Source organism: Pseudomonas sp. VEM90 (assembly GCF_054611535.1).
On sequence record NZ_JBTRAR010000009.1, the window covers coordinates 55,965 to 112,559 of the forward strand.

The 56,595-nt window shown below is 61.0% G+C and carries 53 protein-coding genes and 1 riboswitch (2 of these 54 running past the window's edge); of the genes, 25 read left to right on the top strand and 28 right to left on the bottom strand.

All coding sequences use genetic code 11. From position 1 onward, the window contains the following. Window positions 1–975, bottom strand: the 5' portion of a protein-coding gene (locus ACYCCG_RS10985; protein ID WP_176684337.1) for an alanine/glycine:cation symporter family protein. Its footprint begins 468 nt before the window's first position; the window shows 975 of its 1,443 coding nt (coding positions 1–975); it begins with the start codon at window positions 973–975; its stop codon lies beyond the left edge, outside the window. A gap of 178 nt (window positions 976–1,153) precedes the next feature. On the opposite strand from ACYCCG_RS10985, the gene ACYCCG_RS10990 reads away from it, so the two are divergent. After that, on the top strand, window positions 1,154–1,963 hold the full coding sequence (locus ACYCCG_RS10990) for a helix-turn-helix domain-containing protein (RefSeq protein WP_176684338.1): 810 nt from the start codon (window positions 1,154–1,156) through the stop codon (window positions 1,961–1,963). An 11-nt stretch (window positions 1,964–1,974) separates the two neighbouring features. Here ACYCCG_RS10990 and ACYCCG_RS10995 read toward each other — a convergent pair whose 3' ends face one another. From ACYCCG_RS10995 to ACYCCG_RS11005, 3 genes are read right to left on the bottom strand one after another with little or no spacing between them, the layout of a single operon-like run. After that, window positions 1,975–2,820 carry an alpha/beta hydrolase gene (locus ACYCCG_RS10995; RefSeq protein WP_339535376.1) on the bottom strand — a complete coding sequence of 282 codons (846 nt, stop codon included), beginning with the start codon at window positions 2,818–2,820 and terminating at the stop codon, window positions 1,975–1,977. An 8-nt stretch (window positions 2,821–2,828) separates the two neighbouring features. Further along, entirely contained in the window at window positions 2,829–3,620 is a 792-nt protein-coding gene (locus tag ACYCCG_RS11000; protein WP_209968281.1) for a TSUP family transporter, read from the bottom strand. A gap of 17 nt (window positions 3,621–3,637) precedes the next feature. After that, complete coding sequence (locus ACYCCG_RS11005; RefSeq protein WP_339443328.1) at window positions 3,638–4,678, bottom strand: Fe(II)-2OG oxygenase family protein; 1,041 nt, start codon at window positions 4,676–4,678, stop codon at window positions 3,638–3,640. Window positions 4,679–4,939: 261 nt separating this feature from the next. Between ACYCCG_RS11005 and ACYCCG_RS11010 the strand changes: the two genes are divergently transcribed. Together ACYCCG_RS11010 and ACYCCG_RS11015 are read left to right on the top strand one after the other, a co-directional pair. Beyond that, complete coding sequence (locus ACYCCG_RS11010) at window positions 4,940–5,824, top strand: sugar nucleotide-binding protein (RefSeq protein ID WP_459670378.1); 885 nt, start codon at window positions 4,940–4,942, stop codon at window positions 5,822–5,824. After that, entirely contained in the window at window positions 5,817–6,755 is a 939-nt protein-coding gene (locus tag ACYCCG_RS11015) for an NAD-dependent epimerase/dehydratase family protein (protein ID WP_339535380.1), read from the top strand. The genes ACYCCG_RS11010 and ACYCCG_RS11015 overlap by 8 nt, the downstream gene beginning before the upstream one ends. A 30-nt stretch (window positions 6,756–6,785) precedes the next feature. Here the strand turns inward: ACYCCG_RS11015 and ACYCCG_RS11020 are convergent, their stop codons facing one another. After that, a complete protein-coding gene (locus ACYCCG_RS11020) occupies window positions 6,786–7,229 on the bottom strand; it encodes a winged helix-turn-helix transcriptional regulator (protein ID WP_103443409.1) in 444 nt (147 codons plus the stop codon). Window positions 7,230–7,331: 102 nt separating this feature from the next. Here ACYCCG_RS11020 and ACYCCG_RS11025 point away from each other — a divergent pair, with 102 nt between their 5' ends. Beyond that, the gene (locus ACYCCG_RS11025; RefSeq protein WP_339535382.1) at window positions 7,332–8,537 is read left to right on the top strand and encodes an MFS transporter; all 1,206 of its coding nucleotides are present in this window, start codon (window positions 7,332–7,334) and stop codon (window positions 8,535–8,537) included. Here ACYCCG_RS11025 and ACYCCG_RS11030 read toward each other — a convergent pair. The 5 genes from ACYCCG_RS11030 to ACYCCG_RS11050 form a co-directional block, all read right to left on the bottom strand. Further along, complete coding sequence (locus ACYCCG_RS11030; protein WP_339443326.1) at window positions 8,525–9,208, bottom strand: OmpW/AlkL family protein; 684 nt, start codon at window positions 9,206–9,208, stop codon at window positions 8,525–8,527. The genes ACYCCG_RS11025 and ACYCCG_RS11030 overlap by 13 nt on opposite strands. A gap of 109 nt (window positions 9,209–9,317) precedes the next feature. After that, a complete protein-coding gene (locus ACYCCG_RS11035) occupies window positions 9,318–9,830 on the bottom strand; it encodes a DUF3299 domain-containing protein (RefSeq protein ID WP_339535384.1) in 513 nt (170 codons plus the stop codon). A 126-nt stretch (window positions 9,831–9,956) separates the two neighbouring features. Next, window positions 9,957–11,222 carry an ABC transporter permease gene (locus tag ACYCCG_RS11040; protein ID WP_339443325.1) on the bottom strand — a complete coding sequence of 422 codons (1,266 nt, stop codon included), beginning with the start codon at window positions 11,220–11,222 and terminating at the stop codon, window positions 9,957–9,959. After that, window positions 11,222–11,932 carry an ABC transporter ATP-binding protein gene (locus tag ACYCCG_RS11045; RefSeq protein ID WP_176684347.1) on the bottom strand — a complete coding sequence of 237 codons (711 nt, stop codon included), beginning with the start codon at window positions 11,930–11,932 and terminating at the stop codon, window positions 11,222–11,224. The genes ACYCCG_RS11040 and ACYCCG_RS11045 overlap by 1 nt, the downstream gene beginning before the upstream one ends. Next, window positions 11,933–12,520 carry a DUF2796 domain-containing protein gene (locus tag ACYCCG_RS11050; RefSeq protein ID WP_339443324.1) on the bottom strand — a complete coding sequence of 196 codons (588 nt, stop codon included), beginning with the start codon at window positions 12,518–12,520 and terminating at the stop codon, window positions 11,933–11,935. 130 nt (window positions 12,521–12,650) lie between these two features. Between ACYCCG_RS11050 and ACYCCG_RS11055 the strand changes: the two genes are divergently transcribed. Next, on the top strand, window positions 12,651–12,995 hold the full coding sequence (locus ACYCCG_RS11055; RefSeq protein WP_176684349.1) for a hypothetical protein: 345 nt from the start codon (window positions 12,651–12,653) through the stop codon (window positions 12,993–12,995). Window positions 12,996–13,145: 150 nt separating this feature from the next. Here the strand turns inward: ACYCCG_RS11055 and trxA are convergent, their stop codons facing one another. The 3 genes from trxA to ACYCCG_RS11070 are packed head-to-tail and all read right to left on the bottom strand — an operon-like array spanning window position 13,146 to window position 15,156. Beyond that, window positions 13,146–14,018, bottom strand: coding sequence for a thioredoxin (gene trxA, locus ACYCCG_RS11060; RefSeq protein WP_176684350.1), 873 nt, complete (start codon window positions 14,016–14,018; stop codon window positions 13,146–13,148). A 31-nt stretch (window positions 14,019–14,049) separates the two neighbouring features. Then, window positions 14,050–14,709, bottom strand: coding sequence for a class I SAM-dependent methyltransferase (locus tag ACYCCG_RS11065; RefSeq protein ID WP_339535387.1), 660 nt, complete (start codon window positions 14,707–14,709; stop codon window positions 14,050–14,052). Continuing rightward, window positions 14,710–15,156 carry a YbaY family lipoprotein gene (locus ACYCCG_RS11070; protein ID WP_339535389.1) on the bottom strand — a complete coding sequence of 149 codons (447 nt, stop codon included), beginning with the start codon at window positions 15,154–15,156 and terminating at the stop codon, window positions 14,710–14,712. It lies immediately after the preceding gene. Between the two features lie 106 nt (window positions 15,157–15,262). On the opposite strand from ACYCCG_RS11070, the gene nrdR reads away from it, so the two are divergent. From nrdR to ACYCCG_RS11130, 12 genes are all read left to right on the top strand, one after another. Further along, on the top strand, window positions 15,263–15,727 hold the full coding sequence (gene nrdR, locus ACYCCG_RS11075; protein WP_003255402.1) for a transcriptional regulator NrdR: 465 nt from the start codon (window positions 15,263–15,265) through the stop codon (window positions 15,725–15,727). A 2-nt stretch (window positions 15,728–15,729) separates the two neighbouring features. After that, entirely contained in the window at window positions 15,730–16,860 is a 1,131-nt protein-coding gene (gene ribD / locus ACYCCG_RS11080; protein ID WP_339443320.1) for a bifunctional diaminohydroxyphosphoribosylaminopyrimidine deaminase/5-amino-6-(5-phosphoribosylamino)uracil reductase RibD, read from the top strand. Window positions 16,861–16,902: 42 nt separating this feature from the next. Continuing rightward, a complete protein-coding gene (locus tag ACYCCG_RS11085) occupies window positions 16,903–17,568 on the top strand; it encodes a riboflavin synthase (protein ID WP_003255399.1) in 666 nt (221 codons plus the stop codon). Window positions 17,569–17,586: 18 nt separating this feature from the next. After that, window positions 17,587–18,678 carry a bifunctional 3,4-dihydroxy-2-butanone-4-phosphate synthase/GTP cyclohydrolase II gene (gene ribBA / locus ACYCCG_RS11090; protein ID WP_209968241.1) on the top strand — a complete coding sequence of 364 codons (1,092 nt, stop codon included), beginning with the start codon at window positions 17,587–17,589 and terminating at the stop codon, window positions 18,676–18,678. Between the two features lie 91 nt (window positions 18,679–18,769). After that, window positions 18,770–19,246: a 6,7-dimethyl-8-ribityllumazine synthase gene (ribH, locus tag ACYCCG_RS11095; RefSeq protein WP_003255395.1), complete on the top strand. Its 477-nt coding sequence runs from the start codon at window positions 18,770–18,772 to the stop codon at window positions 19,244–19,246. Continuing rightward, window positions 19,243–19,743 (top strand): transcription antitermination factor NusB, encoded by a 501-nt coding sequence (gene nusB, locus ACYCCG_RS11100; RefSeq protein ID WP_252460350.1) that lies wholly within the window; start codon window positions 19,243–19,245, stop codon window positions 19,741–19,743. Before ribH ends, nusB begins: the two co-directional genes overlap by 4 nt. 18 nt (window positions 19,744–19,761) lie before the next feature. Further along, the gene (thiL, locus tag ACYCCG_RS11105) at window positions 19,762–20,730 is read left to right on the top strand and encodes a thiamine-phosphate kinase (RefSeq protein WP_339443319.1); all 969 of its coding nucleotides are present in this window, start codon (window positions 19,762–19,764) and stop codon (window positions 20,728–20,730) included. Beyond that, window positions 20,727–21,230, top strand: coding sequence for a phosphatidylglycerophosphatase A family protein (locus ACYCCG_RS11110; protein ID WP_028697792.1), 504 nt, complete (start codon window positions 20,727–20,729; stop codon window positions 21,228–21,230). The genes thiL and ACYCCG_RS11110 overlap by 4 nt, the downstream gene beginning before the upstream one ends. A gap of 16 nt (window positions 21,231–21,246) precedes the next feature. After that, window positions 21,247–21,990: a substrate-binding periplasmic protein gene (locus ACYCCG_RS11115; protein WP_176684356.1), complete on the top strand. Its 744-nt coding sequence runs from the start codon at window positions 21,247–21,249 to the stop codon at window positions 21,988–21,990. Between the two features lie 180 nt (window positions 21,991–22,170). Next, the gene (ribA, locus tag ACYCCG_RS11120; RefSeq protein WP_003255389.1) at window positions 22,171–22,788 is read left to right on the top strand and encodes a GTP cyclohydrolase II; all 618 of its coding nucleotides are present in this window, start codon (window positions 22,171–22,173) and stop codon (window positions 22,786–22,788) included. Continuing rightward, window positions 22,785–23,204: an MFS transporter gene (locus tag ACYCCG_RS11125; protein ID WP_176684357.1), complete on the top strand. Its 420-nt coding sequence runs from the start codon at window positions 22,785–22,787 to the stop codon at window positions 23,202–23,204. The genes ribA and ACYCCG_RS11125 overlap by 4 nt, the downstream gene beginning before the upstream one ends. Beyond that, window positions 23,204–24,016 carry a cobalamin-binding protein gene (locus ACYCCG_RS11130; protein ID WP_176684358.1) on the top strand — a complete coding sequence of 271 codons (813 nt, stop codon included), beginning with the start codon at window positions 23,204–23,206 and terminating at the stop codon, window positions 24,014–24,016. The genes ACYCCG_RS11125 and ACYCCG_RS11130 overlap by 1 nt, the downstream gene beginning before the upstream one ends. On the opposite strand, the gene ACYCCG_RS11135 is transcribed toward ACYCCG_RS11130, so the two are convergent. The 5 genes from ACYCCG_RS11135 to ribB form a co-directional block, all read right to left on the bottom strand. After that, the gene (locus tag ACYCCG_RS11135) at window positions 23,994–25,841 is read right to left on the bottom strand and encodes a TonB-dependent receptor domain-containing protein (RefSeq protein WP_459670393.1); all 1,848 of its coding nucleotides are present in this window, start codon (window positions 25,839–25,841) and stop codon (window positions 23,994–23,996) included. The genes ACYCCG_RS11130 and ACYCCG_RS11135 overlap by 23 nt on opposite strands. Before the next feature lie 764 nt (window positions 25,842–26,605). Further along, window positions 26,606–28,501, bottom strand: a complete 1,896-nt coding sequence (dxs, locus tag ACYCCG_RS11140) for a 1-deoxy-D-xylulose-5-phosphate synthase (RefSeq protein ID WP_209968234.1) — start codon at window positions 28,499–28,501, stop codon at window positions 26,606–26,608. A 177-nt stretch (window positions 28,502–28,678) separates the two neighbouring features. After that, entirely contained in the window at window positions 28,679–29,566 is an 888-nt protein-coding gene (gene ispA, locus ACYCCG_RS11145; protein WP_209968232.1) for a (2E,6E)-farnesyl diphosphate synthase, read from the bottom strand. After that, entirely contained in the window at window positions 29,563–29,805 is a 243-nt protein-coding gene (locus tag ACYCCG_RS11150; RefSeq protein ID WP_003255380.1) for an exodeoxyribonuclease VII small subunit, read from the bottom strand. Before ACYCCG_RS11150 ends, ispA begins: the two co-directional genes overlap by 4 nt. 164 nt (window positions 29,806–29,969) lie before the next feature. Beyond that, on the bottom strand, window positions 29,970–30,620 hold the full coding sequence (gene ribB / locus ACYCCG_RS11155) for a 3,4-dihydroxy-2-butanone-4-phosphate synthase (protein ID WP_176684362.1): 651 nt from the start codon (window positions 30,618–30,620) through the stop codon (window positions 29,970–29,972). A gap of 80 nt (window positions 30,621–30,700) precedes the next feature. Then, window positions 30,701–30,842: riboswitch (FMN riboswitch) on the bottom strand. A gap of 150 nt (window positions 30,843–30,992) precedes the next feature. On the opposite strand from ribB, the gene ACYCCG_RS11160 reads away from it, so the two are divergent. The 6 genes from ACYCCG_RS11160 (at window position 30,993) to ACYCCG_RS11185 (ending at window position 42,902) form a co-directional block, all read left to right on the top strand. Next, the gene (locus tag ACYCCG_RS11160; protein WP_209968228.1) at window positions 30,993–31,973 is read left to right on the top strand and encodes a zeta toxin family protein; all 981 of its coding nucleotides are present in this window, start codon (window positions 30,993–30,995) and stop codon (window positions 31,971–31,973) included. Window positions 31,974–32,421: 448 nt separating this feature from the next. Further along, complete coding sequence (locus tag ACYCCG_RS11165; protein WP_339535111.1) at window positions 32,422–34,002, top strand: sensor domain-containing diguanylate cyclase; 1,581 nt, start codon at window positions 32,422–32,424, stop codon at window positions 34,000–34,002. Window positions 34,003–34,135: 133 nt separating this feature from the next. Beyond that, entirely contained in the window at window positions 34,136–35,266 is a 1,131-nt protein-coding gene (locus ACYCCG_RS11170; RefSeq protein ID WP_339443314.1) for a response regulator, read from the top strand. 62 nt (window positions 35,267–35,328) lie between these two features. Then, a complete protein-coding gene (locus ACYCCG_RS11175; RefSeq protein WP_339443313.1) occupies window positions 35,329–37,026 on the top strand; it encodes a putative bifunctional diguanylate cyclase/phosphodiesterase in 1,698 nt (565 codons plus the stop codon). A 46-nt stretch (window positions 37,027–37,072) separates the two neighbouring features. Further along, complete coding sequence (locus ACYCCG_RS11180) at window positions 37,073–41,950, top strand: PAS domain S-box protein (RefSeq protein WP_459670401.1); 4,878 nt, start codon at window positions 37,073–37,075, stop codon at window positions 41,948–41,950. Then, window positions 41,940–42,902 (top strand): diguanylate cyclase domain-containing protein, encoded by a 963-nt coding sequence (locus ACYCCG_RS11185; RefSeq protein WP_339443311.1) that lies wholly within the window; start codon window positions 41,940–41,942, stop codon window positions 42,900–42,902. The genes ACYCCG_RS11180 and ACYCCG_RS11185 overlap by 11 nt, the downstream gene beginning before the upstream one ends. A 184-nt stretch (window positions 42,903–43,086) precedes the next feature. Here the strand turns inward: ACYCCG_RS11185 and ACYCCG_RS11190 are convergent, their stop codons facing one another. The 10 genes from ACYCCG_RS11190 to exaC all read right to left on the bottom strand — a co-directional run bounded on the left by ACYCCG_RS11190 (window position 43,087) and on the right by exaC (window position 53,352). After that, window positions 43,087–43,545, bottom strand: coding sequence for a hemerythrin domain-containing protein (locus ACYCCG_RS11190; RefSeq protein ID WP_339535109.1), 459 nt, complete (start codon window positions 43,543–43,545; stop codon window positions 43,087–43,089). Window positions 43,546–44,100: 555 nt separating this feature from the next. After that, the gene (locus ACYCCG_RS11195) at window positions 44,101–44,802 is read right to left on the bottom strand and encodes a LexA family transcriptional regulator (RefSeq protein ID WP_176684370.1); all 702 of its coding nucleotides are present in this window, start codon (window positions 44,800–44,802) and stop codon (window positions 44,101–44,103) included. A gap of 182 nt (window positions 44,803–44,984) precedes the next feature. After that, window positions 44,985–45,512, bottom strand: coding sequence for an inorganic diphosphatase (ppa, locus tag ACYCCG_RS11200; protein WP_003255365.1), 528 nt, complete (start codon window positions 45,510–45,512; stop codon window positions 44,985–44,987). Window positions 45,513–45,604: 92 nt separating this feature from the next. Next, window positions 45,605–46,420: a M90 family metallopeptidase gene (locus ACYCCG_RS11205; RefSeq protein WP_209968211.1), complete on the bottom strand. Its 816-nt coding sequence runs from the start codon at window positions 46,418–46,420 to the stop codon at window positions 45,605–45,607. Window positions 46,421–46,440: 20 nt separating this feature from the next. Beyond that, window positions 46,441–47,088 (bottom strand): DedA family protein, encoded by a 648-nt coding sequence (locus tag ACYCCG_RS11210; RefSeq protein WP_209968208.1) that lies wholly within the window; start codon window positions 47,086–47,088, stop codon window positions 46,441–46,443. A gap of 234 nt (window positions 47,089–47,322) precedes the next feature. Further along, on the bottom strand, window positions 47,323–47,781 hold the full coding sequence (locus ACYCCG_RS11215) for a GNAT family N-acetyltransferase (RefSeq protein ID WP_028697785.1): 459 nt from the start codon (window positions 47,779–47,781) through the stop codon (window positions 47,323–47,325). Between the two features lie 107 nt (window positions 47,782–47,888). Beyond that, entirely contained in the window at window positions 47,889–48,707 is an 819-nt protein-coding gene (gene eutC, locus ACYCCG_RS11220) for an ethanolamine ammonia-lyase subunit EutC (protein WP_103443583.1), read from the bottom strand. An 8-nt stretch (window positions 48,708–48,715) separates the two neighbouring features. Beyond that, complete coding sequence (locus ACYCCG_RS11225) at window positions 48,716–50,110, bottom strand: ethanolamine ammonia-lyase subunit EutB (protein ID WP_010951821.1); 1,395 nt, start codon at window positions 50,108–50,110, stop codon at window positions 48,716–48,718. Between the two features lie 46 nt (window positions 50,111–50,156). Beyond that, window positions 50,157–51,605: an ethanolamine permease gene (gene eat / locus ACYCCG_RS11230; RefSeq protein WP_003255355.1), complete on the bottom strand. Its 1,449-nt coding sequence runs from the start codon at window positions 51,603–51,605 to the stop codon at window positions 50,157–50,159. A 226-nt stretch (window positions 51,606–51,831) separates the two neighbouring features. After that, window positions 51,832–53,352: an acetaldehyde dehydrogenase ExaC gene (exaC, locus tag ACYCCG_RS11235; protein WP_176684372.1), complete on the bottom strand. Its 1,521-nt coding sequence runs from the start codon at window positions 53,350–53,352 to the stop codon at window positions 51,832–51,834. Window positions 53,353–53,607: 255 nt separating this feature from the next. On the opposite strand from exaC, the gene ACYCCG_RS11240 reads away from it, so the two are divergent. Next, window positions 53,608–55,623 carry a sigma-54-dependent Fis family transcriptional regulator gene (locus ACYCCG_RS11240; RefSeq protein ID WP_176684373.1) on the top strand — a complete coding sequence of 672 codons (2,016 nt, stop codon included), beginning with the start codon at window positions 53,608–53,610 and terminating at the stop codon, window positions 55,621–55,623. Between the two features lie 66 nt (window positions 55,624–55,689). After that, window positions 55,690–56,595, top strand: the 5' portion of a protein-coding gene (gene mpl / locus ACYCCG_RS11245; RefSeq protein ID WP_459670410.1) for a UDP-N-acetylmuramate:L-alanyl-gamma-D-glutamyl-meso-diaminopimelate ligase. Its footprint extends 444 nt past the window's final position; the window shows 906 of its 1,350 coding nt (coding positions 1–906); it begins with the start codon at window positions 55,690–55,692; its stop codon lies off the right edge, out of view.

Consider the following 56,595-nt stretch of genomic DNA (forward strand, 5'->3'; position numbering starts at 1 on the left):
GACAATGCCGTCGCCCTCGAAGCCCGGGGTGTAGAAGCCCGAAAGCAGGATCAGCAGTGCGGTGCAGGTGCAGATCAGGAAGGTGTCGAGGAACACGCTGAAGGCCTGGACCACGCCCTGCGCGCCCGGGTGTTTCACGGCAGCCACGGCAGCGACGTTTGGCGCACTGCCCAGGCCGGCTTCGTTGGCGAACACGCCACGCTTCACACCCATGACGATAGCGCTGCCGAGCAGGCCGCCGAAAGCCGGGTCGAGGCCGAAGGCGCTCTTGAAGATGGTTTCCAGCATGGCTGGCACGTGTTCGATCTGGGTGCCGATCACGTACAAGGTCACGCCGATGTAGGCCAGGGTCTTGACGGGTACCAGCAGGTCCGACACCGCCGCAATGCGCTTGATGCCGCCGATGAAGGTGATGGCCATCAGCACGGCCAGGACAATACCGCTGTGGCTTGGGTCGAAGGCAAAGGCGTTCTGCAGCGAATGGGTCATGGTGTACGACTGCAGGCCGATGAAGGCGAAGCCGTAGGTGACCAGCAGCAAGACCGAGAACACGATGGCCATGTTCTTGCGCTTCAGCCCGTGCTGGATGTAATAGGCCGGGCCGCCACGGTACAGGCCATCGCCATCAGCGCGCTTATACACCTGGGCGAGGGTGCATTCGAAGAAGCTGCTGGACATGCCTACCAGTGCGGTGACCCACATCCAGAACACCGCACCTGGGCCACCCAGGGTGACTGCGATACCGACACCGGCGATGTTGCCGGCGCCCACGCGGCCGGCCAGGCTCAGCATCAGGGCCTGGAAGGAGCTCAGCTGGCCTGCCTGGCCACGCAGCGATTCCTTGAACACGCTGAACATATGGGTGAAGTGGCGGAACTGGACGAACCGGGAGCGGATGGTGAAGTAGCTACCCAGCCCTACGATCAGCACGATGAGGAGTTTCCCCGAAAGGAAATCGTTGATTACTTCGAGCATTGGAAAATGACCTCGATTCTTATTCTTCGTGTGGAAATACCAGCGGACGGCAGGCGCACCGCTATTCGTTGGGGCGCATGGTTGGCTATGACAAGAGTGGTTACAATTTCGCGGATTGCTCTGACTTGATGCGAGTTGATGCTACAATGGCGTCATTCGCGTCACCTGGATCCCGCATATGAGCGATCATTTCGCTACCAACCTCAAACTTGCCTGCAGCCACTACCGCTCTATTTCCGAAGTTTGCCGCCAGCTCTCGATCAACCGCGCGCAGTTCAACAAGTACCTGAGCGGGCAAAGCCGTCCGACGGCTTTCAACCTGAAGCGTATCGGCGACTTCTTCGGTGTCGAGGATTACGAACTGAACCTGCCCGCCGAGCAGTTCGCCCGTCTGATCGGTGCGCGGGTATCGCCCCGGGCCCAGCAGTCCAGTGACCCGATCAGCGAGTTGTTCCGCCCGTTGCACGAACATGGCGGCAACCTTTCGCGCTATTGCGGTTACTACTTCGAGTACTCCAACTGCATGTCGGTGCCGGGCACGATCCTCGTGTCGCTGGTGCACCTGTGGGAAGAACGCGGCCGTTTTCTGTTCGAGCGCCAGGAACGGCAGGAGCGCTCCAGCGCCACCGATCAGCATGCCGAGGTACGCTGTCGCTACCTGGGGGCGGCGTTCCAGTTGCAGGACCGGATGTTCCTCATCGACTACGAGTCGCTGACGTTCAACGAGATGAGCCAGACCATCCTCATCCCCAGCTTCAAAAGCCGCATCACCCGGTTGAATGGCCTGAAGGCCGGCGTATCCAGCGGCGACCGGCGCAACCCGGCCTGTACCCGGGTGGTATGGGAATACCTGGGCGAGGAGATCAATCGCATTAATGCGTATCGACAGGTGAAACTGTACCGGCCGGATGATCCACGCATAGACGACGATGTGCGTAAGCGGTTGAGTGTGGCGCCGTTGCGCGATGGTCTGTTCGAGATCGAGTAATGCTCAACGCCTTAAGCATTGTCGAGGATGAACGTTGCTACTGCGTCCGCAACCTGGTCCGCTATCGCTGGAGCCCTGCGCAAATGTGCCGCGATGCCATGGTCGCAGTCGGTAAGAAACAGGCATTGCAAGCGCGACGCTGAAACTGCTCGCATCAAGGCGAGGGTAACTTCTTCAGGAATCGGGCTATAGCGTTCAGTGCCGGCAATCCACAGGTTGCCAGCGCTGGTGCCAGGGCCTTTGCCGAATCTCTGGGAGTTGAGCCCGTCGTACTCGCCGATCACCATCAATACTCTTCCACGAAACTGGTTGAGGAAGGTGTAGCTATCGCTCTCCAGAAAACCGAAAGGCTTGTTGATGGCAGCAGTGAAGGCTGGGCCGAACGGCGCCTGGTAGGCGTGGTCTGGATAAACTGCTGGGCAGATTAATACGATGTTGTCCACTTGTGGCAACTGTGCTGCAAGCTTGAGCGTAATTGCCGCGCCAAGGCTGTGGCCTATGAGCGTTCGGCATCGAGGCGCGATATGCGCGTGGAAACGCTGTGCTTCATCAAGGTTCGTAGCCAGTGACGGCGACATTGCGCCTGGCTCGCTGGCGAGGCTATGACCTGACAGATTGCCAGTGAGTGAACCAATGCCTGCGGCTTGCAGGCGATAAAGCAGGGGGTTGAGCCGGGTAAAGTCGGAACGCGCGCCCCCCAAAACGAATGCTGGAGCTGCGCGCTCGATATCAGGTACCAGCAATCGCGCCTGTTGCTGATAGTTTCCAAAGACTTCATTGATGAACAGCTCTTTGCCTGGGGCGGGCTCGTCAAACTGCCACTTCACGCGCTGCGGGGAAGCCTTTTGAATGTGCATGGTGCTCTCTAGAAGAACTGGTTGAGCCATTCGCCGAGCGGGTTGCCCGTATCGAGCAGCAGTTTGAGTGCCATGATGCAGCAGACGCTGACCAGCAGCGGTTTTATGAGGCGTGAGCCGAAGCGTACTGCGCAGCGTGCCCCCAATTGCGCGCCCAGAAAGGCGGCGAGCGCCATTGCCAGCGCCAGCGGCCAGATGATCGCCCCGCTGAGAGAAAAGACTGACAATGCGCCCAGGTTACAGGCTGCGTTCAAAAGCTTGCTGGTGCATACGGCTTGAATGAGGTGCTGGCCCAGGAGGACCACGCAAGCCAGCATGAAGAACGAGCCGACTCCAGGGCCGAAGATGCCGTCATAAAAGCCAATGAATGGTGCAGCCGTCACGCAGAATAGGCTAGTCGATACCTTTGCCTTGCGCGCTTGTTCATTCGGCTTTGGACTGAAGGCAAAGTAGGCGGCGATCAGGATCAGCAGTGGTGGGACGCACGCCTGCAAAACGCTTTTGGGGACGTAAGTTATCGACAAGGCTCCCAACGCCCCACCGATGAACGACATGACAGCCATGGGACTGCCTCGTCTCCAGTCGATCATGCCTTTGCGGGCGAAGGCGCACGTAGCCGAAACCGTAGCCGAAGCTGCCTGGAACTTGTTTGTGGCAATAGCTGCCAAGGGTTCTACACCGGCAATAAACAGCACCGGGAGCGTGATAAGGCCACCGCCGCCGGCGATAGCATCAAAAAAGCCGGCCATCAGTGCAACCAGTGCGAGTAGCAGAACAAACGTCAAGTCGATTTCGATCATGGGGTATTTTCCTGTGCTCAACCACGGACCAGCAGCGGGTCTTCAGCGAGCACCAACGGTACGGCGAAGGGGGAGTATCCGAATTGACGGATAAGCAGGCGCCGGTTGTCCTGGACCTTGTCGCGGCCGTGCAAGGCTCGGCTGTTGTTGATCAACAGTGCGCTGTCAGGTTGCAGGGCAAACGTCAGCGGTTGTGCAGTGCTCAGTGCTTTTTGAAAGGCGCTGAACGCGCGCGCCGCAGCGTTGCAGGCACGTTCATTCAGACTGAAGCGATAGCTGTTGTATCGAACAGAGAAACCACCATTGGGCTCGAACTGCAGCATTGAAACTGCTTTGCCAGCATTGCCCTGTCCCTGAGTGAAGCAGTCACTGCGTGTGAAGTCGAAAGACTTTGAAGTCAGCGCAAGTGTGTCCAGGTTACTCAAGCGTTCGATGATTTCCCGGAGTGGGAAGACATTCGTAGGTTCATTGGCGGGGTTCCAGCGCGCAGTGAGAATCAGTGCTGAGGGAGCAGGGGAGTGAGCGTTGCTGGCGTTTGTTGAGCAGTTGTAAGGTGCTTCAGTGTGTGGCCCTAAGTGCAAGCCCGCATGCGAGCTGGTTTCAACCTCCAGGCAAGGATCTTCGTCGGGTCGCGGGACGCGGCCACCGCCCTTGAAGTTGCCGACCAGGCGGACCTGTTTGCCATCGTTGTCGATATCGAAGGCGAAACTGCGGTGGCGTACGAACTCCAGCAGCAGTTGATTGCGCGAGGCAAGGTATTGGCTGCGAGGGCTTTGCGCCAGGGCGGTAATGTCGGGTAGGTATTCTGGTATTGGCTCGTTGGCACAGTGCATCTGCCTGTACATCAAGGCAGATAGATGGCCTTCACTGAAGCGCTGGAGGAGCGCACGCTGTTCTTCACTCAAGGCCTTTTCGAGTTGATCGGCGAATATACGAGCTTGAAGTGCTACTCCTTTAGCCTCCGGTCCACCCAAATCAGCAAGGGTTTGGCTTGCAAAGGCTATGGCCTGGCTTTGCTCTGGGTAAAAATCCAGGTACGCAGCTTCGGAATGAGGCATTGAACGTTCCTTGTAGTTTTTTTGTGAGGCTCCCTGTCTGGCAAGTGGGGAGTCGACTATTCAATGCAGTTATGCCGATACGTGGAAGTCAGCCCATTCCTTGTGTGTCGTAGGAGATTTCTGCCTGTGGCGGTATTGAACGGTGAAACTGTGGAATCGCTCCCGCCTGCGGCATCCAACGGGGCCGGTGTTGGACTTCCCGGGCAGGAAACCGCAAAATAACCCCTTTACTCCATCAACCTCTCCGGATCTGCTGACTCTATGCGTATGCGCCTAATGCTGTTGGGTGGTGGCAATGCCCTCGGGCAAGCGCTGATTCGTCTTGGGGCCGAGGAGGACATCGCATTCCTGGCACCGCGCCCGCCCGAGAACGGCTGGGCGCCCTCAAGCCTCACTCAGCTGCTCGATGACCATCGCCCCGACGCGCTGGTCAACCTGGCCTATTACTTCGACTGGTTCCAGGCCGAGTCGGTCAGCGAGCAGCGCCTGGCCCAACAGGAACGGGCGGTGGAGCGGTTGGCAGAGCTGTGCCAGCACCATCAGATCACCTTGGTGCAGCCATCCAGCTACCGTGTGTTCGATGGTTCGCGGGCCACGGCCTATAGCGAAAAGGACGAGCCAGTGCCGCTGGGCTTGCGTGGCCAGGCCCTTTGGCGCATCGAGCAGAGCGTGCGTGCGACCTGCCCGCAGCATGTGCTGCTGCGCTTTGGCTGGTTGCTGGATGAGAGCATTGATGGCGCGTTGGGCCGCTTCCTGACCCGTGCCGAGCAACCACAAGAGCTGCTGCTGGCCGATGATCGACGTGGCAACCCGACGCCGATCGATGATGCCGCCCGAGTGATCCTGTCGGTACTCAAGCAACTTGATTGCAATGCGCCGCTGTGGGGCACCTACCATTACGCCGGCAATGAGGCGACCACGCCGCTGGCGCTGGGCCAGGCGATCCTCGCCGAGGCCGGTCAATACCGCCAGCTGGCCGTGCAGGCCCCCACGCCGCAGGCCCATGCCGCGCGCCCGGATGCCAGCGAAGAGCCACAGCATGCGGTACTGGCCTGCAAGAAAATCCTTCATACCTTCGGTATCAAGCCGCGTGCCTGGCGCGCTGGCTTGCCACCTCTACTGGACCGGTTCTACCGCCATGGCTGACGCTGACGCCCCCATCCTGATCACCGGCGGTGCCGGCTTCATTGGCTCCCACCTGTGCGATGCGTTGTTGGACAAAGGTTACGCCGTACGCATTCTCGACGACTTCTCCACCGGCCGACGAAGCAATCTGCAGGTCGACCACCCCCGGCTGGAACTGATCGAAGGTGATGTTGCCGATGCCGGGCTGGTCACTCAGGCTGCGGCTGGCTGCCGTGCTGTGGTGCATCTGGCCGCGGTGGCCTCGGTTCAGGCCTCGGTCGAAGACCCGGTGCGTACTCACCAAAGTAACTTCATCGGTACCCTCAACGTTTGCGAAGCCATGCGCGTGCATGGCCTGCGCCGGGTACTGTTCGCCTCCAGCGCAGCGGTATACGGCAACAATGGTGAAGGGAAGTCGATTTCCGAAGACACACCCAAGGCGCCGTTGACCCCTTACGCCGTGGACAAGCTGGCCAGTGAGCAGTACCTGGACTTCTACCGCCGCCAGCATGGCCTGGAGCCGGTGGTGTTTCGCTTCTTCAATATCTTCGGGCCGCGGCAGGACCCTTCCTCGCCGTATTCCGGGGTGATCAGCATCTTCTGCGAGCGTGCTGTGCAGGGCTTGCCGATTACGGTGTTCGGTGATGGCGAGCAGACCCGGGACTTCCTCTACGTGGGCGACCTGGTGCAGGTGATGGTACAGGCACTGGAGCAGCCGCAGGTCGAGGAGGGGGCGGTGAACATCGGGCTGAACCAGGCGACCTCACTGAACCAGTTGCTGGCTGCGCTGGAGAAGGTTGTAGGGAGCTTGCCAGCGATCAGCTATGCGGCGGCGCGATCGGGTGATATCCGCCATTCGCGAGCGGATAACCAGCGGTTGTTGGCGCGGTTCGAGTTTGCGCAGGTGACGCCGATGGTTGAAGGCCTGGCAAAGCTTCTCGGTAAAGGCTGAACCCCTCGGGGCTGCGCCGCGGCCCTGACATCACCCATGCCGCACCCTTCTGCGCTGGCAATCTTCGGGATGTAAGGCCCGCCCATCCTGGCTGCGGACCTGCAATATTTGAAGCGCTTGCCCCGTCACGCCGTCCACCAGCTCCGAACGCGTTTCACCCGCCTCGAACAGAAACCGCTCCCCCCACTGCCTCAAACCAACCACCACTGGAAATACCGACTGCCCTTTGTCGGTCAGCACGTACTCTTTGTAGGCACTGCCATCCGACGCCGGCTGTGTCATCAGCAACCCACTTTCCACCAACAGCTTTAGCCGCGAGGTGAGGATGTTCTTCGCCAACCCCAGGTTCTTCTGAAATTCACTGAAGCGCCGTAGGCCGTCAAAGGCATCGCGCAGGATCATCAGCGCCCAACGGTCACCCAGCACCTCCAGAGCCCGGGCCACGGGGCACTGCGCATTGTTTTCATCGAGCATGGGGCACGCCTGTTTTGATTATCTGGTTGCAGATTAAAACCACATTTGTTAAATAGCCAGCGTGTGGTTTCAAATTGAAACCAGATTCCAGAGGCTGGCCCGATGACACCTTCGCTGACACGCTGGATAACCCTGTTACTTGCCACCACCAGTGCGATGGCTGTGGCGACGGTGTACTTCGCTCAACCGCTGCTTGAGTCGATGGCTGCTGAGTTGGGGGTGGCGCAGCAGCAGATTGGCTGGGTAGTCGGCGCGACCCAGGCGGGCTACGCCCTGGGGCTGCTACTGATTGTGCCGCTCGGAGACTTGGTCGACCGTAAACGTCTGTTGCTTGGCCAGTTGCTGTTCTCGGCGCTTGCGCTGGTCGGCGTTGGCACGGCGCCGAACTGGGCAATATTGCTGCTGGCTCTGGCTATCACCGGGTTGATGGCCGTCATGGTGCAGGTGATGGTGGCTCATGCCGCGAGCCTGGCCTCACCTGGGCAGCAAGGGCAGGCGGTAGGCACCGTCACCAGTGGCGTGGTGCTGGGTATTCTGCTGGCACGGCTGGCTTCGGGCGGGCTTGCTGACCTGGCCGGTTGGCGAAGTGTGTACCTGGTCGCCGCAGGGCTCTTGATGTTGTTGGCGCTGGTGCTGTGGCGCAGTCTGCCCGGAGGGCAGCCGATGAGGAGCCGGCCGCGTTACCGGGCGCTGATCATGGCCCAGTTCAGCTTGTATCGGCACGACCGGTTGCTGCGCCAGCGCGGCGTGTTCGGTGTGTTGATCTTCGCCGCATTCAGCGTGCTGTGGAGTGCCATGGTCATGCCACTCAGTGCTGCGCCGCTGGCGCTGAGCCATACCGAGATCGGCCTGTTTGGCCTGGCAGGTGTGGCGGGTACGCTGGCGGCTTCGCATGCCGGTCGTCTGGCTGACCTTGGGCGGGGTGAGCGTACGACCGGGATGTCGTTGGCCCTGCTGACGCTGTCGTGGCTGCCAACAGCATTCGTCGAGCATTCACTGCTGGCCTTCGTGCTGGGTGTGCTGATGCTGGACTTTGCCGTGCAGGCAGTACATGTCACCAACCAGAGCCTGTTGCTGGCCGGGCGTGGTGCGATGGCTAGCCGTTTGATCGGCGCCTACATGTGTTGCTATTCGCTGGGTAGCGGTTTGGGGGCCGTGCTGGCGAGCTGGGTGTTTGCACACTGGGGCTGGGTTGCGGTGTGTGGGCTTGGCATGGGCATCAGTGCGGTCGCACTGTGCTACTGGCTATGGCTGCAACGCGCGAGGGCGGCCGAGGCCGCCCTGCAATGTTCAGGTCAGAACTTGTAGCCAAGGCCGACCATGTATACCCACGGGTCGACGTCGACGTCGACCTTGGTCTTGCTGTAGCCAAGGGCGGTCGGGCCGTTGACGCTGGCCTTGGTGTCGATGTCGACGTACCAGACCGAGGCGTTTACCAGCAGGTTGTCGGTCAGCATGTAGTCCATGCCCAGTTGGCCGGCGATACCTACCGAATCCTGCAGCTTGAGGTTGCTGAAGCCTTGTTGCTTGCGTGCGCTGCTCAAGTCTTCGTCAAAGAACAGGGTGTAGTTGATACCGACGCCAGCGTACGGCTGGAAGCGCGAATTCGGCTCCATTGGGTAGTACTGCAGCGACAGCGTCGGCGGCAGTTGCTTGATGTCCGCCAGCTTGCCATCCAGCCCGCCGCCCAGACCTTTTACGGCGACGGTGTGCTTGAACGGGGTAGCTGCCAGCAGCTCCAGGCCGATGTGGTCGGTGAGCATGTAGGCAAAGGTCAGGCCCAACTGGGTATCGCTGTCCAGGGTCGCCTTGGTGCCCGACACCTTGTTACCGTCGAACTTGAGGTCGCCGCTGCTCTCGTTCGGGGCGGTGGTGATGGCGCCTGCGCGCAGGATCATGTCCCCCGCCTGATAGGCTTGGGCGGCAGGGGCGGCGAGCGCAAGGGCCACAAGCGAGGCACCCAGCAAGGACTTGTTCATGGAAGCTCCCAAAGGACGTTATTAATCGAGTAGTCCAATGGTACGGAGCTGGTTAAACGGAAAGTTTGACCCAGCTCAACGAAGCGTCTTCACGAATTCGAAACAGTTCTCATCTCAGCTCATAAGCGTAGATTTTCTCGGCTTCCATTTGGTAGCCAGCGTCGGCCAGCTCGCTGCTGGAAGCTCTAACCTGCATCTTTCCCTCGATCCAGTAGGGCTGGTAGAGGTCTTCGACGCGCACGCCCATCTCGCTGAAAATATGCACGATCTGGTTCGGTGGTGGCGGCGGCACGTGGATGCACGCGCCATAGTAAGGGACCAGCAGGAATTCGGTGGTGCGGCCTTCCTCGCTGACCTCCAGGGGCACGATGTAGCCGGGCAGTCTGACCTGTTGGCCGTCGAGGCTTTTTACCACTGGCGCGTCGGGCGCCTGCTGGCGCGCGGGCGGGGCGGATTCGGCAGACAATGCGCTGCTGAGCTGTGACATGTCGTGCAGCGGAGCCAGTTGCGGCGGGATGACCGGTGCACCTTCAGGGATCAGCGCGGGCCAGTCCAGCTCCTTGGGTTCGGCGGCCCACAGAGGCATCGCTACCAGCAACAGCAGGGCCAGCAGCATGTGCATTGCCGGCCTCTTCGCGGGCATGCCCGTTCCCATAGGTACTGCACAAGGTCCGAAGCCTGCGGGGCTCCCTGTGGGAGCGGGCGTGCCCGCGAGGCAGGCGGTGAGGTGTTTGATCATTACGCGCACTCAGAGGTGGATGGACAGGCCGTCGGCCAGCGACTGGCGGTAAGCCCGCCACGCCGGCACGCTGCCCATCAGCAACGCGGCCCCCATGATGATAGCCAGCAAGGTCCATTCATGAGTACTTGGCAGAGCCAGTGGCAAATACAAACCATAGTTGGCCTGCACATACCCCTGTGCCAGGGCGATACCCGCATATAGCAAGCCAAGCCCGGCCACGATCCCGACCGACGCCAGTGACTGTGCTTCAAGTACCAGCAACCCTGCAATATGCCAAGGCCGGGCCCCGACCGAGCGCAAGATCGCCATTTCTCGGCGGCGTTCGTTGAGGCTGGTGAGAATCGCCGTGAGCATGCCGATCAAACCGGTCAGCACCACGAATAGTGACACCACGAACAATGCCTGCTCTGCGGTGCCCATCAGGCTCCACAGCTCTTGCAGGGCGACCCCAGGCAGGATCGCCAGCAACGGCTCGCTACGGTATTCGTTGATTTCCCTCTGCAGACTGAAGGTTGCGATCTTGCTGTTCAGGCCAAGCATGAATGCAGTGATGGCAGCAGGTTGCAGGTCCATCGTACGGGCCTGCTCGGCGCTGATGCGCCCGGCGCCACGGGCGGGTACGCCGTTGTGCCAGTCGATATGGATCGCCTCCATGCCGCCCAGGCTGATATGCAGGGTGCGGTCGACGGGGGTGCCGGTGCGCTTGAGTACGCCGACCACGGTAAACGGCTTGTCGTCGTGCTTGACCAGACTGATTGCGGCCACGCCGTGGGCCAGCACCAGCTTGTCACCCAGCTTGTAGTGCAATGCCTCGGCCACTTCGGCGCCGAGCACCACCTCGAACGGGTCGTTGGCAAACTCTCGCCCCTGGCTCAGTTGCAGATGCTGGCGGCGGCCGTACTGGTAATGGCTGAAGTAATCTGTGGTGGTGCCCATCACTCTGTAGCCGCGGTGCGAATCGCCCAGCGAGATCGGGATTGCCCACTTCACCCGTGGGTCCTGTGCATAGTGCTGGAAGCTGTCCCAGCGGATGTTATTGGTCGCGTTGCCAATGCGGAACACCGAATACAGCAGCAGGTTCACCGAGCCAGAGCGTGCGCCGACGATCAGGTCGGTGCCGCTGATGGTGCTGGCGAAGCTGGCACGGGCTTCGGTACGGACCCGCTCAACAGCCAGCAGCAGGCACACCGACAGGGCAATGGCGAAGGCGGTCAGAAAAGCGGTGAAGCGGCGGTTGGCCAGGCTGGCCAAGGCAAGGCGGAGCAGGTACATCAGGCCTCCCGGGGCTTGGCGGCACGGTTCAGTTCAGCAAGCGACAGGTGGCGGTCGAACAGCGGTGCCAGGCTCTGGTCGTGGCTGACGAACAGCAGGCTGGCACCGGCGGCGCGGCACTCATCGAACAGCAGGCGGATGAACGCTTCGCGGGTGTCTGCATCCAGAGCCGAGGTCGGTTCGTCGGCAATCACCAGCTCAGGCTGGCCGATCAGTGCGCGGGCGGCGGCGACCCGCTGCTGCTGGCCGATCGACAGGCTGTCGGCGCGGCGGGCAAGCATGGCAGGGTCGCCCAGGCCCAGGTGGGTCAGCAGAGTGCTGGCCGCCTGGTCAACACTGCCATGGCGCTGCTCGGCGCGTGCCTTGCGGCTGCGCGAGAAGCGGCAGGGCAGCTCGACGTTTTCACGTACCGAGAGGAACGGCAGCAGGTTGAACTGCTGAAAGATGTACCCTGTGTGATCGACCCGAAAACGGTCGCGGGCGCCCTGGCTCAGGCTGCCGAGGTCCTGGCCGAGCAGCTGGATGCGACCCTTGTCCGGCACGTTCACCCCGCCCAGCAGGCCCAGCAAGGTCGTCTTGCCACTGCCGCTGGGGCCTTTGAGAAACAGTGCCTCACCAGCGTCCAGGCGCAATGCCGGAATATCCAGCAGCGGCGGGTGACCTGGCCAGGCGAACACCAGGTCATGCAGATCGATCAACGGCTGGTTCATTCAGAAGGCGACCGCTGCCTTGGCCGGCGTGGATTCCAGGCCTTTCTGGCCATTGGGACCGATCAGTTGCACGTTGATTTTCTGGGTGGCGGGGAAGGCCTTGAACAGCGGCGCCAGGTCCAGCTGGGTCAGTTTGTCGGGGTTGGCGCAGGTCAGCTGATAATGGGCGCCGATGTCGCTGTGCTGATGGCCGTGTTCGTGTTCATGCTCGTCACCATCGTCATCGGCCTTCGAAGCGTCACCGAACAGAGGGCTTTCCAGCGCCTGCTGCTCTTCCTTGCAGTCTGCGGCAGCAGAAAGGCCGAACAGCTTCAGTGGTTGTTCAAGTTGCTGGCGCACGGCGGCAACTTTGGCCTTGTCGGCATCGCTGCTGGCGGCATGCTCGAAGCCGACCAGGTTCATTGCCGGGCTGTCCAGCTCCAGTTCCAGTGTATTGCCATCGAGCACTGCGTTGAGCTTGGCTACGCCATGCTCGTGGGCGCCGAGGGAGCCGTGGGCGTGGTCATGATCATGGTCATGTTCATCGTGGGCATGGGCCGCGGCCAGTGGCAGCAGAGCGAAGGGCAGGGCAAGCAGCAGGCGACGCATGGACGACTCCGGAGCGGGCTGGAAGATTGGGTTATGTTATAACAAGGTTTCGGCGCACCGCCAGCCTGCGTGGCGTATGTTTCATGTTGCGGTAGCATGGCTGCATTGACGTGAGTTCAAGGAATGCATCATGAGAGTTCGTGGACAGATTGGTGACTGGCCGGTGGACCTGACCATCGAGCTGACGCCTGAAGAGTGGGCGCAGCTTGGGCGGCAGACCGAGGTGCCGGTGGCAGCCCAGGCGGCTGCGACAGCTGCGGTGGCCGGGCCGCGCCAAAATGACGCTCAGTGGGCCGCGGCGCGTGATGTGTTGCGTCTGGCAGGACAGATGAGCGGGCCGGAATTGCTGGACCGCCTGGAAGGGCTGTCAGGGAGTACGGCGGCGGGCAAACGGCTGCTGGTGCGTTTGCGGCACAGCAGTGAGGTCAAGGTGGAGAGTGGCGTGGATGCGCCGGTTTATCACTGGGTAGGGTGAGCGCTGTCTTGCTCAAAATCTGAAAGTCTGCGCGGTCGCCCGTAGGAGCGGGTTTACCCGCGAACACCGGCAGAGCCGGTGCCATCCACTGTGTCGGTTTCTTCGCGGGCATGCCCGCTCCCACAGGTCCAGCGCAGGCTTCAAGGTCACTCAGAACATTGCCGCCGACAGCTTGCGACGATAAACACCAACCAGCGGGTGATCGCCACCCAGCAAATCGAACACCTGCAACAGCGCCTTTTGCGGCAGCCCGTTCTCGTAGCCACGGTTACGCTGGAACAGCTTCAGCAGCCCTTCCAGCGCCGCCTCGTACTGCTGGCGCGCCAGTTGCTGAATGCTCAGCTGATAAGCCGCCTCGTCGTCTTGCGGGTTCTGCGCCAGGCGGCTTTTAAGGTCAGCCACTTCCGGCAGGCTGGCAGCCTGGCGCAGGAAGGTCAGCTGGGCCTTGGCACCGGCCAGTGCAGCTTTGTGTTCGTCAGTCTTGACCGCATCCAGCACCACTTGCGCTTCGCCCAGCTCGCCACGCTCGGCCAGGCAGCGGGCATACAGGATCAGCGCTTCGGCATTGCTGTTGTCCTCACCCAGCAGCGCCTGCAACAGCGCTTCGGTTTCGGCAAAACGGCTTTCGGCAAACAGCGCCTTAGCCTGTTCCAGTGGCGAGGCGGTGGGCGCGGCTGGCATTTGTACATGCGGCTCGAGCATGGCGCGGATCGCCGACTCCGGTTGTGCCCCGGCAAAACCGTCAACCGGCTGGCCGTCCTTGAACAGCACCACTGTCGGCAGGCTGCGGATGCCGAACTGGGCAACCACCTGTTGCTCCACGTCGCAGTTGATCTTGGCCAGCAGCAGTTCGCCCTGGTAACCCTCGGCAATCTTTGCCAGCAATGGCATCAGCGCCTTGCACGGCGCGCACCACTCGGCCCAGAAGTCTACCAGCACCGGCTTGTGGAAGGAGTTCTCGATCACCAGTTGCTGGAAGGTGGTATCGGTGGCGTCGAAAATGTAAGGCGTGTCTTGGGTCATCGCGACTCTCGCAAACTCGTGTATGGCAACACTATAAGGTGTCGCGGCTGGCGTGGTACAGGCTGACCCGGCGGAATTCGTGTGGCTCGGCCAGGTCCGGCAGGGTCAGTGCTTCGAGCACGCCCAATTGCTGGTACAACGGGTGGCGAAAGTCACGTACCCGCGAGTCAGCCACCAGGGCCTGGCGACCGCGGCTCAGGAAGGCATCCAGCAGCGGCAGGTTGGCGCGGTCGTACAGCACATCGGCAACCAGGATCAGGTCGAAGCGGTCTTCCTCGGCAAAGAAGTCGCTGCTGTAGCTTAGTGTCACCCCGTTCAGTGCTGCATTCGCACGGCAGGCATCGAGGGCCAGCGGGTCGAGGTCGCAGGCCACCACTTCCAGTGCACCGGCGCGTGCAGCAGCAATGCCGGCGATGCCAGAGCCGGCGCCAAAGTCCAGCACGCGCTTGCCCGCCACCCACTCCGGGCGTTCGGCCAGGTAGCGGGCCATTGCCAGCCCACTGGCCCAGCAGAAACTCCAATAGGGAGGCTCTTCAAGAATGCGCCGGGTTTCTTCGCTGCTGAAGGCGCGATCCATGTTCTGGTCGTCGATCAGCCATAGCTTCAGGTCGCAGGCGGGCAGTTCGCTGACGATCAGGCGCGCTTCGCCGATCAGGCCGCTGAGGGCCTGTTGCAGGGCCAGCGGCGCCACCTACGGCGCCTTCTCGAAACGCAGCGGGCCTGTGGCCTGGGTCTGTGCCTGGATAATGCGCACAGGGGGCAGGTGCATGATCAGCTGGCCAGAGTTGCTGGCGCGGCCACGCAGTTCGACTCGGGCACCGGGCGGGAAGGCTTCGGGGTTGAAACGCAGGTGGTAGGGCAGTGCCTGGCCAGTACCGGTCAGCTTGCTGCTTGCCAGCAGGCGCTGCGGACGGTCGCGTTCGTCGATGACCAGCAAGGCCAGTTCCACGTCGGCACCTGCCGGGATTTCCAGCAAGGTGCCGCTCAGCTCGCGCTGGTAGGCCGGCAGCGGACCCGGTACTTCGGCCTTGGCCGAGCGGGCAGGGGCGGGCGCCGGGTTGTCGGTCTTTGGCCTGTCGCTGCCGCAGGCGGCAAGCAGACCGGCGCAGCACAGCACGACGAGCGCTCGGTAGTGCATGGGGGAGTCCTTCACGGGCATATTTCCCATGGATGTTAACCCCTTTGGCTTGTCTTGCCAGTGCAATGCGCTACCATGGCCCTCCCTTTTTTTGTTGCCTGCCACCATGCACTGTCCCTTTTGCGGTGCCAACGACACCAAGGTCATCGACTCTCGCCTCGTCGCCGAGGGCGAGCAGGTGCGCCGCCGCCGTGAATGCGTGGCCTGCGGCGAGCGCTTCACCACCTTCGAAACCGCCGAGCTGGTGCTGCCCCGGCTGATCAAGCAGGACGGCACGCGTCAGCCCTTCGACGAAGAAAAGCTGCGCGCCGGCATGCAGCGGGCGCTGGAAAAGCGTCCGGTCAGCGTCGAGCGCCTGGAAGCCGCGCTGGCGCACATCAAGAGCCGGCTGCGAGCCACTGGCGAACGCGAAGTCAAATCGCTGGTGGTCGGTGAAATGGTCATGGCCGAGTTGCGCAAACTCGATGAAGTGGCCTATATCCGCTTTGCCTCGGTGTACCGGCGCTTCCAGGACCTCGACGAGTTCCGCGAAGAAATCGACCGTCTGGCCCGTGAGCCAGCTAAAGAGTGAACATGCCCAGCCAAGCCGCCATCCTAGACGCCCACTACATGGCCCGCGCGCTGGAGCTGGCGCGCAAAGGCCTGTACACAACCCACCCGAACCCGCGGGTCGGCTGCGTGATCGTACGTGATGGCGAGGTGGTTGGCGAAGGCTGGCACGTACGCGCCGGCGAGCCGCATGCCGAAGTGCATGCCCTGCGTCAGGCGGGTGAACTTGCCCGCGGGGCTTGTGCCTACGTCACCCTGGAGCCATGCAGCCACCATGGCCGTACGCCGCCGTGTGCCGAAGCGCTGGTCAAGGCCGGCGTGGCGCGTGTAGTAGCCGCCATGCAGGACCCTAACCCGCAAGTGGCGGGACAGGGCCTGCGGCGCCTGGCCGAAGCCGGAATCGAAGTGGCCAGCGGGGTGCTCGAAGCCGAGGCTCGCGCCCTCAACCCAGGCTTCCTCAAGCGCATGGAGCATGGCCTGCCGTTCGTTCGCGCCAAGCTGGCCATGAGCCTGGATGGCCGCACCGCCATGGCCAGTGGTGAAAGCCAGTGGATCACCGGCCCGGCCGCCCGCTCGGCGGTACAGCGCCTGCGCGCCCGTTCCAGCGTGGTGCTGACCAGCGCCGCCAGTGTACTGGCCGATAACGCACGCATGACCGTGCGTGGCGCCGAGCTGGGTCTGGATGCCGAAACCACTGCCCAGGCACTCAGCCGCACACCCTTGCGAGTGTTGGTCGATGGCCGCCTGCGCCTGCCACTGGCTGCGCCGTTCTTCCAGGCCGGCCCGGCTCTGGTGGTGACTGCTGTCGCAGATGACCCGCGCTATGCCGCTGCCGGCCACGAATTGCTCAGCTTGCCGGGCGACAATGGCCAGGTCGACCTTGCGGCGCTGCTGCAGGCCCTGGCCGCCCGCGGCGTAAACGAAATCCTGCTGGAAGCTGGTGCTGGCCTGGTGGGTGCCTTTGCCAGGCTGGGCCTGGTCGATGAGTTCCAGCTGTTCGTCGCCGGCACCTTCCTCGGCTCCCACGCCCGCCCATTACTGGACTGGCCACTGGAAAAGATGAGCGAGGCGCCGCGGCTGAAAATTACCGAAATGCGCGCAGTGGGCGATGACTGGCGGGTCACGGCCATCCCCCTGCCGGCACCCGGCGTATAATGCCGGGCTTGCCCTGCGCAAACCGTTTTTGAGGAAGACCCCATGTTCACCGGCATCATCGAATCCATCGGCACCATCCGCAGCCTGACCCCCAAGGGTGGTGACGTGCGCGTCTACGTAGAAACCGGCAAGCTCGACTTGGGGGACGTCAAACTCGGCGACAGCATCGCCGTCAACGGTGTATGCCTTACGGCCGTAGAGCTGCCGGGCGACGGCTTCTGGGCCGATGTCAGCGTCGAAACCCTCAAGCGCACCGCCTTCATCGACCTCAAGAGCGGCAGCAAGGTCAACCTGGAGAAAGCCCTGACGCCCACCACCCGCCTGGGCGGGCACCTGGTCAGCGGCCACGTCGACGGGGTCGGCGAAATCATTTCGCGCAGCGATAACGCTCGCGCCATCCAGTTTCGCGTGCGTGCACCGAAGGAACTGGCCAAGTACATCGCCCACAAGGGTTCGATCACCGTCGACGGTACCAGTCTGACGGTGAATGAGGTCAATGGCGCCGAGTTCGAGCTGACCATTGTCCCGCACACTCTGTCCGAAACCATCATGGCCGATTACCGTGCAGGGCGTCGGGTAAACCTTGAGGTCGACCTGCTGGCCCGTTACCTGGAGCGCTTGCTACTGGGTGACAAGGCCGCCGAACCGAGCAAGGGCAGTGGCATTACCGAAAGCTTCCTGGCCGCCAATGGCTTCTTGAAATCCTGATTGAGAAGGGGGTGCCGCGTGGCGCTCAACAGCATCGAAGAACTGGTCGAAGACATCCGCCAGGGCAAAATGGTCATCTTGATGGATGACGAAGACCGTGAGAACGAAGGCGATATCATCATGGCGGCCGAATGCTGCCAGCCCGAGCACATCAACTTCATGGCCAAGCACGCCCGTGGCCTGATCTGCATGCCGATGACCCGCGAGCGTTGCGAAACGCTGAAGCTGCCGTTGATGGCACCGCGCAACGGCTCGGGCTTCGGCACCAAGTTCACCGTGTCGATCGAAGCCGCCGAAGGCGTCACCACCGGTATTTCCGCCGCCGACCGCGCACGCACTGTGCAGGCTGCCGCAGCCAAGGACGCCAAGGCCGAAGACATCGTCAGCCCTGGTCACATCTTCCCGCTGATGGCCCAGCCAGGCGGTACGCTGGCGCGTGCCGGCCACACCGAAGCCGCCTGTGACCTGGCGCGCATGGCCGGTTTCGAGCCAAGCGGCGTGATCTGCGAAGTGATGAACGACGACGGCACCATGTCGCGCCGCGCCGAACTGGAAGTGTTCGCCGCCGAGCACGGCCTGAAGATCGGCACCATCGCCGACCTGATCCACTACCGCATGATCCACGAACGCACCGTGCAGCGTGTTTCCGAGCAATCGGTGGAGAGCGAGCTGGGTGAGTTCAACCTGGTCACCTACCGTGACGCGGTCGAAGGCGACGTGCACATGGCCTTGACCCTGGGCAAGATCTGCGCCGAAGAGCCGACCTTGGTACGGGTACACAATATGGACCCACTGCGTGACCTGCTGCTGGTCAAGCAGCCAGGCCGCTGGAGCCTGCGCGCGGCCATGGCCGCCGTGGCCGAGGCCGGCAGCGGTGTGGTCTTGCTGCTGGGCCACCCACTGGACGGCGACGTGCTGCTGGCGCACATCCGCGAAAGTGCGGGCGATGCGCCGACCAAGGCCCCGACCACCTACAGCACTGTGGGTGCCGGTTCGCAGATCCTGCGCGACCTCGGCGTGCGCAAGATGCGCCTGATGAGTTCGCCGATGAAGTTCAACGCGATATCCGGATTCGATCTGGAAGTTGTAGAATACGTGCCCTCCGAGTGACTTGAGGCGGCATTGACGCCCTCTGCTCGAGTCCAGACCCCTGCCGAGGCCGCTTGTATGCGGCCTCGCTCTTGAAGATGAGAATATCGGAATGACCCTGAAGACCATCGAAGGTACCTTCATCGCCCCCAAAGGTCGCTATGCTTTGGTGGTTGGCCGCTTCAACAGCTTCGTTGTCGAAAGCCTGGTAAGCGGTGCCGTTGACGCCCTGGTACGCCATGGTGTCAGCGAAAGCGACATCACCATCATCCGTGCCCCGGGTGCATTCGAGATCCCGCTGGTGGCACAGAAGGTCGCCCAGCAAGGCGCCTACGACGCGATCATCGCCCTGGGCGCCGTGATCCGTGGCGGTACCCCGCATTTCGAATACGTGGCGGGCGAATGCACCAAGGGCCTGGCCCAGGTGTCCATGGAGTTCGGTGTTCCGGTGGCGTTCGGCGTACTGACCGTCGACTCCATCGAGCAAGCCATCGAGCGTTCTGGCACCAAAGCCGGCAACAAAGGTGCTGAAGCTGCCCTGTCCGCACTGGAAATGGTCAGCCTGCTGGCGCAGTTGGAGGCCAAGTGATTAGCGACGAAAGCGATCGTTTCAACCCGCGCGATCCAAAACCTGCGGATGCCGGCAAGCCCTCGAAGAGCGCCAAGCGCCGCGAAGCCCGCAAGCTCGCGACCCAGGCCCTCTACCAGTGGCACATGGCCCAGCATTCGCTGAGCGAGATCGAAGCGCAGTTCCGGGTGGACAACGATTTCACCGATGTCGACGGTGCCTATTTCCGCGAGATCCTGCATGGGGTCCCGGCAATCAAGGGCGAAATCGACAAGGCGCTGGTGCCTTGCATGACCATCGCACTGGAAGAGCTCGACCCGGTTGAGTTGGCCGTGCTGCGCCTGTCCACCTGGGAACTGATCAAGCGCGTCGACGTGCCGTACCGCGTCGTGATCAACGAAGGTGTGGAGCTGGCCAAGGTCTTCGGTGCCACTGACGGCCACAAGTTCGTCAACGGCGTACTGGACAAGCTCGCCCCGGCGCTGCGTGAAGCAGAAGTCAAGGCGAACAAGCGCTGATCCTGGCGCTGCCTGGCCATGGGTGAGTTCGAGCTGATCAACCATTACTTCGCCGCTGCGCCTTGTGCGCAGGGCGGCGATGGCGTGGCGCTGGGAATCGGCGACGACTGCGCCCTGCTGGACCTTCCCCCCGGTGAGCAACTGGCGGTGTCGACCGACACCCTGGTCGCCGGGGTGCATTTTCCTGCTGTTTGCGATCCGTTGCTGCTTGGCCAGCGTTCGTTGGCCGTGGCGGCCAGTGACCTGGCAGCCATGGGTGCGACTGCAATCGGTTTTACCCTCGCACTGACCCTGCCTGACGTTGGCCCTGACTGGCTGGCGGCCTATGCCGACGGCCTTGGGCGCATGGCCCACCGTTGCCGCATGAGCCTGATCGGTGGTGACACCACGCGCGGCCCGTTGAGCATCACCGTGACCGTGTTCGGCCGCGTACCGGCTGGCCAGGCCTTGCGCCGCAGCGGCGCAAGGCCGGGTGACCTGCTGTGTGTCGGTGGTTCACTGGGCAAGGCCGCCGGTGCATTGCCGCTGGTGCTGGGTGAGCGCGAGGCGCCTGCCGCGCAGGCCGAGCCGCTGCTGGCCCATTACTGGTCACCGATGCCGCAGCTCACCCTCGGTGCCCTGCTGCGTGGCCGGGCCACGGCGGCGCTGGACATCTCCGACGGGCTGCTCGCCGACTGTGGGCATATTGCCAAGGCATCCGGTGTCGCGTTGGAGGTGAACCTGGCGCAAGTGCCAGTGTCTCCTGCTCTGGAGGGCTTCCTCGGCCGTGAAGCAGCCGTGCAGGCAGCGCTTACCGGTGGCGACGATTACGTACTGGCGTTCACCTTGCCACCCGAGGCGCTGGCGCCTCTGGCAGCCTTCGATTTTATCGAAGTGCATACCGTCGGCCGTGTGCTCGAAGGGCAAGGCGTGACCTTGCGCGACGCGCAGGGCCAGGACATCACCCCCGTTCAGCGGGGCTATCAACACTTCAGGGAGATACCGTGACCGATCACCCCAATCAGGTGCCTGCGGAGTTCGTTCCGCCTTCGGTCTGGCGCAACCCGTGGCACTTCATCGCTTTTGGCTTCGGTTCTGGCACCTTGCCCAAGGCGCCGGGTACCTGGGGCTCGCTGGTGGCCATACCGTTCATCCCGCTGTGGCAGATGCTGCCCGACTGGGGTTACTGGCTGTTGCTCGGTGTGAGCATGCTGTTTGGCTTCTGGTTGTGCGGCAAAGTTGCCAATGACTTGCGCGTACACGACCATGAAGGCATTGTCTGGGACGAGATTGTCGGCATGTGGATCACCCTCTGGCTGGTGCCGGAGGGCTGGCAGTGGCTGTTGGCAGGGTTCCTGCTGTTCCGCTTCTTCGACATCCTCAAGCCGTGGCCGATTCGCTGGATCGACCGCCATGTGCACGGGGGCGTCGGCATCATGCTCGACGATATCCTGGCCGGCGTGTTTGCCTGGCTGGGCATGCAGGTTCTGGTGTGGGCGGTTGCCTGAAACAGGGAGTGCGTGAATGGCCATAAGGACTGTACTGCTGGCAATGCTGCTGAGTGTTGCCCCGTGGGTGGCGGCTGCCGAGAGCATGCCGAAACAGATCCATCTGGTTAGCGAGGAGTGGCTCGACTACACCAACGCCGACGGTACCGGGGTGGCCTGGGATGTGCTGCGCAAAGTGTTCGAGCCGGCCGGAGTCGAGGTGGTCACCCAGAGCGCGCCCTACAGCCGGGCGGTTGGCCTGGTCAGGCGCGGCGAGGCTGATGCCTGGGTTGGCTCGTACAAGGAAGAAAACGACGACAATCTGTACCCGCGCTGGCACTTCGACATGGACCATATCTATGCCTTGGGGCTGGCCAGCAAGCCTGCGCCTACGCTGGAGACCATCGGCAAGTACCGGTTGGCCTGGGTGCGTGGCTATGATTACGGCAGCTACTTGCCCAATGTGCACGAGTTCCGCGAAATCCAGCGTCGCGAGGGCATTTTGCCGATGCTCGAGCATGACCGGGTGGACTACTACATCGACGCACTGACCGAGGTGGACTACGTGCTCGGGCAAGCCCCCCAGCCCGAGCGCTTTCGGCGTACCCATGTGGCCGAGTTGCCGTTGTACCTGGCCTTTGCCCGTAACGACCAGGCCAGGGCCCTGCGCGATCTGTTCGACAAGCGCATGAAAGAGCTGGTACGTAGCGGCGAACTGAAGCCGATTTTCGAGCACTGGAAACAGCCCTATCCGTTCAACGCGGACAGTCGCCCGCACTGAGGCCGAATACATTGAGGTAGATCGCGGTTCTCTGTGGCAGCGGGCTTGTGATTGAGCGGTGGCTTTCAATAAGTATCGAACTTTTCGATCTTAACCCACCGTATACAGCCAGCCCACATCCCCCAACCTGCTGATACAATCGGCCCACGAGAAAATTCCTACTTATTCCAGGAGCACAACGTGCCCGTCGTCTTTGTTGCCGCCTCTAAACTCCCGACGCCCTTCGCGACCTTCACCATGCATGGCTTCCTCGACGAAGCTACAGGCCGTGAGCATGTGGTGCTCAGCCTGGGTGATATCGCGGACGGCCAGCCGGTACTGGGGCGCCTGCATTCCGAGTGCCTGACCGGCGATGCACTGTTCAGCCAGCGCTGCGACTGCGGCTCGCAGCTTGAAGCCGCGCTGCAGGCCATCGCCCGCGAAGGCCGTGGGGTGCTGTTGTACCTGCGTCAGGAAGGCCGTGGCATCGGCCTGCTGAACAAGATACGCGCCTACGAGCTGCAAGATGGCGGCGCCGACACCGTCGAAGCCAACGAGCGCCTGGGCTTCGCTGCCGACCAGCGTGACTACGCCATATGCCTGCCGATGCTCGAGCACCTGGGCGTCAAGTCGCTGCGCCTGATGACCAACAATCCGCGCAAGGTCAAAGCCCTGACCGACATGAACATCGTGGTTGCCGAGCGTGTGCCGCTGCACACCGGGCATAACCCGCACAACCGCTACTACCTGGCGACCAAGGCCGGCAAGTTGGGCCACATGCTGGGCAACGAACACCAGGGCGAGGTGCCCCAGGCGTGACCCGCGCCGAGGTCAAGCGGCGCCTGGCGCTGGCCTGGTGGCAGTACCTGGCGGTGGGCCTGGTACCGTTGCCAGTCATGGCTTGGGCCTTTGGGGGAGGCGATGCGCTGCCTCCGGTGTTGGCCATGCCGCTATTCATCGCCGGTGCGGCCACCATGTTTCTCAGCCTGCCGCGCTTCGGCGCCTATAAGCGCGCACTTATTGCCACCTCCAAAGTGCTCGGTACGGGTGAAGAGCCCACTGCCTGGATCGAACTGGCGCGGGTACGGCGCGTGGCCATGCTGTATGCCTGCTTCCCGGCTTGGGTCGCCGCACTGTCGGTGCTGGTCGGCCTGGAGGCAGTGCCGCAGATCCTGCTCGCATTGTCGACGGTTGTAGTGCTGTACCTCTATCGCATTCCGCGCCAGCTGGGCTGATGCGACTGCTACCTGGCCTGCTGGCGTTGTTCGCCTGCACCGTACAGGCTGCCGAACCGCTGCGTGTCGTCAGCCTGGCCCCCTCGATGAGCGAGATCATGCTTGAGCTGCAGGCCGACGACCTGCTGGTGGGCGTGCTGGATGGCGGCGACCGGCCGGCTGCGCTGCGCCACTTGCCTTCGGTCGGGCGCCAGGGGCAACTGGACATGGAGCGCCTGCTCAGCCTGCGCCCCGATCTGTTGCTGCTGTGGCCAGGCAGTGTGCCACCGGCCCAGCGTGACCAACTCAAGCGCCTGGGTATCGCCACCTTCAGCGCCGAACCCCATGACATCGACCAGTTGATTGAGCAGATCGAGGCCATTGCCGGGCGTATCGGGCGGGCCGAGCAGGGCCATTCGTACGCGCGAGCCCTGCGTGAGCGGCTGCAGCAGCTGCGCCAACAGTATCGGCGTGACGAGCCCTTGCAGGTGTTTTATCAAGTCTGGGATCGGCCGCTGTACACGCTCGGTGGCCGCCAGGTGGTGACCGACGCCTTGGCCGTGTGCGGGGCGCGCAATGTGTTCGCTGACCTTGCCCAGCCCGCGCCGCAAGTGAATGTGGAGTCCGTGCTGCTGCGTAATCCGCAGGTCATCCTGGCAGCCGATGAGGCGCAACTGGCCAGCTGGAAGGCCTGGCCGCAGATTCGGGCGGTTGCTGATGGGCGCCTGCTGGTGGTGCCGGACAAAGGGCTGGAGCGTCCCAGCGGGCAGATGATCGAAGCCACCGCCCGCTTGTGTGCGTTGCTGGACGCTAAAGCGCCGGCGTCCAGGTGACGCTGAAGAGCACAGTGCGGCCTTCTTCGCGGTAAGGGTGATACGTGCCCTCGTAGCTGTAAAGGGCGCGGCTGTAGTTGCGGTCCAGCAGGTTATCCAGTTTGGCTTCGAGTTCCAGTTCATCGCTAGCCGCCCAACTGCCGCGCAAACCAAGCAGGCCATAGCCACCGATGCGGTTACGGTTGGCCTCATCGTCATAACTGCTGCTGACCGCCTGCCAGCTGGCACCCACGCTGAAACGCCCGAACTCACGGTCAAGGTCCAGGCTCAAGGAGCGGCGGGCTCGGCGGGCGAGGGTATGGCCGGTCTCGCGGTCGCGTGGGTCGATCAGCGCCAGGCCAAGCTGGCTGTGCCAGGCGCCCCATTGCTGCGCTAGCGCCATTTCCACCCCATTGACTCGTGCCGAGGCGACGTTACGGGGTATCGAGTCCTGGCCAAAGATGATCGCGTCGCGCAGATCGGTGCGGTACAGCGAAGTCTCCAGCCGACTCTCTGTACTCAGCTGGCTGCGCCATTGCAGCTCGTAGCTTCTGGAGTGCTCTGGGTCCAGGTTCGGGTTGCTGAACTGTGGGTAATACAGGTCGTTGAACGTCGGAGCGCGGAAGCCTTCGCTGTATGACAGCAGCACATCGTTGTTCGCGTTCAGCGGTACGGTCAGGCTGCCGCTCCAGGTGGTCTGGCCACCAAACTGTTGGTTGCGGTCATGGCGCACGCCCAGCTCAGTGGAAAACGGCTCACCCTGGTAGCGGTGCTGGGCGAACACGGCACGGTTCCAGCGGCTGTCCTCAGTGAAGTCGGTACTGCCGTGTACGCGGTCTTCGTACCAGTCGCCACCCAACAGCAGGCTGTTGTGTTCACCTAGGGCTAGGTTGTTTTGCCAAGTTGCTTGGTCGCGGTAGGTATTGAAAGGTGCGCTTGAGTGGCTGAGCTTGTCTCGGCTTTCATCGCGGTTTTCGCTGTGGGCCAGCTCAAACCGAGTGCTCCACTGCTCGGTGACCTGGGCATCCAAGTAGCTGCCGATGCTGCTGACAGCGAAGTTCGAATACGGCACCTGAGGGCTAGCACCGCGTGGCTCGTCGATTTCGCGGCGACCACGGCTGTCGAGCAGGTTCAGGCCGGCCTCGAAACGCTCACCGAAGGTGTGGCTCAGGCTCAGGTTCAACGCCTTGTTGCGGTAAGCGTCGTGGTCACCATCGCTGGCGAAGGATGGCCCGGTCGAGTCGATACCGGCAGTTTCATCCAGGCTGGCGCCAAGGTTGAAGCGGGTCGTGTCGTTGCCGCCAGAAAGCCCCAGGCTGCGTTGGAATGTCTTGTTGCTGCCGGCGGCCATGCGCAGGCGTGGCTGCAGGCCGGGGCCATTGCTGCGGCGGGTGAAGATCTGAATAACCCCGCCAATGGCATCGCTGCCGTACACCGCCGAGCGCGAGCCACGCAGCACTTCAACCCGCTCGATCTGATCGACGTCCAGAAACTGCAGGCCGCTGTCGCCCGAAGTGGCATTGGCGATGCGTACGCCATCGACCAGCACCAGGCTTTGCGCCGCCTTGGTGCCACGGATAAAGATGCCCGGCAGGCTGCCACGGCCACCGGTAGGTGCCACTTGCACGCCCGGTACGCGGGAGAGCAGGTCAGTGACGCTGGTGGGTTGCAGGCGGTCGATGTCGGAGCGGGTGAAAACCGTGTTGGCGGCACTGGTGGCGGTTCGCGATTCGACCTGACGGCTGGCGCTGATCAGCACGTCGGGGAGCTTGAGGGCGTCGTCGCGCTCAGCGGCCAGAAGGAATGTAGGGGCACAGAGAATCGTGGTACAGGCAAATTTTTTCATGGGCAGTTCCAAAGAGTTTTCACAGCACTGTGCTGTCCCCGTAGGAGCGGGTTCACCCGCGAAAGGGCCGGGCCTGCTGGCCAATTTTCACCAGCCGTTCACCGTTGCCGCCGCTACCGTATTCGCGGGTAAACCCGCTCCTACAGTGTGCACACATCGGTAATCGGGCGCAGGCCGTCGTAGGAGCGGGTTCACCCGCGAAAGGGCCGGTCCTGCAGGCCAATTCCCACCAGCCGTTCACCGTTGCCGCCGCTACCGTATTCGCGGGTAAACCCGCTCCTACAGTGGGCACACATCGGTAATCGGGCGCAGGCCGTCGTAGGATCGGGTTCACCCGCGAAAGGGCCGGTCCGGCAGGCCAATTTGCACCAGCCGTTCACCGTTGCCGCCGCTACCGTATTCGCGGGTAAACCCGCTCCTACAGTGGGCACACATCGGTAATCGGGCGCAGGCCGTCGTAGGAGCGGGTTCACCCACGAAAGGGCCGGTCCTGCAGGCCAATTTCCACCAGCCGTTCACCGTTGCCGCCGCTACCGTATTCGCGGGTAAACCCGCTCCTACAGTGGGCACACATCGGTGATCGGGCGCAGCCCGTCGTAGGAGCGGGTTCACCCGCGAAAGGGCCGGTCCTGCAGGCCAATTTCCACCAGCCGTTCACCGTTGCCGCCGCTACCGTATTCGCGGGTAAACCCGCTCCTACAGTGGGCACACATCGGTAATCGGGCGCAGGCCGTCGTAGGAGCGGGTTCACCCGCGAAAGGGCCCTAGAGCCCGAGCCTGGCCATGCGGGCCTTCACCGAGGCCTCGATCCCGGCCGCATCCAGCCCGCACTCAGCCAGCATTTGCGCAGGCTTGGCATGCTCGACATAGATATCCGGCAGCCCCAGGTGCAGAAGCGGCTTGAGCACTGCCTGGCTGGCAAGGAACTCACCCACCGCAGCGCCCGCGCCACCCATGATGGCGTTCTCTTCGATGGTTACCAGCAGCTCATGGCTGCCTGCCAGCTCCAGCACCAGCGCCTCGTCCAGCGGCTTGACGAAGCGCATGTCGACCACCGTGGCGTTGATCTGTTCGGCCACTTGCATGGCCTGGGCCAGTTGTACGCCAAACACCAGCAGGGCCACTTTCTCACCCTGGCGGCGGACCACACCCTTGCCGATCTCCAGTGGTTGCAGGTCACCGCTGATCGGCGCATTCGGGCCGGTACCACGCGGGTACCGTACAGCTGCCGGGCCGTTGTACAGGTGGCCGGTGCTGAGCATCTTGCGCAGCTCGTTCTCGTCGCTGGGGGTCATCACCAGCATGCCCGGGATGCAGCGCAGGTACGACAGATCGTAGCTGCCGGCGTGGGTCGGGCCATCCTCGCCGACCAGGCCGGCACGGTCGATGGCGAACAGCACGTCGAGGTTCTGCACCGCCACGTCGTGGATCAGCTGGTCGTAGGCACGCTGCAGGAAGGTGGAGTAAATCGCCACCACCGGCTTGCTGCCCTCGCAGGCCATGCCGGCCGCCAAGGTCACGGCATGCTGCTCTGCGATCGCAACGTCGAAGTAGCGCTCAGGGTAGCGTTCGCTGAAGTCGACCAGGTCCGAGCCTTCCTTCATCGCTGGGGTAATGCCCACCAGGCGGTTGTCGGCAGCAGCCATGTCGCACAGCCACTGGCCGAACACCGCGGAATATTTCGGGCCGCTGGCTTTCTTCGGCGCGGCGGGCTTGTCGGCCGGCTCCAGCTTGGTGATGGCGTGGTAGCCGATCGGGTCAATCTCGGCAGGGGCGAAGCCTTTGCCCTTCTTGGTCACCACATGCAGGAACTGCGGGCCTTTCAGATCACGCATGTTGCGCAGGGTGGCGATCATGGTGGGCAGGTCGTGGCCGTCGATCGGGCCGATGTAGTTCCAGCCCAGCTCTTCGAACAGCGTGCCTGGCACCAGCATGCCCTTGGCGTATTCCTCGGTGCGACGGGCGATTTCCCAGGCGCCTGGCAGTCGCGACAGCACTTTCTTGCTGCCTTCGCGCATGCTCGCGTAGGTGCGGCTGGAGAGGATCTTGGCCAGGTAGTTGGACAGGCCGCCGACGTTGCGCGAAATCGACATGTCGTTATCGTTGAGGATCACCAGCATGTCGGCATTGACTTCCTGGGCGTGGTTCAACGCCTCGAAGGCCATGCCGGCGGTCAGCGCGCCATCACCAATCACCGCGATCGACTTGCGTGCGCTGTTCTGCAGACGGGCAGCAATGGCCATGCCCAGCGCGGCGCTTATCGAGGTGCTGGAGTGGCCAACGCCAAAGGTGTCGTACTCGCTTTCGCTACGGCGTGGGAAGGCCGCGATGCCGTCCTTCTGGCGCAGGCTGAGCATGCGGTTACGGCGCCCGGTGAGGATCTTGTGCGGGTAGGCCTGGTGCCCCACGTCCCACACCAGCCGGTCGTCCGGGGTGTCGAACACGTAGTGCAGGGCGATGGTCAGCTCGATCACGCCCAGGCCGGCACCAAAATGCCCACCGGTCTGCCCGACGGTGTAGAGCAGTTCCTGGCGCAGTTCGTCGGCCAGCGTTTCCAGGTCGGCTTCGGCCAACCGGCGCAGGCCGGCAGGCGTGTCAGCGCGGTCGAGCAACGGCGTGACCGGGCGTTCGCGGGGGATCTCTTGAAACGTCGTGGGCATCAGGCGAGTCGTTATTGGTGTGTGAAGACGCGGCAGTTTACCCCATTGTGGGAAAAGTGCCCATTCGACCACAGGTTACGCGGCCCCCTGTAGGAGCGGGTTTACCCGCGAATGCGTCGGCAAATTCAAGATCGCATTCGCGGGTAAACCCGATCCTACGGGGATAGGTGAAGCTGTTTAGTTACGGCGTTCGACGATGTAACGCGCCAAAGCCCGCAGCGGTTCGGCCGTTTCGCCGAACCCTTGCAGTGCGGTCAGCGCCTGGTCGCGCAGTTCGATTGCATAGGCTTTGGCGGCTTCCAGGCCCAGCAGGGCCGGGTAGGTCGGTTTGTCACGCGCTATGTCTGCACCTTGGCGTTTGCCCAAGGTAGCAGTGTCGCTTTCCACGTCGAGGATGTCGTCCTGCACCTGGAATGCCAGGCCAATGGCCTGTGCGTATGTCTGCAGGGCATCCAGCTGCGCCTGTCCGGCGCGGGCACTGGCCAGGGCGCCGAGGCGTACGCTGGCTTCGATCAGCGCGCCGGTCTTGTGCCGGTGCATGAACTCCAGCGCCTGCTGGTCCAGCTTCTGGCCCACCGAACCGAGATCGATGGCCTGGCCGCCAACCATGCCGGCCGGGCCGGCAGCTTTGGCCAGTACCTGAACCATGGCCAGGCGAATGCTGTCGATCTGCGGGCTCAGGCAAGGGTCGAGCAGGGCACTGAAAGCCAGGCTCTGCAAACCGTCGCCAGCAAGGATGGCGCACGCTTCGTCAAACGCCTTGTGGGTGGTCGGCTGGCCGCGACGCAGGTCGTCGTCGTCCATGGCCGGGAGGTCGTCATGCACCAGCGAGTAAGCATGAATCAGCTCGACCGCGCAGGCTGCACCGTTGGCCTGCTCGGCGGGGGCGCCCAAGGCTTCGCAGGCCGCGTAGGCCAGCAACGGGCGCACGCGTTTGCCGCCGTTCATCACGCTGTAGCGCATGGCGGCGTAAAGGCGTTCCAGCTCTTTGCTCGGGGCGATGAACAGCGGTTCGAGGGCTGCGTCGACGCGCGCCTGGCAACTGGCCTGGTAGGTGCCAATCATGCTTCCGGCTCCGCGTCGAAGGGCTGGGCAGCCAGTTCACCGTCGCGCTCCAGCAGAATTTGCACCTTCTGTTCGGCCTGGGCCAGGGCTCCCTGGCAGTCACGGGTCAGGGCGATGCCTTGTTCAAAGGCGGCCAGCGACTCTTCCAGCGACAACTCGCCGTTCTCCAGGCGCTCGACCAGTGCTTGCAGGTCTGCGAGGGATTGCTCGAAATCGAGGGAGGCTTTTTTGCGGGCCATGGCGACTGTCTCGGTGGCATTCAGAACGGCGCGACACTAGCAGAGCGGGGCGGGGGGAGCAAACTTCCGGCAACTGCTCGGCTGATGCCGACCGAAGGAGGAGCGGCCCTATGTCGCGAAAGGGCCGCTCGCACGAGGACCGCAAAGCGTCCCTGTTCGGTGGATCAGGCTGGCTCTGCTTCCCGTTCCAGCATCGCCTCACGGTACTGCGCCAGTTCCTCGATGGTCAGCACCGGCAAATTGTACTGCCGTGCATATACCGCCACCTGCTCACCACGGGCCATGCTGCCATCGGGGTTCATCAGTTCGCACAAGACCGCAGCCGGGCGCAGGCCGGCCAGGCGCGCCAGGTCCACCGAACCTTCGGTATGTCCACGGCGGGTCAGCACCCCGCCATTGCGGGCGCGCAGCGGAAAAACATGCCCCGGGCTGACGATATGGCGCTGTTCGGCGCTGGAGCGCAATGCTGCGTCAATGGTGGTAATGCGATCCTGGGCGCTAACCCCGGTGGTGATACCTTCGGCCGCTTCGATGGTCACGGTGAAACCGGTGCCGTGCCGGGCCTGATTATTCTGCACCATGGGCGCCAATTGCAGTTCGTCGACGGTGGCTTCGTCCAGGCACAGACAGACGATGCCGCTGCAATCGCGAATCATCATGGCCATGGTCTGCAGCGAAATGTTCTCGGCGGCAGCAATGATGTCCGCTTCGTCCTCGCGGTCGTCATCGTCGAGCAACAGTACAGGGCGCCCGGCCTTGAAGGCGGTGATGGCGGCGGAAACATTGGGGAATTGCGCGTGGTGCTGGGTGAACATGAAACGCTCCTCGTGAATGATCGATGAACGTCTCGGGGCGAACAAAATGCGCGCGCAAGGGCGCCCGGATGGCCCCTGCATGACGCCTTCTTTCATCCGGACTATGACCGTCGGCTCTGGAGTTGCACCAGATCTGCTGACCCCCGACATGGTCGGGGCGCTCGCGGGCTCATCTTTCGATTTACCGCCGGTGGGGACTTGCACCCCGCCCTGAAGACCGCCCAAGCATACAGCACAGTGCCACCCCAGTGGCAACCCGCGGTTCTACGACCTTCGATGAGGCTTGCAGCGGTAACCATCTACTCCTTTTTCACCTGCCGCAACGCTTACCTTCGTGACGGTCACATTGGCAAACCAAGGAAACGACCCGTCATGTCCTCTCTCTATCCTTTTACCGATACCGATCTCCATCTCGCATTCAGAAAGGTCGTCGACACATTGTTCGACAAGAAGCGCGACTATGTCGACGGCGTGCTCAAGCCCAAAATGCTCATCATTGCCGGTGCACAAGGCTCGGGTAAGACGTACTTGCTGGAAAACACGCTGCTGAAGAGCGGGCGGTACGACAATTACGTTCGCCTTTACGAAACCCATTTTCGTGAACTGCACCCTCACTATCGGGCCATGGAAGACAAAGGCGTGCTGTATGTCTACGAGCATACCGAGTCGTTCATCTGGCGCCTGGGGGCATTGATTTGCACGTATGCGATGGAAAACAAATACAACATCATCATGGAGACCGCGCTCGACAGCCCTCATTTCGCTGATTTTCCACCTGATGCCGCCCGGCAGGGCTATCAGAGCGAGGTCCATCTGATTGCGTGCCAGAAAGAGTTCAGCCACTGGTCGACCCTGGACCGTGTGGTCAACAGCGTTGGCAATCATGAGATCGAGCGTGTGGTCAGCCTGACGCAGATCGAAGAGGCGCAAATCAATGGCAGGTCCATCATCGATGCTTTCGAAAACGCCTGTATCGAGGTACCGGGTTCCGAAATCGTGATCTATCGACGTGGCCTGGAGACGGATAAGAATAGCCTTCCGGTCTGTCACAGCACCTGCCCGGAAAAAGGACTTCTCGTGCCCCAGCAGACCTACCAGGGCAGAGCATTCTTCCGCGGGGCAGACCTGAAGATCGACTTCAAGGTCCAACGCAGCCCCCAAGCCGATTTCCCCTGTTCTTATATTCAGTATGCGCAGGTGGTGCATGCCGGCCTGCTGGGTTCGGAACACCGTCGGGCGATGGCCGAGCTCAATTGTAAAACCCTCGGCCAGGCTCAGAAGCTGATGTCGCAACTGCCTGTCGATGTCTACCGCGAGCTGTGCCTGTACGTACTCAAGTACGCGCAACCTTGAGTCGACCAGGGGCAGGGCTGATCACTGGCCAGGCATGCCCTTGATCACCCGCGCCTGTCGGACAATCGCCCATCCCGCTACCACAGTGACGGGGTGGGCATTTCCGTTGTCCTTTTGTCTGCTACCCCTAAATCCATTCTTCAGCATTAAATGGGTTGTTGTAGCTGGATCTTCATTCTGGATGTTGGGGCAGGCTGACCCTCGGAACTTCAATGTAATCACTGGGCACCTTAAGCCATGAGCTCACATCGCATTACGGGATATCAGCAGTCCATTGTGAGCAACCTGTTGGTCACAGGTGGGCGGGCATGAGAGACTTACTACAAGTTAGACCGCTGTTTGGGATATTGCAGGTATCGCGCAAGGGCCGGAAAAAGCTTGAGATTTCGCGTTTTTCATGAATCTTGTGATTTGACCAAGCTAGAACTCCCTGCTCTTGGAACAATGAATGCCTAGCCAATCGAAACCCAGGTTGAACCTGCGTATTGTACTGCTCACGTTTGCGTTGATCAGCGCGGCAGCCACGCTTGCCAACACATTCTGGGTAATGTTCAAAACGCAAGAGCAAGAGCTCATTGGGAACGCGCTAGATGCTAACAGAGCCTACGCTCTGCGCATCGCTACAGGCGTAGAAGAGGTACTGAGCTCGGACCTTGATCGTCTCGGATACAGTGCGACGATTGTCGCAGAGACATTCACCGATCAGCAGCAACTAGAGCTTGAGGCTCGACGGCTGCTCGGACAGGATGACAGCTTCAATTCAGTGCTTATCGCCAATGCCGACGGCACCATCGTTGCGTCCGCACCAGAGCTTTTGCACCTGAATGGTCAAGCGCTTCAAAAGCGTGAGCCGCTGCAGCGGCGTCAGCCAATGATCAGTAATGCCTTTGAGTCCCTCTCCGGCAATCTGGTGGTTTTCGTTTCCTATCCGGTTTTCGATGTGCAAGGGCAATACCTTGGACTCGTGGGGGGCACGCTTCGCTTGGCGCAGGAGAATTCACTGCGAGATCTGATGGATTTGAACCATCGACAAAATGGTGCCTACGTCTTTCTCGTGGACAGCCAGCGTCGTGTGCTTTACCACCCTGATCCTCGGCAGATCGGCAGGATCATCAAGCAAGACAAGATCGTTGATGCTGCATTGAGCCAAGCGCTTGGCTCCATCCGGGCGGTGGATGGTCAGGGTAATGAGATGCTTGCGGGCCATGCGATGATTTCCAGTAGCCACTGGGGGATAGTTTCTACGCAACCCATGGCTGGCATTCAGGATTCATTGTGTACGAGTGCGCTGAAGGTCGCCAAAGGCATCATACCGCTGGGCTTGCTGGGATTGCTGCTGATCTGGTGGCTGGGAATTCGGCTCTCCAGGCCATTGTCTCGCTTGGCGGACAGTGCCAAACGGTTGGACTTACCCGAAAGCTATGAGCGCATCAGCATGATTCCTGTGGACTATGCGGAGAGCTGGCAATTACGTCGAGCGCTTTTGCTCAGTGCTTCTTTATTGCAGGAAAAGATCGGCACGCTCAACCGCCAGGCTCAAACAGATGCACTCACGGGGTTGGCCAATCGTCGGGCAATGCAAGACGCACTTGCCGTCTGGTTGGAGACGAAAAACTCAATCGCAGTGATTTCGCTGGATATTGATCATTTCAAGCGTGTGAATGACACCTATGGTCATGCCGTCGGTGACGAGACACTCAGTGCGGTGGCCGCGTTGATGAAGCAGAACGCTCGGCCCAGCGATCTGCTTTGCCGTACTGGCGGTGAAGAGTTCGTTGTGCTGCTTCCCGAGAGTTCGATCGCAGCGGCGACAGCTCTCGCGGAGCGGTTACGTCTCTCGATAGCATCGGCCGACCTGGAAACAGTAGGCCACATCACTGTTTCACTGGGCGTGGCGCTGTGGCGGCCTGGTGACTCGATGGCCGAGGTTTTCGATAAGGCAGATCAACTGCTCTATCGTGCCAAACAGCAAGGGCGTAACCAGGTGGTAGCAGAAACACGATCAAGGGTAATCGAACGAGTGCAGTGATACACCCTATGCCGGGGCGTGCTATACCCTAAGCACTTGCAGCACTGGTGCAGTCTGGCTTAGCTTCGTTGGTACCCCGCCGCACTGCTGACAGCGAGCAGGTGTAAGGCCTTTATCAACGGAGTGATTCGTCTTGTCGATACGCATCATGGTGGTAGACGATGATCCTTGGATGTCTGAGCTTATCCGCCAGATGGTCCATGCTTCTAAGCCCGCGACCGAGGTCGAGTGCTTTTCTTGTGTCGAAGCTGCGATGGCGGCGTGGGCATGTGGTCACTACCAATTGGTGTTGTCTGACTGGAATCTTCCCGACGGTGCAGGCATCGACTTGCTTCGTTTTATACGCACGTCTGATACGGAAATACCCTTGGTGGTCATTACTGAGCGCTCTGACCGGCAGAGCGTTTTGGAAGTAAGGCAATTGGGTATCAGTGCTTACATCACTAAACCTTTTGATGTTCCTGCCGTCATGGCAAAGATCAATGCACTGTTGCCGGATGACGAACTGGCCCCGGCGGCGCCTGCCCTCAGTGATAGCCTGGATACTTACCTGAGTCAGTTGTCGGCTTCCGATCTGGACCTTCCACTGCTTTCCAGTGTGAAAGAAAGCCTCCAGCAAGCCTTCAGTGGTGTGCCGATGGATTTCCGCGAGCTGGCTATGCGCTGGCAGAACGAGCCGGCGCTGTGCGCTTACCTCATTTCGGCTGCGAACAGTGCCGCTTATGGCGGTGGGGTACAGCCGTGTGAGGGCTTGGCGCAAGCGTTGACACGCCTTGGCGGGCGAACGGCGCTCAACCTGGCGATAGCGATGGCATTGCGCCAGGCATCGGTCGTTGAAGACCCGCTGATTGGATTATGGTTACAAGAGCAGTTTGTGGCCTCGGAGCGCTTGGCGGAGCGGGTTGTACCCCTCGCCAGGCAATGCGACCTGGACCCGGCGCCGCTGCATGCCGCTGCGTTACTTCACCGAATCGGCGAACTGTGTGTCTTGTATCAGGCTGATCTTTGGGCAGGGCGCGGACATGCAATTGATGACGATATGCTATCGCTGGCGGTTGCGACTTATGGCCGCGCTTTCGCGCTTGCACTGAAGGCGCGTTGGGCACTGCCGATGTCGATGCGTGATTTGATCGGCGCTGTATATGCTTTGCCAAAGTCCCATGTTCACCGCAATCAGGTGATCATGCGCCTGGCGGCTGCGCTCGAACACGATGAGCCGACGGAAACGGTCGCACGTCTGAAAGCCTTGGCGGGGCTTGTCTGACTGCGCAATTCGCAGCTGATCGTCTACGCTGACGCTTTGAAATGGATTTCCAGGAGTCACACATGCTTGATCTGGCAGATCAGATGAACTCTGTGATCCTGATCGTTGATGACCAATCAAGCGATCGTGAAGTTCTTCAAGGGTCTGTCAGCAGCTTCGGTGAGGTTCATGTTGCCCATGACGGCCGTGAAGCGCTGCAGGTGGCCGGGGAATACCGCCCCGACCTGATCCTTATCGACATCGAGTTACCCGACATGAATGGCTTTGCATTGTGCCGGGCGATCAAGACCGACCCAAAGCTCTGTGACGCTGCCGTCCTGTTCGTCAGCTCCCATATCCAGTGCGACAATCAAGTTCGTGCCCTGGAGTTCGGAGGGGTTGGCTTTATCCAGAAGCCTATCAATGTTCCCGTGGTAAGGGCCCATGTACGCGCCCACCTGAATCTGCGCAATGAAGCCAAGCGCTTGTCCTATTACGATGCGCTAACTGGCTTGCCCAACCGTCAACTATTCACGAACCGCGCAGCACAAGCGATCCAGCAGGCCCAGAGCAACGGCAGCAAGGTCGCGTTGTTACTGTTGGATCTGGATCATTTCAAGAGCATCAATGACTCATTGGGGCATTCAGTCGGGGATGCCATTCTAAAGTGCGTCGCTGAGCGTTTGGCCAGCAGCGTTCGGCCGCAGGATACGGTGAGCCGGCCGGGAGGCGATGAGTTCGTGATTTTACTGCCGCAAGTGGTCCGGCTAGAAGCTATTGGGGACTTGTGCGAACAGTTATTGCGGACGCTTGCGTCCCCGATGCAGATTGGCGAGAAGCGTTACAGCATTACCACCAGTATTGGTGTCAGTATCTACCCCGAAGACAGTACCGACCTGGAAGCGCTTTACAGTCACGCCGATGCAGCCATGTATCAGGCCAAACGTGAAGGCAGGAATCGCTCCCGCTTCTTTTCCCGGACATTGGAAACCAGCACCCGTGCCAGGCATATGCTTGAACAACATATGCGCAGCGCCTTGGAACAGGGCGTCTTCGAGGTTTTCTATCAGCCGAAAATGGATGCCCGAACGGGGTGTATGCGTGGCATGGAAGCGTTGATTCGCTGTCGACAATCCGATGGTACGCTGCTTTCACCAGGTGAATTCATTCCGGTCGCAGAGGAGACTGGATTGATTGTTCCGCTGGGGCGTCAAGTACTGACGCAGGCCTGTAAAGACGCCTGCCTGTTGATGGAATCAGGATTTCAAGTACCCGTCAGCGTCAATATTTCCGCTGTTCAATTTCGTGAAGATAATTTCTTCGACATGATACGTAGGGGGCTCAAGGACTCGGGGCTTCCTGCGTACCTGCTCGAACTGGAAATCACGGAGGGCGTGTTGGCAGACAATGTCGTCAAGGCGCGAGAAACACTTGAAGCACTGAAACGCATGGGCGTGCGGCTGGCAATCGACGATTTTGGTACCGGCTACTCTAGCCTGAGTTATCTCAAGCAACTGCCCATCGATGTGCTGAAAATCGACCAGAGTTTTGTGCGCGACATGCTTGACGACCACAGTGATGCCGCCATCATCGAAGCCATTGTGCGTATGGGCCAGGCGCTGGGGTTGGAACTGATTGCCGAAGGTGTGGAAAACCAGGAGCAGGCGATCAGCCTCATGGCACTGGGTTGCTGGCTGATGCAGGGATATCACTACTGCCGACCAGTACCGTTCCTGCAACTGCAACAGATGCTGGAGACCGGCAATCTGAGGCCAATCTAGCGCAATCGATTTTTCTCGTTTGGCCAGCCGCTGATGTGGGGTGAAATTGAAAGATCGTATTCTGAAGCTTGGATCTGTTACAGCGATGATCGCTGTGTTTGTCGCAGGCCTGGCGGTTACCCTTATGACCTCCTACGTTCTGATGAATCAGAACAGGGCGCATGCCGAGGCTGCATTGACCCGTGCAGTCCAGCGTACAAGCGATGCTGTTGCTGCTCGCATCCATCTTTATGAGTTCGGCTTGAGAGGGGCGCGTGGTGCTCTTCAGGTCATGGGCGAGCAACAGGCCAGCCGTCATGGCTTTTTGACTTACATCAAGACTCGAGACCTCGATACCGAGTTTCCGGGGGCCCGCGGCTTCGGTTTCATTCGTCGCGTTCCAGCCAGTGCCGAAGCGGCTTTCCTGCAAAAGGCCAGGCTCGATGGCAAACCTGATTTCACGATACGCCAGCTTACGCCACATGAGGGCGAGCGCTTCGTCATTCAGTACATCGAGCCTCAGGACAAGAACCTGGCAGCGGTAGGCCTGGATATCGCGTCAGAAAAGAACAGGCGAGAGGCTGCTGGCGCGGCAATGCGCACGGGAGCTGCGCGTCTCACGGGTCCGATCACCTTGGTCCAGGCAACGGGCAAACCGCTGCAGTCATTCTTGTTCCTGCTGCCGATCTACCGAACGGGAAATACGCCGGATACCGTTGCCGAAAGAGTGGCACAAGGTTTTGGTTGGAGTTATGCACCGCTACTGACCGAAGAGGTCCTTACAGGGCTGCCATTACCATCCGATGGAATTCGGTTGCATTTGCGTGACGTGACCGATGCGGCCGCCCCTGTGCAATTCTATGAGCGCAATCAAAATGGCGGGGAACAGCAAGAGGTCATGCGCACCCATTTGACCCAGTTGGTTTTTGGTCGTCGCTGGGAAATCGAGTTGGTTGCATACCCCTCTTTCGTGCAGGAGTTACGCCAGTTCTCCCCCCGCAGTGCCTTTGGCATCGGGCTGTGCAGCACCCTGTTGATCACGGCATTGGTGGGGGTTTTCAGTGTCAGCCGTAGACGTCGACGCGACGTTCTGGCGGAACAGGCCAAGCTCGCAGCCATTGTTGAGAACTCCAACGATGGAATCATTGGCCAGACCCTGGATGGCATCGTCACGGCCTGGAACCATGGCGCCGAGAAGATTTTTGGCTATGGCAGCGATGAGGTACTGGGCCGCACTTTACTGGGCCGGATATTGCCCTGCGAGTTGGCGGACGAGGAAGTGCATTTGCTGGAGAAAATAGCTCGCAGCGAGCGTATCGAGCACTTTGAGACCCGACGAGTGCGTAAAGACGGCCAGTCGTTAGACGTTTCGGTAACAGTCTCGCCTATTTGTGATGCAGCAGGGCGGGTTGTTGGGGCCTCCAAGACCGTTCGCGACATCACCCAGCAGAAGCGGGCAGAGGCACGCATTCTGGAACTGAATGTTGGCCTGGAACATCAGGTGGCCGAGCGCACGACAGAGCTGCGCGAGCTGAATGCCCTGCTGACCAACGTCCTGCACTCGGCATCACAGGTCTCGATCATCGCAACCGACCTCGAGGGCATCATCACCGTTTTCAACAAAGGGGCTGAGCAATTGCTTGGCTACACGGCCGAGGAAGTCGTTGGCCTTCGCACCCCCGGTATGTTCCATCTGGATGAGGAGATGGCACAACGAGGCGAGGAGTTGAGCCGGGCCTATGGAGAAGCGATAGGGGGCTTCCGCGTTTTTGTGCACAAGGCTTCTCTGGGCGAGGCGGAGGTTCGGGAATGGACATACGTGCGCAAGGACGGCACGCGTTTCAGTGTTACGTTGCTGGTCACCGGCATGCACAATGCCGATGGCAGGTTGAGTGGATACCTGGGTATCGCTATCGATATCAGCCGGCGCAAGCAGGTAGAGGAGCGCTTGGCCGACAGCCTGGCATTGACACAGACCATTCTCGATACAGCCGTCAACCCTGTCATCAGGATCGATCGGACAGGGCTGATTCAGTCTTGCAATCGTGCTACGCAGAACGTTTTCGGCTACCAACCTGACGAGCTTGTCGGCAGTAACGTTCGAGTCTTGTTGCCTGCTTTATTCGAGGGTGACTTGTCGCTCTCGCAGGATGCGTTTGGTGATCCGGCCAGCAGCAATATGACCGGGGTTTCCCGAGAAGTGGAGGCTCGCCGCAAGGATGGGCTTATCTTCCCCGCGCAGGTCACGCTGGGCTGCATGCAGATTGGCGGTCAGCCCATGCTCGTCGCCGTGCTCTTCGATCTTTCCGAACAGCGGCGTCAGCATGATGCCATCGCTTCGGCACGCGATCAGCTGGCCTTGGCTTCGGATGTGGCGAAACTGGGGGTGTGGACGTGGTCTCCCGAAGACGATGATCTGCAGTGGAATGATCGGATGTTCGAGATTTATGAACAGCCGCTCGCCTTGAAAGCGGTTGGCCTGAGTTACAAGCACTGGCAGGAGCGCCTGCACCCCGACGATGCTGAAGTTGCCACCCGATTGCTACAGGGCTTACTTGATGGGTACGGCGTATTCGAGACACTGTTCCGTCTTCAGTTACCCGGTGGCGATATTCGTTATGTTCAGGCCGCTGCCAGGATCGAGTATGTTGCTGAAACAGGCTGCCGGAAAGTTATAGGCATAAATCGCGATGTCACTGTAGAACATGAGCTGCAGTCACGCTTGTTTCTCGCTAAAGAACAGGCGGACGCGGCCAATGCCGCCAAGAGTGCTTTCCTGGCCAACATGAGCCATGAAATTCGCACACCCATGAACGCTGTGCTGGGCATGCTGCATTTGGTTCAGGCCACAGAGCTTGATGCGCGGCAGCTTGACTATATCCGCAAGGCGCACGGCGCTGCCAAATCGCTTTTGGGGTTGCTCAATGACATTCTTGACTACTCCAAGATCGAAGCCTGCAAGCTGCAGCTCGATCCACATCCCTTCGAGATCAATGGGCTGATGACGGACCTTGCTGCGGTGCTGGGGGGCAACCAGGCAGATAAGGATGTCGAATTGTTGTTCGATCTCGATACCTCATTACCCCCATGCCTGGTGGGCGACAGCCTGCGTCTGCAACAGATTCTTATCAATCTGGCTGGCAATGCGCTCAAGTTCACTGAGCGTGGCGAGATTACCGTTAGCATCAGAGTCTGTGATCGTCGGCCCGATGCTGTTCGGCTGCGAATTTCTGTGACCGATACGGGAATAGGTATCAGCGAAGAGCAACTCCAGCGGATCTTCGACGGGTTCAGCCAGGCCGAGGCCTCTATCAGTCGACGCTATGGTGGGACGGGCCTGGGGCTGGCGATCTGTAAGCGGCTGATCGAGCTGATGGGCGGCACCCTGAGAGTGGACAGTCAGCCAGGGGCGGGCAGCTGTTTCTGGTTCGAGCTGGAGTTCGCTTTGGCGAATACCATTGAGACAGAGCACACGACAGTTTTTCCTGACCTCAATGTGTTGGTGGTCGACGACAATCACACGGCCCGCGAAGTACTTGCTAGAACTGCTGTCGCGTTAGGATGGCAAGTCGATCAGGCCAGTAGAGGGCGAGAGGCGGTGGAGCGCGTGCTAACTGCCGCGAATGTGCGCCCTTACGATGTAGTGTTGATGGATTGGCGCATGCCGGATGTCGATGGCCTGACTGCTGCTCGCCTTATACGGGACTCGCTCATGGATTCTGCGCCGGTAGTGGTGATGGTTACTGCGCATAGTCACGAGGTGTTCGCGAGTTTACAGCAGGGTCCACAGGAGCCTTATGTTGCGGTCTTGAGCAAGCCAATCACCCCTAAGCAGCTTGCCACTACTGTGGGGCTTGCAGTTTCAGGTACGCAACCCTCCAATGTCACTGGGCCCGTGAGCCCGCTATCCAGGCTCGACGGTGTCAAGTTATTGGTGGTTGAGGATAATCCGCTCAATCGCCAGGTGGCTCAGGAACTGTTGGAACTCGAGGGGGCCAAAGTGACGTTGGCTGAGGGGGGACAGCAGGGTGTCGAGGCCGTGTTGAATGGCGTGCAAACCTTCGATGCGGTACTGATGGATATCCAGATGCCTGACATGGACGGGCTGGAGGCAACCCGTCGGATTCGTCAAAGCCCCCTTCATTGGGGCTTGCCTATTGTCGCCATGACTGCAAACGCCTCAACCTCCGAGCGTGAGGCGTGCCTGGCCGCTGGAATGAATGAACATGTAGGCAAACCTGTCGATCTGGAAAACCTTGTAGCGGTTCTCAGGAAGCTGCTGGACCGAGAGGTGCCTGTCCGGCCGGCCATTCAATCGAGCGACTCGCCGAGCGATGAGTCAACCGAGAGTGTGTTGCGGCGCTTCGGCGGTAACCTGACACTGTTGCGTAACGTGCTGCAGCGTTTTCCAGATGAGATGCGACGTAATCTTGATAAGCTGGAGCGGCACTGCAGCAACAGCGAAAAGGCCGGTGTGTTGATGCAATTGCACACAATCAAGGGCAGTGCCGGCACCATGGGTGCTAGTGGGCTATCCGCGCTGGCTGCCGAGCTGGAGCAGCGCCTTCTGCAGGCGTCGCCGGAGGAGGGGCAGTCGTTCATGGCCAATCCTCGGTGGCTATCGCACCTGCACATGCAACTCGCGTCTGACTGCACACGGCTTAATCTTGCCTTTGCCACTTCCGTGGTATTCGCGACTGAACGACCACTTGCATTCACGGAGAGGGACTGGGAAATTGAATTGAGTGGCCTGCGAGCGCTGTTGGTCAGCAGCAATCTCGTCGCACTCCAGCGAGCTGAGTCCTTGCAGGATGCGGTACCGTTACACAGCAAAGCGATCTTTGACGCGCTTAAGCAGGCCGTCGACGATCTGGATTTCCAGTCAGCCACCCTGTGGTGCGATAAGCTGACCGATTCACTCAAAAGGAATGTTGATGAACGATGAATCTGGACATCCAAAGGTCAAGCCGCGTTTATTGATCGTGGATGACCAGGCACTCAATATCCACGCGCTGAATGAGCTATTTCGTGCTGACCATGAAATCTACATGGCCATGGATGGAAATAAGGCAGTGGATATGGCCCTGACACAGTTCCCGGACTTGATCCTGCTCGATGTGATGCTCCCCGGCATAGACGGCTATGAGGTATGTCGTCGCCTTAAGGCCAGTCCGTTGACGGCAGCCATTCCTGTGATATTCGTAACCGCCAAGGGGGAAGAGGCAGACGAGGCAAAGGGACTTGAGCTTGGCGCTGTTGACTACATTAGCAAGCCATTTCATCCCGGTATTGCCCGCGCTCGGGTAAAAACCCATCTGACTTTGAAATTGCAAAGCGATTACCTGAAGAGCCTGGCGTCGATCGACGGTTTGACAGGCATATCCAACCGACGAGCTTTCGAGCAACACCTCCATGCAGCCTGGAGTCATTTATGCCGTGACGGAGGGTGGCTGGGTCTGATTCTTGTCGACATCGATTACTTCAAACGCTTCAATGACCACTATGGGCATCTAGCGGGGGACCAGTGCCTGCGCCGTGTCGCTGCGGCTCTGGACAGTGGGATCAGACGATCTTTGGATATGGTTGCGCGCTATGGCGGTGAAGAGTTTGTCTGCATTCTGCCCGGCACCCACCTCAGTGGCGCCGCTACCGTTGCTCAGCAGTTGTCTGATGCTGTGGAGAATTTGAAGATCCCTCATGTGGAGTCATTGGTCGCTGACCGGGTGACTATTTCACAAGGTGTAGCCTGTCTCCAGCCTAAGCAGGGGCAGGACGCACATCAGCTTGTAGGCCTGGCAGACCAAGCTTTGTATCAGGCCAAGGAGAATGGCAGAGCAAGGTTCAGTTTTTCCGAGGTATGCAACAGCAAGCGGCAAAGTCCTTCAGTCGGTCACTGATAGTGCCTATCGGACTGAGCGTTAAGAATGTACTCTGTGGAAACCTACCGTAAGCGTCCGACCAATCCACCTTACCGTAAACTGCCATAGGAGGGTATATGCACCATCGGTTATCAGTGCAATAAAGTTGCGGGGTCGAGTGTTAAGCTAACCTTATTTTAATGAAAGGTATTTAAATCTCTGGTTAGTGCCATTGAAGCTTTATTTCCTGCCATTGTGTGTCTGACAACCACTTGTCTGCCACCGGAAAGAAAATATTCTCCTCGGCATCCATATGATCATAATATTTCTTGATGAAGTCTTCGATCGTGTCGGCGATTACTCTTGCCTCCTGCGTTGAGTGCTCCAACATCTTGAGTTGTCCGGCAATTCGCTTGAAGGCTTGATGATCTTGCTCGATATCCTTGACCCGTTGGTGGATCGGGGCCTCGGTTGCCAGCAAGGCCAGCCGAATAAGCTCTTCATTTTCATGGTGGTGCCGCTCTGCATCACCATGCAAGGCTTCCAGTTGCTTAAACAACAGCTTGCGGTCATCGGTACCCGCAGACCCGTGCCTTATCCTCTCCAGTAACTCTTTGATCTGATTAATTTTGGTGGCCACTTCATGATGATAGGCGTGCAGCTCTTTCAATAAGGCGTTCATGTTAAATCCTCATCGCTACATCAAGCCTTCACAGATTAAATGTTATTAATCAGCAATCTCCGAGGATGGCAGCAGGTGTCGGCTCTCATCTAATCGTTTTATTATAGTCTGACGCGAAACGCTCACCCCAAAAAAATCCTTTCCATTGGAAGATTTCGAAATATCAAATTGATGTCCATATACGCTGCAAGAAAAAGCAGACACACCAAGGTCGCTTGCGACAGTGGGGCCTGAGCGCGACTGAAGGCACAAGTGGCTTCGTTCTATGGACGGGCGAGGGGGCTGGAAACCCGCGGATTGTGAGCGTTTTTTAAAGGCTTGTTGAATTAAAAAGCCGGCTTGTGGCCGGCTTCTCGGGGACGCTTCCGACTAATTTATGGTAAGCCGCAATCGCCTTAACTGTGTGGCCATCAAGGGCCTGAAAGAGATGGCAGATGCCCGTGTGGGATATCGCCGAGCCCTCTGGACCGCGGCTCGCGCCGGTCGGGGCTTAATGTGCGGCGTAGCATACAAGGGCGGGCGCAGGATGCCCAGCAAAAAATTGCGCAGGGTGCTTCAGCTGGGCCGCTGCTGGCGGAAATGTGACCAATGGAACACCCAGCCAAGAATTTCCAGGCCCTGCGCCTGACGCTGAGCAGGGGTGTAGCGTTCGACCGCGTAGTTGCGCCTGTCATGGCTGTGCAGGTACAGGATGCCGTGCTCGCCAACACTGAGGTTGTTCACCCTGAGCATGCCGTTTTGCAGCAGGGCATAGGTTTCGCCCTCGACCACCTGGGTCATGCCCAGGTCGATGGCCAGGGTCGCTTCCAGCGGAATCAGCGGGAGCATGTTGTTGGCCGGCATTGCCAGGCAGATTGCATTGCTGGCTTGCACGCCCAAGCCCTTCAGGGTTTTTGCCGGCAAGCGCAGGTGCTTGCTGCCCACCGGCGACAGCAAGCCGTTGCGCACTTCGTAGTAGGGCACCTTCAATACCCGGCCACGATGTTCCCACAGCGGGGTAAGCGGATTGGCGGGCGCTGGCCGTGGAAGGCCGTTGCGCAGGAGTGGGTTGGGGTATTTGGGGCCTTCACCGGTGCGCAGCCAACGTCGGTGCACACAGAACAGATCGGCCAGTTCGTCCAGCCGGGCCAAAGGTACACCGCGTTTGAACCAGTTGTTGACGTGCTGTGCTGTGACGCTGCGCTGGGCGGCGAAATCGGAAGGGGTCAGGCCACATTCGTGGAGCAGGGCTCTGAGGCGGTCGCCGGAAGTGTTCATGGCGGCGAGTGTAGCGGCGGGTTGCCAGTAAGGAAATGAACCGGGTGTTGACGGGATTTGTACGAAAAGAGGCTGTTTGTAGGATGCTGGTGTAGGACTGTGTAGGATTTGTTCCCAGCAGTGAGCGCGTTCCATTCAGGCATGAAAAACCCCGCCAAAGCGGGGTTTCCCTGCAGTCGAAATCAGCCCTTGTAGGCAGCGACCGATTTGGTGATCGCGGCACGGGCGGCGTCGGCGCCTTCCCAGCCTTCGATCTTGACCCATTTGCCCTTCTCGAGATCTTTGTAGTTGGCAAAGAAGTGCTCGATCTGCTGGATCAGCAGGGCTGGCAGGTCGGTGTATTCCTTGACGTCAACGTACAGCTGCGACAGCTTGTCGTGAGGAACAGCGATGACCTTGGCGTCGCCGCCACCGTCGTCGGTCATGTTCAGCACGCCAACCGGACGGGCGCGGATAACCGAGCCTGGGGCCACTGGGTAAGGGGTAACCACCAGCACGTCCAGCGGGTCACCGTCGTCAGCCAGGGTGTTCGGGATGAAGCCATAGTTGGCTGGGTAGAACATCGGGGTAGCCATGAAACGGTCGACGAACAGCGTATCGCTGTCCTTGTCGATTTCGTATTTGATCGGCGCGTGGTTGGCCGGGATCTCGATGGCGACGTAGATGTCGTTCGGCAGGTCTTTGCCCGCCGGAATCTTGCTGTAGCTCATTGGGCAGTGCCCCCGTGTTTGACCAAAAAGTGGCGGCGATTATAGGCACATTCTGCCGGGGCACGCCACGCTTGGCCTGATGTGCGGGCCCGTCAGGCGTGGCTTTCGCGGTACTCGGGGTGTTCCGCCTGCAGCCGGCACAGGCGCGCCAGCGGGTCTTGCCGGTAGAACTTCGACAACTGGTGGTAGACCTGTGGATAAGCCTGATGAAGCAGGTCGGGGGCACTAAAGAAGTACTCGCTGGTAACGGCAAAGAACTCTGCCGGGTTTTCTGCAGCATAGGGGTCGATGGCGGTTTCGGCTGCGGGGTTGGCGTCCAGTTGCTGGTTGAGGTCGTCGTAAGCCTGCTGCATGGCTGTTGCCCACTCATCAACTGGCATGCTGCTGTGCAGTGGTGGCAGGCCGTTGGCATCGCCATTGAGCATGTCGAGCTTGTGCGCCAGTTCATGGATGACCAGGTTGTAAGCCTCCCAGCCACCACTGGCCTGCACGCCGTTCCAGGCCAGGATGATCGGCCCCTGCTGCCAGGCCTCGCCGCTGTGTTCTCCGTCCCACACATGCTCCACGCCACTGGCATCGCGGTGGCGCTGGGGGCTCTTGAAGTCGTCGGGGTACAGGATGATTTCGTGGAAGCCTTGGTACCAGTTCAGCTCACCCAGGTGAAGCAGCGGTAACTGTGCCTGGGCAGCCAGCATCAGGCGCTGTTCGTCGTCCAGTTCGACCCCGGGCAGGCAGGTGAGGTGCTTGTCGAGCAGGAACAGGATGCAGGCTTCGCGCAGCCAGTGGTCTTCAGCGTCGCTGATGCCGTCCAGCATCGGCAGCCGCTCGCGTACGGCCTGCCATTGCTGTGGCGTGATCGGGTAACGCGCCAGAGTACGCTTGCGCCGCCAGGCGCTGAATGACCACATGCGGTTCGTTCTTTACCTGTTCAGTGAGCCTTGGCCGTGCGGCCCAGGCGCCCACGCAGCAAGCCGAGAATCATCGGCACCAGCGACAGGATGATGATGCCCACCACCATCAGCGAAAGGTGCTGCTTGATGAACGGCACGTTGCCGAAGAAGTAGCCCAAGGTGACCAGGCCGCCGACCCAGAGCAGCGAGCCGGCAACGCTGAAGCCGAGGAAGCGTGGGTAGTGCATGTGAGCGATGCCCGCGACGAACGGTGCAAAGGTACGCAAGATGGGCAGGAAGCGCGCCATGGTCACGGTCTTGCCGCCATGGCGTTCATAGAAGTCGTGGGTACGCTGCAGGTAGTCGCGACGGAAGATCTTGGAGTTGGGTTTGTTGAACAAGCGCTCGCCGGCCGTTCGGCCGATCACGTAGTTGGTGCTGTCGCCCAGGATTGCAGCGGCCATCAGCAGGCCGGCCAGCAGCACCGGGTCCATGCCGCCACCCGCCGCGACGGCGCCGGCGATGAACAGCAGCGAGTCGCCCGGCAGGAAAGGCATCACTACCAGGCCGGTTTCGCAGAAGATCACGGTGAACAGGATGGCGTAGATCCAGGGACCGTAATTGGTGACCAGCAGATCGAGGTAGGCATCGAGATGCAGGATAAGGTCCAGCGGGTTGAAATCCATGTACAGCACCTGTGTTCTTGGGCGTAGGCTTGGTTACCGGGGGAAGGGTAAATTTTCACACATGACAGGTGAGCCATTATACGGCTAAGTGAGGATCATGCCCGGGGAGTTTGTAGCGGGGGGTTACGGTAGAGGGGGATTCCTTTACCAGCTTCTTCGCCGGCACGCCCGCTCCCTCAAGGATCACTACCTTGCTTGTGAAAGCGGGCTTGCCCTCGATGCGGTCGGTGCCGGTCAGTCCTGACTGATCGGCAGGATGTAGCTCTTGAACTCGGTATCTTCACGAAACCCGATGGATTCGTAAGTCTTGTGCGCAACTTCATTATTCGCGCTGGTCGACACGCGCATGCGAACAGCATTGGTCTCTTTGGCCATTTTCTTCGCTTCGCGGATCAGGTGGTCGGCGACCAGCATGCGCCGGGAGTCCTCAGCTACATAGATATCGTTGAGAATCCATACCCGCTTCAACGACAGCGACGAGTAGCTCGGATACAGCTGGCAAAAGCCCAGCAGTTTACCGTCGTCATCATCCGGAAGTGCCAGGTAAATCACCGATTCATCCCGCTTCAGGCGCTTTTCCAAAAAGCTGCGCGAGCTGTCGGGATAGGGCAACTGCCCGTAGAACTCACGGTATTTGACGAACAACGGCGTGATCAGGTCGAGGTGTTCCAGGGTTGCCTTGATGATGCGCATGTGCGGCCCTCAGAGTCCATTTGGGAAACAGCGGATTGCAAGCAGCGTTCAAGGGCATGCTGCCCAATGCACAGCACAAGTGCAATCCGCCTTCCGTGACAGGTTTTTTACCCTTTGCCGAGCAGGAAGTTACCTTTCTGGCTGGCGCTGTCTTCATTCTCCAGGCTATGTACCTCGGCTTCGTCCTTCAGATTCACCCCGGAAAGCTGCCGCCGGCAGGCTTCGCGCATCAAGTACAACAGGCGGTGCGCCGCCATGCCATAGCTCAGCCCCTCCAGGCGGATATTGGAAATGCAGTTGCGGTAGGCATCGGTCAGGCCGACCTTGGGTGCATAGGTGAAATACAGGCCAAGGCTGTCGGGCGAGCTCAGCCCCGGGCGTTCACCGATCAGCATCACCGTCATCCGTGCGCCCAGCAGCTCGCCGACCTCGTCGGCCACTGCCACACGGCCCTGCTGGACCAGCACCACCGGGGCGCTGGTCCAGCCGTCGGCGGCAGCCTGTTCCTCGAAGCGGGTCAGGAACGGTAGCGTGTGGCGATGCACGGCCAGTGCCGAGAGGCCGTCAGCCACCACGATGGCCAGGTCGACGCCGCCGGGGTTGGCCTGGGCATGCTGGCGAAGGGTCGCAATCGAGTCTTCGTTCAGCCGGCGGCCAAGGTCCGGCCGCTGCAGGTACTGGTGGCGGTCGCTGGCAGCGCTGTGCAACACCAGGCTTTCGCGCCCGCGGTCACTCAGCTGGCTGGCCAGGCCGGCGTGGTCGAAAGCCAGGTGCACGGCATCACGTGCCTGGGCATGGGCGAACTGGAAGTCCAGCTGCGCCCCGGTCGGCAGGCTGGTGCCGGTGCGGCCCAGGGCGATGCGCGCCGGGGTCAGGTTGCGCAGGGCCAGCCAAGGGTTGTCGGGGGTAGGCGTGCGATGGTCCATGGTCATCCCTATGCAAGCTGTGCCAAGGCCTGGCGGAAGGCCGGCGGCAGGTTGTCACCGAAGCGCACCCGGCCATCGGCCTGGGTGAAGATACCGGTGCGGGCCAGCCATGCCTCGAATTCCGGCCCGGGCTTCAGGCCCAGGGTCTGGCGCGCGTACAGCGCGTCATGGAACGAGGTGGTCTGGTAGTTGAGCATGATGTCGTCGGAGCCGGGGATGCCCATGATGAAGTTGATGCCGGCCACACCCAGCAGCGTCAGCAAGGTGTCCATGTCGTCCTGATCGGCTTCGGCATGGTTGGTGTAGCAGATATCGCAACCCATCGGCACGCCCAGCAGTTTGCCGCAGAAATGGTCTTCGAGGCCGGCGCGGATGATCTGCTTGCCGTTGTACAGGTATTCCGGGCCAATGAAACCGACCACGGTGTTGACCAGGAACGGCTTGAAGTGACGGGCCACGGCATAGGCGCGGGTTTCGCAGGTCTGCTGGTCGACGCCGTGGTGGGCGTTGGCCGAGAGCGCGCTGCCCTGGCCGGTTTCGAAATACATCAGGTTCTGCCCGAGGGTGCCACGTTTCAGCGACAGACCGGCTTCGTAGCCTTCCTGCAATACGTTCAGGTTGATGCCGAAGCCGGCATTGGCCGCCTCTGTACCGGCGATGGACTGGAACACCAGGTCCAGTGGCACGCCGCGGTTGATCGCTTCGATCGAGGTGGTGACGTGGGTCAGTACGCAGGACTGGGTGGGGATGTCGTAGCGCTGGATGATGGCGTCGAGCATTTCCAGCAGGGCGCAGATCGAAGCAATGCTGTCGGTGGCCGGGTTGATGCCGATCATGGCGTCGCCGTTGCCGTACAGCAAGCCGTCGAGAATACTGGCGGCAATACCGGCCGGTTCGTCTGTCGGGTGGTTGGGTTGCAGCCGGGTCGACAGGCGCCCGCGCAGGCCCATGGTGCCGCGGAACCGGGTGACCACGCGGATTTTCTGTGCCACCAGCACCAGGTCCTGCACGCGCATGATCTTCGACACGGCAGCGGCCATTTCCGGGGTCAACCCGGGCGCCAGGGCGCGTAGGCTGTCTTCGTTGGCTTCCTCGCTCAGTAGCCAGTCGCGCAGGCCACCCACGGTCAGGTGGCTGACCGGGGCGAAGGCTTGGGCATCGTGGGTGTCGATGATCAGGCGGGTAACTTCATCTGCTTCGTAAGGGATTAGCGCTTCATTGAGAAAATGCGTCAGCGGAATATTGGCCAAAGCCATCTGCGCGGCGACGCGCTCGGCGTCGTTGCTGGCCGCCACGCCTGCCAGGCAGTCCCCGGAGCGTGCCGGGCTGGCCTTGGCCATCACTTCCTTGAGGCTGTCGAAGCGGTAGACCAGATGGCCGACCGTGTGTACGAAACTTGCCATACAGAATCTCCAGAGCCGCGGGTTGCCCCGCGGCGGGTGGCGACGATCAGTGCAGGGCCTCTTCGGCCTTCTGGATCGCGGCGAATTCCTCTTCCGGTGTGCCCGCGACCAGGTGGTGGCGGCTGTAGAAAGCAAAGTAGGCAATTAATACCGCATAGATCACTGCAGCGCCAATGACTACCCGCGGGTCAACCAGGAATCCGGCGACCACGGCGATGCACGCCAGCACCAGGGCCAGACCGGAGGTGAAGATGCCGCCCGGGGTGCGGTATGGGCGTTCCATCTTTGGCCGGCGGATGCGCAGGGTAATGTGCGCAGCCATCATCAGCACGTAAGACAGGGTAGCGCCAAATACTGCCACCAGGATCAGCAAGTCACCCTGGCCCGTCAGCGACAGGGCAAAACCGATGATGCCGGGGATGACCAAGGCCAGTACCGGGGCCTTGCTTTTGTTGGTTTCCGACAGTTTGCGCGGCAGGTAACCGGCGCGGGACAGGGCGAAGATCTGCCGGGAATAGGCATAGATGATCGAGAAGAAGCTGGCGATCAGCCCGGCCAGACCGACCAGGTTGACGAAGCCGCCCATCCAGGTGGAGCCGCCGTAGGCCTTCGACAGGGCTTCGACCAGCGGGTTACCGGAGGCCTTCAGCGCCTCGGAGCCTGCGCCGCCCGGGCCGACCACCAGGATCAGCAAGGCGAAGGCCAGCAGTACCAGCATGGCACCGATCAGGCCGCGTGGCAGGTCACGCTTGGGGTTCTTGGTTTCTTCTGCGGCCAGTGGCACGCCTTCGACGGCAAGGAAGAACCAGATGGCGTAGGGGATGGCTGCCCACACGCCGACATAGCCGAACGGCAGGAAGCTGCTGGCGCCGACGGCGTCCGTTTTGGCGATGTCGAACAGGTTGGCCGCATCAAAATGGGGCACCATGCCTATCAGGAATACGGCCAGGGCAATGGCGGCAATGGCGGTGATGATGAACATCAGCTTCAGTGCCTCACCCACGCCGAAAATGTGGATGCTGATGAACACGATGTAGAACGCCAGGTAGATCATCCAGCCGCCGATACCGAACAGCGATTGGCAGTAGGCGCCGATGAACACCGCGATGGCGGCAGGGGCGATGGCGTATTCGATCAGGATCGCCGTGCCGGTCAGAAAGCCGCCCCACGGGCCGAAGGCACTGCGGGCAAAGCCGTAGCCGCCGCCAGCGGTGGGGATCATCGACGACAGCTCGGCCAGCGAGAAGCACATGCACAGGTACATGGTGGCCATCAGCAAGGTGGCCAGGAACATGCCACCCCAGCCGCCCTGAGCCAAGCCAAAGTTCCAGCCGGCGTAATCGCCGGAAATGACGTAGGCCACGCCCAGGCCGACCAGCAGTACCCAGCCGGCGGCGCCTTTTTTCAGTTCACGTTGCTGGAAATAGTCAGAGCCGACTTTCTCGAAGTCGACGGAAGAGCCTGCCGGCGATCCGGCGGAATGTTCGCTTGGCATAGATTCACCTGTTGTTTTTCTTGGTGGCCGGAAGGGTTCCGGGCCGATGGTGATGGGTACTGCAGGAAGCGAGCCAGAGCGGCTGGTGCACGGTTGCCGCCCTGGGGTCAGGGTATGCCGGCCTGGCCTCTTCGCGGGTGAACCCGCTCCTACAGGGATTGCGCAAGATTCAAGACCAGCGCAGGACCTGTAGGAGCGGGTTTACCCGCGAAGAAGGCGACGCGGTCTAGAAGAAGCCCAACGGATTGATGTCGTAGCTCACCAGCAGGTTCTTGGTCTGCTGATAGTGATCCAGCATCATCTTGTGCGTCTCACGCCCGACCCCCGACTTCTTGTACCCACCGAACGCGGCATGCGCCGGGTACAGGTGGTAGCAGTTGGTCCACACACGGCCAGCCTTGATGCCGCGGCCCATGCGGTAGGCACGGTTGATGTCGCGGGTCCACACGCCGGCACCCAGGCCGAACTCGGTGTCGTTGGCAATCGCCAGCGCTTCGGCTTCGTCCTTGAAGGTGGTGACGCTGACCACCGGGCCGAAGATTTCTTCCTGGAACACGCGCATCTTGTTGTTGCCCTTGAGCAGGGTCGGCTGGATGTAGTAACCGGTAGCCAGCGCACCTTCCAGCTTCTCGACCTTGCCGCCGGTGAGCAGCTCGGCGCCTTCGTCCTGGGCAATCTGCAGGTACGAGAGGATCTTTTCGAACTGCTGCTGCGAGGCCTGGGCGCCGACCATGGTGTCGGTGTCCAGCGGGTCGCCGCGCTTGATCTGCAGCACCTTCTTCATCACAACTTCCATGAACTGCGGGTAGATCGACTCTTGCACCAGGGCACGCGACGGGCAGGTGCACACTTCGCCCTGGTTGAAGAACGCCAGCACCATGCCTTCTGCCGCCTTCTCGATGAAACTTGGCTCGGCCTGCATGATGTCTTCGAAGTACACGTTCGGCGACTTGCCACCCAGTTCGACGGTGGACGGGATGATGTTCTCGGCGGCGCATTTCATGATGTGCGAGCCCACCGGGGTAGAGCCGGTGAAGGCGATCTTGGCGATGCGCTTGCTGGTGGCCAGGGCTTCACCGGCTTCGCGGCCGTAGCCTTGCACCACGTTGAGCACGCCAGGTGGCAACAGGTCGCCAATGACTTCGAGCAGGACGGTGATGCCCAGTGGCGTCTGTTCGGCAGGCTTCAGCACCACGCAGTTACCAGCGGCCAGTGCCGGGGCAAGCTTCCAGGCCGCCATCAGGATCGGGAAGTTCCAGGGGATGATCTGCCCGACCACGCCCAGTGGCTCGTGGATGTGGTAGGCCACGGTGCCTTCATTGATCTCGGCAGCGCCGCCTTCCTGGGCGCGGATGCAGCCAGCGAAATAGCGGAAGTGGTCGACTGCCAGCGGAATGTCGGCGTTGAGGGTTTCGCGGATCGGCTTGCCGTTGTCCCAGGTTTCGGTAATGGCCAGCAGTTCGAGGTTCTGCTCGATGCGGTCGGCGATCTTCAGCAGCACGTTGGAACGATCCTGCACTGACGTGCGGCCCCAGGCGTCGGCGGCTGCATGGGCGGCATCCAGGGCTTTCTCGATGTCTTCGGCAGTAGAACGGGGGAATTCAGCGATCAGCTTGCCATTCACCGGGGAGGTATTTTCGAAGTACTGCCCCTTTACCGGAGCAACGAACTCACCACCGATGTAGTTGCCGTAGCGGTTCTTGAAGGAAACCTTCGCGCCCTCGGTACCGGGATGTGCATAACGCATGGTGTGTCTCCTTGGTATTGTGCTTTTTAGGGAGTTGAAAAGCATAGAGCAAGGGTTGGGCCAGTGTTGGCCGTGCCAGGCAAATCAATGACTTGGGTCATTTTCACCGGCCTGATCAAGGAGGGGCTGTGCCGGCGTCGGTACGCCAGGGGTGACATTTTGTGCCGTTTGCGACACGTCACCGGTGTGTGCATTGCAAAGCCTACCGGGGTGGAGGATGCTGGGCTGACGCTCTATCTGCGGAGAATTACAACAATGCAGAGCAATCACTTCACTCGCCATGCCCGGCAGGTCCATAGCGTTGCCCATGGTGGGGCCGGGGAGGGCGGCAGTGACCCTTCCATCGCCCGTTCCTGGCTGCGCTGCCTGGAGGATTACCACCTCGACCCGGCGGTGATAGAAGCCCCGGTGGTGCTTGAGCATGGGCGCCTGCTGGAAAGCCGCGAGCGCCTGCACCAGGTGCTGCAAATTGCCGACCATGAAATGAACAGCCTGCACCAGCAGCTTTCCGGCGCGGGCCACGCGGTGCTGCTGACTGACGCCCGCGGGGTGATCCTCAACTGCGTCAGTGCCCCCACCGAGCGGCGCAGCTTCGAGCGTGCCGGGCTGTGGCTGGGTGCCGACTGGAGCGAGGCGCGCGAGGGCACCAATGGCATCGGCACCTGCCTGGTCGAGCGCCAGGCGCTGACCATTCACCAGAACGAGCACTTCCGTGGCCGTCACACTGGTCTGACCTGCTCGGCCAGCCCGGTGTTCGACCCGCATGGCGATTTGCTGGCGGTACTCGACGTATCCTCTGCCCGCCCCGACGTATCGCGGCAAAGCCAGTTCCACACCATGGCGTTGGTCAACCTGTCGGCGAAGATGATCGAGAGCTGCTATTTCCTGCGCCATTTCGAGCAGCAATGGTTATTGCGTTTTCACCTGCAAGCCGAGTCGGTCGGCCTGTTCAGCGAAGGCTTGCTGGCGTTCGACGGCGATGGGCGCATTTGCGCTGCCAACCAAAGCGCACTGAACCTGCTGGGCACGGTACGGGGTGGCGTGCTGGGCAAACCGTTGGAGTGCTTTTTCGCGTGCAGCCATGACGAAATGTTCAGCCGTGCCACGCCCGGCGGCAGCACTGCCTGGCCGCTGCGCACCCTGGACGGTCGCCAGGTGTACGCCAGCCTGCGGGGGCAGGCCCGGGCGCCGGTGTGGTCGGTGCCGGCTGCCCAGCCGCGGCCCGCACGCGAACGCGAGCCGCTGGTCTGTCTGCTGGACCCTGCGTTGCAGAATGATTTCCGCCGCAGCGTGCGGGTGTTCGAGCGCGATGTGCCATTGCTGCTGCGCGGCGAGACCGGCTGTGGCAAGGAGGCCTTCGCCCAGGCTGTGCATCAGGCCAGTGAGCGGCGCGGCAAGCCGTTTGTCGCCATCAACTGCGCGTCCATCCCGGAAAGCCTGATCGAGAGCGAGCTGTTCGGGTACCGCGGCGGTAGTTTTACCGGCGCGCGCAAGGAGGGCATGCGCGGCAAGCTGTTGCAGGCCGATGGCGGCACCTTGCTGCTGGACGAGATCGGCGATATGCCGCTTGCCCTGCAAACCCGACTGCTGCGGGTGCTGGAGGAGCGCCAGGTGGTGCCGATCGGGGGAGAGCCACAGGCGGTGGACGTGCGCATCGTCAGTGCTACGCACCGTGACCTGCTGGAACGGGTTGAGCAGGGCAGTTTCCGCGAGGACCTGTATTACCGCCTCAATGGCCTGGAGGTAGCGCTGCCGGCGGTGCGTGAACGCAGTGACAAGGCGCAGTTGCTGGACTTTCTGCTACGCCAGGAGACGCAGGGGCAACGGATCGACATCGAGCCCAGGGCGCGGCAGGTGCTGCTCGAATATACCTGGCCGGGGAACGTGCGGCAGATGCGCAATGTGCTGCGTACCCTGGTGGCGCTTTGCGAAGATGCCCGCATTACCTTTGCGGACCTCCCCGCAGTCATCCGTACCAGCCCACCTCCCGTGGGGGCGGGCGAGCCCACGAAGATGTCCGACCAGGCAATAGAGGGCGAGGGCGTTGCCCTCGTTCGCGGGCAAGCCCGCTCCCACAGGTCCGGCGGTGCCGCAGAGATTGAGGGTGAATCTGTAGGGACCGAGGTTCTGCTCGACGCGGAGCGGCAAGCGCTGAAGGAGGTCCTGGAGGCAAAACACTGGCATCTCACCCGCGTCGCCGAGCACTTGGGCATCAGCCGCAATACCTTGTATCGAAAACTGCGCAAACACGGCATTACCAGGGGCGACTGAGCGAAACAGCGGGTGCGATTTGTCGCGCCCTGGGCTACCCTGCCTCGATGTTTTGCGAGGTCGACCATGCATATTCACATTCTCGGTATTTGCGGCACTTTCATGGGGTCGCTGGCGGTGCTGGCCAAGGAACTTGGCCACCGCGTCACCGGCTCCGACGCCAACGTCTACCCCCCGATGAGCACCCAGCTCGAAGCCCAAGGTATCGAGCTGACCCAAGGCTATGACCCGGCCCAGCTGGATCCGGCGCCAGACCTGGTGGTCATCGGCAACGCCATGTCGCGCGGCAACCCAGCGGTTGAATACGTGCTGAACAAGGGCCTGCCCTACGTCTCCGGTCCGCAGTGGCTGGCCGACCACGTGCTGCAAGGCCGCTGGGTGTTGGCCGTTGCCGGTACTCACGGCAAGACCACCACCAGCAGCATGCTGGCCTGGGTGCTGGAGCACGCTGGCATGAGCCCGGGCTTCCTGATTGGTGGTGTGCCGCAGAACTTCTCGGTGTCGGCCCGTTTGGGCGACACGCCGTTCTTTGTGGTGGAGGCCGACGAGTACGACAGCGCCTTCTTCGACAAGCGCTCGAAGTTCGTCCACTATCACCCGCGTACCGCGATCCTCAACAACCTTGAGTTCGATCATGCGGACATATTCCCGGACCTGGCCTCGATCGAGCGGCAGTTCCACCACTTGGTGCGGACTATCCCCAGCGAAGGCCTGGTCATCCACCCGACCACCGAGCAAGCGCTGGAGCGTGTGATCGGCATGGGCTGCTGGACCCTTGTACAAACCACCGGGGAGGGCGGCCAGTGGCAAGCCCGCCTGCTCAGCCCCGATGGCTCGCGCTTTGAAGTACTGTTCGAGGGTGAAGTGCAGGGTGTGGTGGATTGGGCACTGACCGGCCAGCACAACGTCGCCAACGCCTTGGCCACCCTGGCAGCCGCGCGTCATGTAGGCGTGGTGCCGGCCATGGGCATC

Bases quoted from the DNA above. Each gene is read 5' to 3' on its own strand.
- ACYCCG_RS11000 (WP_209968281.1), bottom strand. From the start codon at position 3,620: ATGATCGAAATCGACTTGACGTTTGTTCTGCTACTCGCACTGGTTGCA.
- ispA (WP_209968232.1), bottom strand. From the start codon at position 29,566: ATGATTGGCACCTACCAGGCCAGTTGCCAGGCGCGCGTCGACGCAGCC.
- ACYCCG_RS11185 (WP_339443311.1), top strand. From the start codon at position 41,940: ATGAACGATGAATCTGGACATCCAAAGGTCAAGCCGCGTTTATTGATC.
- ACYCCG_RS11015 (WP_339535380.1), top strand. From the start codon at position 5,817: ATGGCTGACGCTGACGCCCCCATCCTGATCACCGGCGGTGCCGGCTTC.
- thiL (WP_339443319.1), top strand. From the start codon at position 19,762: ATGGGTGAGTTCGAGCTGATCAACCATTACTTCGCCGCTGCGCCTTGT.
- ACYCCG_RS10990 (WP_176684338.1), top strand. From the start codon at position 1,154: ATGAGCGATCATTTCGCTACCAACCTCAAACTTGCCTGCAGCCACTAC.
- ACYCCG_RS11225 (WP_010951821.1), bottom strand. From the start codon at position 50,110: ATGGCAAGTTTCGTACACACGGTCGGCCATCTGGTCTACCGCTTCGAC.
- ACYCCG_RS11085 (WP_003255399.1), top strand. From the start codon at position 16,903: ATGTTCACCGGCATCATCGAATCCATCGGCACCATCCGCAGCCTGACC.
- ACYCCG_RS11195 (WP_176684370.1), bottom strand. From the start codon at position 44,802: ATGAACACTTCCGGCGACCGCCTCAGAGCCCTGCTCCACGAATGTGGC.
- ACYCCG_RS10995 (WP_339535376.1), bottom strand. From the start codon at position 2,820: ATGCACATTCAAAAGGCTTCCCCGCAGCGCGTGAAGTGGCAGTTTGAC.
- ACYCCG_RS11055 (WP_176684349.1), top strand. From the start codon at position 12,651: ATGAGAGTTCGTGGACAGATTGGTGACTGGCCGGTGGACCTGACCATC.
- ACYCCG_RS11025 (WP_339535382.1), top strand. From the start codon at position 7,332: ATGACACCTTCGCTGACACGCTGGATAACCCTGTTACTTGCCACCACC.
- ribD (WP_339443320.1), top strand. From the start codon at position 15,730: ATGCCCAGCCAAGCCGCCATCCTAGACGCCCACTACATGGCCCGCGCG.
- ACYCCG_RS11130 (WP_176684358.1), top strand. From the start codon at position 23,204: ATGCGACTGCTACCTGGCCTGCTGGCGTTGTTCGCCTGCACCGTACAG.
- ACYCCG_RS11210 (WP_209968208.1), bottom strand. From the start codon at position 47,088: ATGGATTTCAACCCGCTGGACCTTATCCTGCATCTCGATGCCTACCTC.
- ACYCCG_RS11045 (WP_176684347.1), bottom strand. From the start codon at position 11,932: ATGAACCAGCCGTTGATCGATCTGCATGACCTGGTGTTCGCCTGGCCA.
- ribH (WP_003255395.1), top strand. From the start codon at position 18,770: ATGACCCTGAAGACCATCGAAGGTACCTTCATCGCCCCCAAAGGTCGC.
- trxA (WP_176684350.1), bottom strand. From the start codon at position 14,018: ATGACCCAAGACACGCCTTACATTTTCGACGCCACCGATACCACCTTC.
- ACYCCG_RS11030 (WP_339443326.1), bottom strand. From the start codon at position 9,208: ATGAACAAGTCCTTGCTGGGTGCCTCGCTTGTGGCCCTTGCGCTCGCC.
- exaC (WP_176684372.1), bottom strand. From the start codon at position 53,352: ATGCGTTATGCACATCCCGGTACCGAGGGCGCGAAGGTTTCCTTCAAG.
- ppa (WP_003255365.1), bottom strand. From the start codon at position 45,512: ATGAGCTACAGCAAGATTCCGGCGGGCAAAGACCTGCCGAACGACATC.
- dxs (WP_209968234.1), bottom strand. From the start codon at position 28,501: ATGCCCACGACGTTTCAAGAGATCCCCCGCGAACGCCCGGTCACGCCG.
- ACYCCG_RS11160 (WP_209968228.1), top strand. From the start codon at position 30,993: ATGTCCTCTCTCTATCCTTTTACCGATACCGATCTCCATCTCGCATTC.
- ACYCCG_RS11215 (WP_028697785.1), bottom strand. From the start codon at position 47,781: ATGCGCATCATCAAGGCAACCCTGGAACACCTCGACCTGATCACGCCG.
- ACYCCG_RS11165 (WP_339535111.1), top strand. From the start codon at position 32,422: ATGCCTAGCCAATCGAAACCCAGGTTGAACCTGCGTATTGTACTGCTC.
- ACYCCG_RS11175 (WP_339443313.1), top strand. From the start codon at position 35,329: ATGCTTGATCTGGCAGATCAGATGAACTCTGTGATCCTGATCGTTGAT.
- ACYCCG_RS11040 (WP_339443325.1), bottom strand. From the start codon at position 11,222: ATGTACCTGCTCCGCCTTGCCTTGGCCAGCCTGGCCAACCGCCGCTTC.
- ACYCCG_RS11240 (WP_176684373.1), top strand. From the start codon at position 53,608: ATGCAGAGCAATCACTTCACTCGCCATGCCCGGCAGGTCCATAGCGTT.
- ACYCCG_RS11005 (WP_339443328.1), bottom strand. From the start codon at position 4,678: ATGCCTCATTCCGAAGCTGCGTACCTGGATTTTTACCCAGAGCAAAGC.
- ACYCCG_RS11035 (WP_339535384.1), bottom strand. From the start codon at position 9,830: ATGCACATGCTGCTGGCCCTGCTGTTGCTGGTAGCGATGCCTCTGTGG.
- ACYCCG_RS11115 (WP_176684356.1), top strand. From the start codon at position 21,247: ATGGCCATAAGGACTGTACTGCTGGCAATGCTGCTGAGTGTTGCCCCG.
- ACYCCG_RS11190 (WP_339535109.1), bottom strand. From the start codon at position 43,545: ATGAACGCCTTATTGAAAGAGCTGCACGCCTATCATCATGAAGTGGCC.
- nrdR (WP_003255402.1), top strand. From the start codon at position 15,263: ATGCACTGTCCCTTTTGCGGTGCCAACGACACCAAGGTCATCGACTCT.
- ACYCCG_RS11010 (WP_459670378.1), top strand. From the start codon at position 4,940: ATGCGTATGCGCCTAATGCTGTTGGGTGGTGGCAATGCCCTCGGGCAA.
- ACYCCG_RS11135 (WP_459670393.1), bottom strand. From the start codon at position 25,841: ATGAAAAAATTTGCCTGTACCACGATTCTCTGTGCCCCTACATTCCTT.
- ACYCCG_RS11205 (WP_209968211.1), bottom strand. From the start codon at position 46,420: ATGTGGTCATTCAGCGCCTGGCGGCGCAAGCGTACTCTGGCGCGTTAC.
- eat (WP_003255355.1), bottom strand. From the start codon at position 51,605: ATGCCAAGCGAACATTCCGCCGGATCGCCGGCAGGCTCTTCCGTCGAC.
- ACYCCG_RS11020 (WP_103443409.1), bottom strand. From the start codon at position 7,229: ATGCTCGATGAAAACAATGCGCAGTGCCCCGTGGCCCGGGCTCTGGAG.
- eutC (WP_103443583.1), bottom strand. From the start codon at position 48,707: ATGGACCATCGCACGCCTACCCCCGACAACCCTTGGCTGGCCCTGCGC.
- ACYCCG_RS11050 (WP_339443324.1), bottom strand. From the start codon at position 12,520: ATGCGTCGCCTGCTGCTTGCCCTGCCCTTCGCTCTGCTGCCACTGGCC.
- ACYCCG_RS11150 (WP_003255380.1), bottom strand. From the start codon at position 29,805: ATGGCCCGCAAAAAAGCCTCCCTCGATTTCGAGCAATCCCTCGCAGAC.
- ribB (WP_176684362.1), bottom strand. From the start codon at position 30,620: ATGTTCACCCAGCACCACGCGCAATTCCCCAATGTTTCCGCCGCCATC.
- ACYCCG_RS11070 (WP_339535389.1), bottom strand. From the start codon at position 15,156: ATGCACTACCGAGCGCTCGTCGTGCTGTGCTGCGCCGGTCTGCTTGCC.